The organism is Lentzea atacamensis (genome assembly GCF_003269295.1).
Classification (GTDB): domain Bacteria; phylum Actinomycetota; class Actinomycetes; order Mycobacteriales; family Pseudonocardiaceae; genus Lentzea; species Lentzea atacamensis.
Genome location: NZ_QLTT01000004.1, coordinates 113848 through 169614, shown reverse-complemented (window position 1 = coordinate 169614; position 55767 = coordinate 113848). Strand labels below are relative to the sequence as shown.

62 protein-coding genes, 1 tRNA gene, 3 pseudogenes and 1 riboswitch (1 of these 67 only partly in view) are annotated in these 55767 nt (G+C 68.0%); of the genes and pseudogenes, 25 read left to right on the top strand and 41 right to left on the bottom strand.

What is annotated here, in order from left to right:
* Positions 1-545: 545 nt before the first annotated feature.
* A complete protein-coding gene (locus C8D87_RS19745; RefSeq protein WP_112227862.1) occupies positions 546-1304 on the bottom strand; it encodes a DUF2637 domain-containing protein in 759 nt (252 codons plus the stop codon).
* A 13-nt stretch (positions 1305-1317) separates the two neighbouring features.
* Positions 1318-2874 (bottom strand): recombinase family protein, encoded by a 1557-nt coding sequence (locus tag C8D87_RS19740; RefSeq protein WP_215732398.1) that lies wholly within the window; start codon positions 2872-2874, stop codon positions 1318-1320.
* A gap of 246 nt (positions 2875-3120) precedes the next feature.
* On the opposite strand from C8D87_RS19740, the pseudogene C8D87_RS19735 reads away from it, so the two are divergent.
* Positions 3121-3402, top strand: a pseudogene (locus C8D87_RS19735) (3-methyladenine DNA glycosylase); the annotation flags it as partial.
* Between the two features lie 63 nt (positions 3403-3465).
* Positions 3466-5172, top strand: a complete 1707-nt coding sequence (locus C8D87_RS19730; protein ID WP_112227860.1) for a substrate-binding domain-containing protein — start codon at positions 3466-3468, stop codon at positions 5170-5172.
* 74 nt (positions 5173-5246) lie between these two features.
* Here C8D87_RS19730 and C8D87_RS49205 read toward each other — a convergent pair.
* Positions 5247-5384, bottom strand: a pseudogene (locus C8D87_RS49205) (hypothetical protein); the annotation flags it as partial.
* On the opposite strand from C8D87_RS49205, the gene C8D87_RS46010 reads away from it, so the two are divergent.
* Both C8D87_RS46010 and C8D87_RS19720 read left to right on the top strand, forming a co-directional pair.
* Positions 5349-5555 (top strand): hypothetical protein, encoded by a 207-nt coding sequence (locus C8D87_RS46010; protein WP_170166490.1) that lies wholly within the window; start codon positions 5349-5351, stop codon positions 5553-5555. The pseudogene C8D87_RS49205 and the gene C8D87_RS46010 overlap by 36 nt on opposite strands.
* Positions 5555-5836: a nucleotide disphospho-sugar-binding domain-containing protein gene (locus tag C8D87_RS19720; protein WP_112227858.1), complete on the top strand. Its 282-nt coding sequence runs from the start codon at positions 5555-5557 to the stop codon at positions 5834-5836. Before C8D87_RS46010 ends, C8D87_RS19720 begins: the two co-directional genes overlap by 1 nt.
* Here C8D87_RS19720 and C8D87_RS19715 read toward each other — a convergent pair.
* Together C8D87_RS19715 and C8D87_RS19710 are read right to left on the bottom strand one after the other, a co-directional pair.
* Positions 5823-6635, bottom strand: coding sequence for an aldo/keto reductase (locus tag C8D87_RS19715; RefSeq protein ID WP_109637270.1), 813 nt, complete (start codon positions 6633-6635; stop codon positions 5823-5825). The genes C8D87_RS19720 and C8D87_RS19715 overlap by 14 nt on opposite strands.
* A complete protein-coding gene (locus C8D87_RS19710; RefSeq protein ID WP_112227857.1) occupies positions 6623-7594 on the bottom strand; it encodes a helix-turn-helix transcriptional regulator in 972 nt (323 codons plus the stop codon). The genes C8D87_RS19715 and C8D87_RS19710 overlap by 13 nt, the downstream gene beginning before the upstream one ends.
* Before the next feature lie 49 nt (positions 7595-7643).
* Between C8D87_RS19710 and C8D87_RS19705 the strand changes: the two genes are divergently transcribed.
* The 3 genes from C8D87_RS19705 to C8D87_RS19695 are packed head-to-tail and all read left to right on the top strand — an operon-like array spanning position 7644 to position 8875.
* The gene (locus C8D87_RS19705) at positions 7644-8021 is read left to right on the top strand and encodes a DUF3224 domain-containing protein (RefSeq protein ID WP_146771782.1); all 378 of its coding nucleotides are present in this window, start codon (positions 7644-7646) and stop codon (positions 8019-8021) included.
* A 2-nt stretch (positions 8022-8023) separates the two neighbouring features.
* Positions 8024-8683: a maleylpyruvate isomerase family mycothiol-dependent enzyme gene (locus tag C8D87_RS19700; protein WP_112227855.1), complete on the top strand. Its 660-nt coding sequence runs from the start codon at positions 8024-8026 to the stop codon at positions 8681-8683.
* A 12-nt stretch (positions 8684-8695) separates the two neighbouring features.
* Complete coding sequence (locus tag C8D87_RS19695; protein WP_112227854.1) at positions 8696-8875, top strand: hypothetical protein; 180 nt, start codon at positions 8696-8698, stop codon at positions 8873-8875.
* Positions 8876-8920: 45 nt separating this feature from the next.
* Here the strand turns inward: C8D87_RS19695 and gcvP are convergent, their stop codons facing one another.
* From gcvP to C8D87_RS19650, 9 genes are all read right to left on the bottom strand, one after another.
* The gene (gene gcvP / locus C8D87_RS19690; RefSeq protein ID WP_112227853.1) at positions 8921-11812 is read right to left on the bottom strand and encodes an aminomethyl-transferring glycine dehydrogenase; all 2892 of its coding nucleotides are present in this window, start codon (positions 11810-11812) and stop codon (positions 8921-8923) included.
* 159 nt (positions 11813-11971) lie between these two features.
* A riboswitch (glycine riboswitch) is annotated at positions 11972-12067 on the bottom strand.
* A gap of 56 nt (positions 12068-12123) precedes the next feature.
* On the bottom strand, positions 12124-13086 hold the full coding sequence (locus C8D87_RS19685) for a Clp protease N-terminal domain-containing protein (protein ID WP_112227852.1): 963 nt from the start codon (positions 13084-13086) through the stop codon (positions 12124-12126).
* Positions 13087-13165: 79 nt separating this feature from the next.
* Positions 13166-13732 (bottom strand): MerR family transcriptional regulator, encoded by a 567-nt coding sequence (locus C8D87_RS19680; protein WP_109637263.1) that lies wholly within the window; start codon positions 13730-13732, stop codon positions 13166-13168.
* A 347-nt stretch (positions 13733-14079) separates the two neighbouring features.
* Positions 14080-14553, bottom strand: coding sequence for a bifunctional nuclease family protein (locus C8D87_RS19675; RefSeq protein ID WP_030468959.1), 474 nt, complete (start codon positions 14551-14553; stop codon positions 14080-14082).
* 125 nt (positions 14554-14678) lie between these two features.
* Entirely contained in the window at positions 14679-15239 is a 561-nt protein-coding gene (gene ftsR / locus C8D87_RS19670) for a transcriptional regulator FtsR (protein WP_170155000.1), read from the bottom strand.
* A gap of 33 nt (positions 15240-15272) precedes the next feature.
* Positions 15273-15728 carry a glycogen accumulation regulator GarA gene (gene garA, locus C8D87_RS19665; protein WP_109637261.1) on the bottom strand — a complete coding sequence of 152 codons (456 nt, stop codon included), beginning with the start codon at positions 15726-15728 and terminating at the stop codon, positions 15273-15275.
* A 113-nt stretch (positions 15729-15841) separates the two neighbouring features.
* Complete coding sequence (gcvH, locus tag C8D87_RS19660; protein ID WP_112227851.1) at positions 15842-16225, bottom strand: glycine cleavage system protein GcvH; 384 nt, start codon at positions 16223-16225, stop codon at positions 15842-15844.
* Positions 16226-16267: 42 nt separating this feature from the next.
* The gene (locus C8D87_RS19655) at positions 16268-16849 is read right to left on the bottom strand and encodes a CDP-alcohol phosphatidyltransferase family protein (RefSeq protein ID WP_109637259.1); all 582 of its coding nucleotides are present in this window, start codon (positions 16847-16849) and stop codon (positions 16268-16270) included.
* Between the two features lie 110 nt (positions 16850-16959).
* The gene (locus C8D87_RS19650) at positions 16960-17175 is read right to left on the bottom strand and encodes a hypothetical protein (protein ID WP_109637258.1); all 216 of its coding nucleotides are present in this window, start codon (positions 17173-17175) and stop codon (positions 16960-16962) included.
* Between the two features lie 253 nt (positions 17176-17428).
* Here C8D87_RS19650 and C8D87_RS19645 point away from each other — a divergent pair, with 253 nt between their 5' ends.
* Positions 17429-18094, top strand: a complete 666-nt coding sequence (locus tag C8D87_RS19645) for an ANTAR domain-containing protein (RefSeq protein ID WP_112227850.1) — start codon at positions 17429-17431, stop codon at positions 18092-18094.
* Positions 18095-18236: 142 nt separating this feature from the next.
* On the top strand, positions 18237-18599 hold the full coding sequence (locus C8D87_RS19640) for an STAS domain-containing protein (protein ID WP_233442206.1): 363 nt from the start codon (positions 18237-18239) through the stop codon (positions 18597-18599).
* An 8-nt stretch (positions 18600-18607) separates the two neighbouring features.
* On the opposite strand, the gene C8D87_RS19635 is transcribed toward C8D87_RS19640, so the two are convergent.
* Complete coding sequence (locus C8D87_RS19635) at positions 18608-19276, bottom strand: ATP-binding protein (RefSeq protein WP_170166499.1); 669 nt, start codon at positions 19274-19276, stop codon at positions 18608-18610.
* A gap of 131 nt (positions 19277-19407) precedes the next feature.
* Between C8D87_RS19635 and C8D87_RS19630 the strand changes: the two genes are divergently transcribed.
* Complete coding sequence (locus tag C8D87_RS19630) at positions 19408-19806, top strand: ATP-binding protein (RefSeq protein ID WP_233439585.1); 399 nt, start codon at positions 19408-19410, stop codon at positions 19804-19806.
* Complete coding sequence (locus C8D87_RS19625) at positions 19803-20612, top strand: SigB/SigF/SigG family RNA polymerase sigma factor (protein WP_109637254.1); 810 nt, start codon at positions 19803-19805, stop codon at positions 20610-20612. Before C8D87_RS19630 ends, C8D87_RS19625 begins: the two co-directional genes overlap by 4 nt.
* A 60-nt stretch (positions 20613-20672) precedes the next feature.
* On the opposite strand, the gene C8D87_RS19620 is transcribed toward C8D87_RS19625, so the two are convergent.
* The 9 genes from C8D87_RS19620 to C8D87_RS48625 all read right to left on the bottom strand — a co-directional run bounded on the left by C8D87_RS19620 (position 20673) and on the right by C8D87_RS48625 (position 27883).
* Positions 20673-20972 carry a WhiB family transcriptional regulator gene (locus C8D87_RS19620; protein ID WP_109637253.1) on the bottom strand — a complete coding sequence of 100 codons (300 nt, stop codon included), beginning with the start codon at positions 20970-20972 and terminating at the stop codon, positions 20673-20675.
* Positions 20973-21127: 155 nt separating this feature from the next.
* On the bottom strand, positions 21128-22861 hold the full coding sequence (gene argS / locus C8D87_RS19615) for an arginine--tRNA ligase (RefSeq protein ID WP_109637252.1): 1734 nt from the start codon (positions 22859-22861) through the stop codon (positions 21128-21130).
* Between the two features lie 38 nt (positions 22862-22899).
* Complete coding sequence (locus C8D87_RS19610) at positions 22900-23574, bottom strand: M50 family metallopeptidase (protein WP_215732397.1); 675 nt, start codon at positions 23572-23574, stop codon at positions 22900-22902.
* Between the two features lie 70 nt (positions 23575-23644).
* Positions 23645-24277 carry a DUF4383 domain-containing protein gene (locus C8D87_RS19605; RefSeq protein WP_109637250.1) on the bottom strand — a complete coding sequence of 211 codons (633 nt, stop codon included), beginning with the start codon at positions 24275-24277 and terminating at the stop codon, positions 23645-23647.
* A 36-nt stretch (positions 24278-24313) separates the two neighbouring features.
* Positions 24314-24616, bottom strand: a complete 303-nt coding sequence (locus tag C8D87_RS19600; protein WP_112227847.1) for a hypothetical protein — start codon at positions 24614-24616, stop codon at positions 24314-24316.
* 76 nt (positions 24617-24692) lie between these two features.
* The gene (locus C8D87_RS19595; protein WP_112227846.1) at positions 24693-25391 is read right to left on the bottom strand and encodes a hypothetical protein; all 699 of its coding nucleotides are present in this window, start codon (positions 25389-25391) and stop codon (positions 24693-24695) included.
* A gap of 149 nt (positions 25392-25540) precedes the next feature.
* Positions 25541-26206, bottom strand: coding sequence for an SAM-dependent methyltransferase (locus tag C8D87_RS19590; protein ID WP_109637246.1), 666 nt, complete (start codon positions 26204-26206; stop codon positions 25541-25543).
* 108 nt (positions 26207-26314) lie between these two features.
* Positions 26315-26386, bottom strand: a tRNA-Glu gene (locus C8D87_RS19585).
* 144 nt (positions 26387-26530) lie between these two features.
* On the bottom strand, positions 26531-27883 hold the full coding sequence (locus tag C8D87_RS48625; RefSeq protein ID WP_112227845.1) for a PucR family transcriptional regulator: 1353 nt from the start codon (positions 27881-27883) through the stop codon (positions 26531-26533).
* Positions 27884-27965: 82 nt separating this feature from the next.
* Here C8D87_RS48625 and C8D87_RS19575 point away from each other — a divergent pair, with 82 nt between their 5' ends.
* The 4 genes from C8D87_RS19575 to C8D87_RS19560 are packed head-to-tail and all read left to right on the top strand — an operon-like array spanning position 27966 to position 33314.
* Entirely contained in the window at positions 27966-29387 is a 1422-nt protein-coding gene (locus C8D87_RS19575) for a sodium:solute symporter family protein (protein WP_112227844.1), read from the top strand.
* The gene (gene speB, locus C8D87_RS19570; protein ID WP_112227843.1) at positions 29384-30322 is read left to right on the top strand and encodes an agmatinase; all 939 of its coding nucleotides are present in this window, start codon (positions 29384-29386) and stop codon (positions 30320-30322) included. The genes C8D87_RS19575 and speB overlap by 4 nt, the downstream gene beginning before the upstream one ends.
* Entirely contained in the window at positions 30319-31929 is a 1611-nt protein-coding gene (locus C8D87_RS19565) for a thiamine pyrophosphate-binding protein (protein WP_112227842.1), read from the top strand. Before speB ends, C8D87_RS19565 begins: the two co-directional genes overlap by 4 nt.
* Positions 31926-33314 (top strand): aminobutyraldehyde dehydrogenase, encoded by a 1389-nt coding sequence (locus C8D87_RS19560; RefSeq protein ID WP_112227841.1) that lies wholly within the window; start codon positions 31926-31928, stop codon positions 33312-33314. Before C8D87_RS19565 ends, C8D87_RS19560 begins: the two co-directional genes overlap by 4 nt.
* A 225-nt stretch (positions 33315-33539) precedes the next feature.
* Here C8D87_RS19560 and C8D87_RS19555 read toward each other — a convergent pair whose 3' ends face one another.
* The 7 genes from C8D87_RS19555 to C8D87_RS19535 all read right to left on the bottom strand — a co-directional run bounded on the left by C8D87_RS19555 (position 33540) and on the right by C8D87_RS19535 (position 37995).
* Positions 33540-34649 carry a trypsin-like serine protease gene (locus tag C8D87_RS19555; protein ID WP_112227840.1) on the bottom strand — a complete coding sequence of 370 codons (1110 nt, stop codon included), beginning with the start codon at positions 34647-34649 and terminating at the stop codon, positions 33540-33542.
* A 392-nt stretch (positions 34650-35041) separates the two neighbouring features.
* Positions 35042-35398, bottom strand: coding sequence for a hypothetical protein (locus C8D87_RS19550; RefSeq protein WP_112227839.1), 357 nt, complete (start codon positions 35396-35398; stop codon positions 35042-35044).
* A 25-nt stretch (positions 35399-35423) separates the two neighbouring features.
* Positions 35424-35576 (bottom strand): hypothetical protein, encoded by a 153-nt coding sequence (locus C8D87_RS46005; RefSeq protein WP_170166498.1) that lies wholly within the window; start codon positions 35574-35576, stop codon positions 35424-35426.
* A gap of 81 nt (positions 35577-35657) precedes the next feature.
* Entirely contained in the window at positions 35658-35948 is a 291-nt protein-coding gene (locus C8D87_RS45190) for a hypothetical protein (protein ID WP_146771781.1), read from the bottom strand.
* On the bottom strand, positions 35945-36442 hold the full coding sequence (locus C8D87_RS19545; RefSeq protein WP_146771780.1) for a hypothetical protein: 498 nt from the start codon (positions 36440-36442) through the stop codon (positions 35945-35947). The genes C8D87_RS45190 and C8D87_RS19545 overlap by 4 nt, the downstream gene beginning before the upstream one ends.
* Before the next feature lie 79 nt (positions 36443-36521).
* A complete protein-coding gene (locus C8D87_RS19540) occupies positions 36522-36863 on the bottom strand; it encodes a hypothetical protein (RefSeq protein WP_112227837.1) in 342 nt (113 codons plus the stop codon).
* Between the two features lie 4 nt (positions 36864-36867).
* Complete coding sequence (locus tag C8D87_RS19535) at positions 36868-37995, bottom strand: hypothetical protein (RefSeq protein WP_112227836.1); 1128 nt, start codon at positions 37993-37995, stop codon at positions 36868-36870.
* A gap of 396 nt (positions 37996-38391) precedes the next feature.
* Between C8D87_RS19535 and C8D87_RS19530 the strand changes: the two are divergent.
* Positions 38392-38541 (top strand): annotated as a pseudogene (locus tag C8D87_RS19530) (aldehyde dehydrogenase family protein); the annotation flags it as partial.
* Positions 38542-38584: 43 nt separating this feature from the next.
* Here C8D87_RS19530 and C8D87_RS19525 read toward each other — a convergent pair.
* Entirely contained in the window at positions 38585-39055 is a 471-nt protein-coding gene (locus C8D87_RS19525) for a penicillin acylase family protein (RefSeq protein WP_112227835.1), read from the bottom strand.
* Entirely contained in the window at positions 38979-39266 is a 288-nt protein-coding gene (locus tag C8D87_RS45185) for a hypothetical protein (protein ID WP_146771779.1), read from the bottom strand. The genes C8D87_RS19525 and C8D87_RS45185 overlap by 77 nt, the downstream gene beginning before the upstream one ends.
* Before the next feature lie 85 nt (positions 39267-39351).
* Between C8D87_RS45185 and C8D87_RS19515 the strand changes: the two genes are divergently transcribed.
* Positions 39352-40296, top strand: a complete 945-nt coding sequence (locus C8D87_RS19515; RefSeq protein WP_112227833.1) for a zinc-binding dehydrogenase — start codon at positions 39352-39354, stop codon at positions 40294-40296.
* An 87-nt stretch (positions 40297-40383) separates the two neighbouring features.
* On the opposite strand, the gene C8D87_RS19510 is transcribed toward C8D87_RS19515, so the two are convergent.
* The 5 genes from C8D87_RS19510 to C8D87_RS19490 form a co-directional block, all read right to left on the bottom strand.
* Positions 40384-40563, bottom strand: a complete 180-nt coding sequence (locus tag C8D87_RS19510) for a hypothetical protein (RefSeq protein WP_112227832.1) — start codon at positions 40561-40563, stop codon at positions 40384-40386.
* A gap of 56 nt (positions 40564-40619) precedes the next feature.
* Entirely contained in the window at positions 40620-41327 is a 708-nt protein-coding gene (locus tag C8D87_RS19505; protein ID WP_109637238.1) for an anti-sigma factor family protein, read from the bottom strand.
* On the bottom strand, positions 41324-41875 hold the full coding sequence (locus C8D87_RS19500; RefSeq protein WP_109637237.1) for a sigma-70 family RNA polymerase sigma factor: 552 nt from the start codon (positions 41873-41875) through the stop codon (positions 41324-41326). Before C8D87_RS19500 ends, C8D87_RS19505 begins: the two co-directional genes overlap by 4 nt.
* Positions 41876-41995: 120 nt before the next feature.
* Positions 41996-42931, bottom strand: a complete 936-nt coding sequence (locus C8D87_RS19495; RefSeq protein WP_233442205.1) for a DUF1996 domain-containing protein — start codon at positions 42929-42931, stop codon at positions 41996-41998.
* Between the two features lie 129 nt (positions 42932-43060).
* Entirely contained in the window at positions 43061-43564 is a 504-nt protein-coding gene (locus C8D87_RS19490; protein WP_112227831.1) for a hypothetical protein, read from the bottom strand.
* Positions 43565-43810: 246 nt separating this feature from the next.
* Here C8D87_RS19490 and C8D87_RS19485 point away from each other — a divergent pair, with 246 nt between their 5' ends.
* From C8D87_RS19485 to araD, 3 genes are read left to right on the top strand one after another with little or no spacing between them, the layout of a single operon-like run.
* A complete protein-coding gene (locus C8D87_RS19485; protein WP_233442204.1) occupies positions 43811-44458 on the top strand; it encodes a GntR family transcriptional regulator in 648 nt (215 codons plus the stop codon).
* Positions 44445-45350 carry a dihydrodipicolinate synthase family protein gene (locus tag C8D87_RS19480; RefSeq protein ID WP_112227830.1) on the top strand — a complete coding sequence of 302 codons (906 nt, stop codon included), beginning with the start codon at positions 44445-44447 and terminating at the stop codon, positions 45348-45350. The genes C8D87_RS19485 and C8D87_RS19480 overlap by 14 nt, the downstream gene beginning before the upstream one ends.
* A complete protein-coding gene (gene araD, locus C8D87_RS19475) occupies positions 45347-47053 on the top strand; it encodes an L-arabinonate dehydratase (RefSeq protein WP_215732396.1) in 1707 nt (568 codons plus the stop codon). The genes C8D87_RS19480 and araD overlap by 4 nt, the downstream gene beginning before the upstream one ends.
* Here araD and C8D87_RS19470 read toward each other — a convergent pair.
* Positions 47015-47896: an alpha/beta hydrolase family protein gene (locus C8D87_RS19470; protein WP_112227828.1), complete on the bottom strand. Its 882-nt coding sequence runs from the start codon at positions 47894-47896 to the stop codon at positions 47015-47017. The genes araD and C8D87_RS19470 overlap by 39 nt on opposite strands.
* A 229-nt stretch (positions 47897-48125) precedes the next feature.
* On the opposite strand from C8D87_RS19470, the gene C8D87_RS19465 reads away from it, so the two are divergent.
* From C8D87_RS19465 to C8D87_RS19455, 3 genes are all read left to right on the top strand, one after another.
* Entirely contained in the window at positions 48126-49331 is a 1206-nt protein-coding gene (locus C8D87_RS19465) for an IS110 family RNA-guided transposase (RefSeq protein WP_233442203.1), read from the top strand.
* 141 nt (positions 49332-49472) lie between these two features.
* Positions 49473-50030: a TetR/AcrR family transcriptional regulator gene (locus C8D87_RS19460; RefSeq protein WP_233439582.1), complete on the top strand. Its 558-nt coding sequence runs from the start codon at positions 49473-49475 to the stop codon at positions 50028-50030.
* 179 nt (positions 50031-50209) lie between these two features.
* Complete coding sequence (locus C8D87_RS19455; RefSeq protein WP_112227827.1) at positions 50210-50560, top strand: hypothetical protein; 351 nt, start codon at positions 50210-50212, stop codon at positions 50558-50560.
* A gap of 30 nt (positions 50561-50590) precedes the next feature.
* On the opposite strand, the gene C8D87_RS19450 is transcribed toward C8D87_RS19455, so the two are convergent.
* Together C8D87_RS19450 and C8D87_RS19445 are read right to left on the bottom strand one after the other, a co-directional pair.
* Positions 50591-51385, bottom strand: coding sequence for a hypothetical protein (locus C8D87_RS19450; RefSeq protein ID WP_112227826.1), 795 nt, complete (start codon positions 51383-51385; stop codon positions 50591-50593).
* Positions 51386-51489: 104 nt separating this feature from the next.
* Entirely contained in the window at positions 51490-53565 is a 2076-nt protein-coding gene (locus tag C8D87_RS19445; protein ID WP_233442202.1) for a PQQ-dependent sugar dehydrogenase, read from the bottom strand.
* A 136-nt stretch (positions 53566-53701) separates the two neighbouring features.
* Between C8D87_RS19445 and C8D87_RS19440 the strand changes: the two genes are divergently transcribed.
* Positions 53702-54895 (top strand): extracellular solute-binding protein, encoded by a 1194-nt coding sequence (locus C8D87_RS19440; RefSeq protein WP_112227825.1) that lies wholly within the window; start codon positions 53702-53704, stop codon positions 54893-54895.
* Positions 54892-55767, top strand: partial view of an ABC transporter ATP-binding protein gene (locus C8D87_RS19435; protein WP_233442201.1) — the 5' portion only. 183 nt of this gene lie beyond the right edge of the window; the window shows 876 of its 1059 coding nt (coding positions 1-876); it begins with the start codon at positions 54892-54894; the stop codon falls past the right edge of the window. The genes C8D87_RS19440 and C8D87_RS19435 overlap by 4 nt, the downstream gene beginning before the upstream one ends.

Genomic DNA, 55767 nt, shown 5'->3' with positions numbered 1-55767 from the left:
CAACGGCTCTGAGTCGGCGGGGGATGTTCGTCTTCAAGACAAATTCTCAGCGTCAATAGAGGCTATAGATCGACGACTCACGCCGTGTAATGCGTCGGAACCCTGCAAGACCGACTATGACCCAATGGCAGAGGTGGCCGTTGACCTCAGGTCCGAGATAGACAAACACCCCGACAGCCGTAGATATAGTGAGGTTCGTGCTGCTGCAAGCTCCATCATCAGATCTGCGTCCGAGTACAACCTGAACAAATGCAAGAGTGGGTTTAAGACCACCGTCAAGTACTACCCGGATGTCACATGCTCTGCATTATGGTCCGGTTTTCGCTCAGACTGGGACGCGTTAAAAGCCCGTCTGCGCATTGCCGATCTAGGCACATCATCAGGTGGATGACATACGCACCCTCATAGCCAATTATGGGCTTCCACGGTGCAATCATTGCAATCTCCCCTGCATGAGAAAGAGGGCCGCCATTGGGCGACCCTCTAGACGATTTGGTACTATTGACTTGCCATTGGGGTAGTTAGCGGCTATCCCAATGGTCCTTTTATGCGGATACCAGTTGCAGAGCCTTTCCGCTCTCCAGGAATTCCTTACGAATCATCCGTGCCCATCGGTCGGACCGGTCGAACCTCGCTGCCAATTCAACGGCAGTAGTGTTGGGGTTGGCGGTCAGATATGCGAGCGCTTCCGCCTTGACCGAAGTTCCGCCTTGAGTTGCCGGGGACTTCCGGGGACTCGACTTCCGCACTGGTGAGGCTGCCACCGGCAATGGGAGCACTTCCGGGGTTTCCGCTTGTGGCACTTCCGCTACTTCCGGAACTTCCACGGGTTCGGCAATGACCACTGCTTCCGTCTCTGCCGTTTCCGGCACTGCGGCTACTTCCTCGGCTGTTTCCGGAACGGAAGTGTGGGCAACACTCAGCCTGAGGACTTCCTCAAACGAGAGTGCTAGGGCAATGGCAGGCCACGCACCGACGATTGCGGCAAGGATGTCTTGACCAGTTCCGGTAAGTCCACCCACAAAGGGTGATGCGATGTTCGCGGCAACCGACGCGGTAAGGCCAACGGCCAGGCTCAGCTTGGTCATGCCATGAACCTTCCGGCCCTGCCACTTTGCCACGAATGCGGAAAGACTGGCGGAAACCAACAGGCCGTCTGCGGAAAGTGGCACAAGCTTGGCAATCCAGGATTGTTCGCCTGCGGCAACGGCAACCGTGTGCAGGTGGTCATAGGAAACGATTCCGGCAACCAGGGCAACTACGATGACTGCGACTACGGCAATCCAAAACAATGTCTTGTTCATGCTATTCCCCCTTCTAGTTGTTGTTGATGAGTTCGTTCAGCTCTTGGACTGTCAACTCCCAGGGAGACTCTTCAGACCGGAAGTCAGACGCGTCCTGGTCTTCCATTCGTTCAAGGATGTTGGCAGGGATGTAGAAACTTACTGGCGTCTTGCCCTTACCCAGATTGATAGTCAGAGCCCGAATACCCGAGTTGATGAGAAGCTGCCTGCGACCTTCCTGGTCGGCATAATCCCATTCCTGTGCGTAGGTCTTACCGGTCGGGACCATGCGCCACTCGGCTTCACGCTGAGGCAAGCTTTCAAGGTGAGCAATCCTGAGGTCTACAGAAGCGATTTGCTGAGTCAGTGCCTCTCGAACGGTGTTGGACTGTGCAGACATCATGGATGCCATGAGGCTATTGAGCGTGGCCTTAGCATCCATCAGCTCCACAGTGTGATTCTCGGCGGCTACATACTCGCGTCGCATTACCGTCTTGTCGCCAAGCAGAGTTAGAAAGGTCTGCTCAAACGCGTTTTCAAACTCGACTGCCTTCACGGACTTCCCGTGCTTCTTTGGGCAGTAGTAATACCTGTACTGCTTACCACTCATCATTTGTGCCCTGTGATGCATGTTGGCTTGGCATTCCTTACATCCAATGACACCCAGCAAAGGGCTTGCATCAGACGTCCGGTTGTTCACCTTGCCAATACGACGTTCCTGCAATGCGGATTGGATGCGGTGCCACGTCTCAAGCGAGATCAGGGGTTCGGCTTTGGTGATCTCGTTACCCTCAGGATCGAGCACAGGATTTCCCTCGTGGGAGACCACACCCAGCCACGCACGTGATTCCAGCGTCTTGAATATTGTCTGTGGGTTCCACTTGGCGCCCTTGACCTTGAGGCCCCGTACGTTGCGGAAGTGATCCCTAGGACTCAACACACCTTGCTCAGTCAACCCATCGGCAATGGACTGCACCGACTTACCGGCCAGAACATCAGACACAATCCGGTCTACGTGCTCTTGAGCAGTCGGGTCGATGACCAGTCGCCAACCACCCGTAGGAATGGGTTCAGGCATGTAGCCATAAGGAACTGCCTCACCATGCCAACGGCCAGACTTCCGGAGCTGTTCACGGCTTGCTAGGGCTCGTTCTTTGATGGTATTGCGTTCGACCTCCGCAAAGATGGCTGCAAGCTGAATCCACACCCTACCCATTTGGGTTTCGGAGTCGATCCCATCATCTACACAGACGATTCGTTTACCGTGCTTCTCACACCACTTCAAGAGCCTGAGCGTGTCTTCTGCTGACCTGGAAATACGGTCGAGCTTCCATGAGACCAGCACATCCCATTCATTGGCCTTGCCATCAGTCAGCCACTCCCCCAGCCCCGGACGATCAAACGGTGAGACTGCGCCGGACACATCAAGATCTTCGGTGACCTGGACAACCCGCGCGTCGTTGCCACCAGCCCAGTAGTGAATGCGTTGCTTCTGCCGCTCTGGGGACGTGCTCTCATCGGTTGTCCGACTAAGCCTCACGGCTCCCAGCACGCGAAGGACACCAGTTCGGGTTTTCGCCTTAGATGCCACCTGATTCGCTCCCTGTTGGTCAGTGCGTAGAGATCGAGTAGTGGGCACACTTGCCGCCGTGATCCCCTGAGCACCACGGGCACGGGGAGACCTGGGGGACGTTGCTGACTCCGCACCAACCGATCTCTCCATGCAGCTCGGTACGGAACACGGTCACGGCCTGCCTGCCGCAGGTGCACAGCTCGCCCTTGACTGCCCTACGTTCGTTGCTGGTCATCATCAGCCCCCTTGCTTGTAGGTTTCAACCACTTTGACCTCTTCAAGTGGGCCTACAAGATGGAGCCCGCCACGCCGTCCGACCTGGTCGCGGACTGCTTCGAGCTGGCAGCCGACGTGCGCGAGCTCGACATGCGGGCCTCGCCGTACGACCTGGCTGGACTCGGGTACGACCCCGTGCCGATCGAGACCCCCGACGGGCGGGCGGAGTACGCGCGGCAGCAGGCGGCGTTCGCCGAGCGGGCACGACCGTTGCGAGAACGGCTCGTGTTCGTGTGCCAGTCGATACTTACAGTGACTTCACTTCGCTGAGCGAGTTCACCTGTTAGCGTGATTGGCGGTCGTCGGGGGCCGCTGAGTAGTTGTGAGGGATCGATGTCTCGACACCGCGCGCTGCGGGCGAGGGTGCGGCGCGGGATCGCCAAGTGGCCCGTGCTCATCGTCGTGTTCGTCGTGCTGATCGGCCTCGGGTACCTGGCGTGGTCGTGGGCCGGTGGCGTGCTCGACAGCCGGGCCAGGGCCCTGGCCCAGAACTGCAGCGAGGGCGACTCGGTGCTGCGCGTCGCCGCGACGCCGAGTGTTGCCGGGGCTGTTGCCGACGTCGCGCGCGCATGGAGCGCCACGCGGCCCGTTGTGTACGACCACTGCATCGCCATCGAGGTGACGTCACTGGACTCGTCCGCGGTGCTGGACGGGCTGACGACGACGTGGGACGAGACCAAGCTCGGCAAGCGGCCGCACGCGTGGCTGCCCGACTCGACGTTGTGGGCGAACCGGCTGAGCGCGCTCAACGCGAAGCTCGTCGGCGCGGCGCCCAAGTCCGTCGGCACCTCGCCCGTGCTGCTCGCGGCACCGGAGGCGGCGGCGCCCGTGCTGAAGGACTTCCGCTGGTCGGACATGCCCGAGGTGACGGACTGGAACAAGTTCGGCCAGTCGTGGGGACGGTTCAGCGTCGCCATGCCCGACCCGTCCGCGAACACGGCGTCCGCGCTCGCGATCCAGTCGGCGCTGGCCGAGGGCAGGGGTCCCGTCACGGCCGAGTCGCTCAACTCGGAGAGCGCCAAGGCGAAGCTCACGAAGCTCGCGGCCACGGTGCCGCCGGAGGTGCCGCCGACGACGCGCGACGCGTTGCGGCGCCTGGGTGACAGCGCGACGGTCAACGCGGCGGGCTTCAGCGTCACGCCGGTGTCCGAAGTGGACCTCTACAAGCACAACACCGGCAAGGAAGCCCCGTCGAAGCCGCTCGTGGGCGTGCTTCCGGTCGGACCGGCGCCGGTGGCGGACTTCCCGTACATCGCGCTGGGCGGCTCCGAGGTCGGCGAGGCGGAAGAGCGGGCGGCGCAGGCGTTCCGCGAGTTCATGACCGAGCCCGAGCAGCAGAAGATCCTGGCGAAGGGCGGGTTGCGGGTCGAGTCCACTCAGGACCGTCCGACGCCCTCCCCCGGCGTGTCCTGGGCCGCTGTCACGGAGAACCTCGTCGCCGCGGACGCGACCACCACGCAGCAGATCTCGTCGGCGTGGGCGTCGGCGGACCGCGGCGGGCAGGTCGTGACGGTGCTGGCCGACGTGTCGACGTCGATGAAACCCCGGCTGGACAAGGTGAAGGCCGCGCTGCGCGGCCAGATCGACAGATCGGTGTCCGGGTCGTTCGGGCTCTGGGAGTTCGCGCGGGACCTCGACGGCGCCAAGCCCTACAAGCAGCTCGTCGGGACCGGGCCGGTGGCGGAGAAGCGCGACGCGCTGCGCAGGGCCGTCGACGGGCTCAGGACGTCCGACGGGTCACAGCTCTACAGCTCGCTGGCGGCCTGCTACGAGGCCGCGCACGACGGCTTCGTGGCCGGGCGGGTCAACCGGGTCGTGGTGATCACCGACGGCACCTCGGACGGCGGGATCGACCTGGCGGCGTTGAAGAGCCGCCTGCACGGCAAGGACCTGGCCGTCAGCTTCATCGCCATCGGCGGTGAGGTCGACAAGGGCGCGCTGACCGACATCGCGCAGACCACCGGCGGTTCGGTGTCGGTGGTGGAGAACCCCGACGGGATCGAGGCGGCACTCGGCCAGGTGCTGTCGACGAACGCCTGACCGCGGTCAGAACGACGGAATCTGCTCCGGCAGGAGTCCTGCCTGAGCGTGCAAGCCACGGTCACCCGGTCGGCCGCGGCGAAGAAGTCGTCCACCTGCACGCGGCAGTTGGACAGTCCCGGAGTCAGCACCGCCTGTTCGGGGTGGTGCCGTCCGCGGACGTGAGAGGTCGCGCCGTGCACGAGGACGTCCTCGGCGACGAGCTCGGCCAGCTCGGCGACGTTCCTCGTCTCGAAGACCCGGAGATAGCGGCGGACGACCTCGGCATTGCGTGTGCTGACGGCTTCGGCTGGGCCCGACATGAACCGACCGCAGCCTGCTCGCATGGGGGAACCACGGATATTGGTCGCTTCGATGCCTGCTGCTGCCGCGGACCGATGTGATGATCACCAACGGCGGGTGGGGTGGCGTGCTCGCCGCGGTCGAGGCGGGTGTGCCGATGGTCGTGGTGCCGGGCTCGCTGGACAAGCCTCAGGCCGCGCGACGGGTCGCGCGGGTGGGAGCCGGGGTCGTGCGGAAAAAGCCCGAGCGGCTCAGGAACGCGGTGGACCAGGTGCTCGCTCAGCCGCGCCACCGGGTGCGCGAGCTGGGGCGCGCGATCACGGCGGCCGGTGGCGCGGCCAGGGCGGCGGATCTGGTCGAGGAGCTGGTCAGGCGACGTTGAAGCGGTCGGGGTCCGGCCCGGTCCTGGTGCCGTTGTCCAGTTCGGCGATGACGGTCATGTCGTCCTGGGCCAGCTCGAAGTCGAAGATGTCGATGTTCTCCTTGATCCGGTAGGGCGTGACGGACTTCGGGATCACCACGTTGCCGAGCTGGATGTGCCAGCGCAGCACGATCTGGGCCGGGGTCTTACCGTACTTCTCGGCGAGGCTCGTGATGTCGGGCTTGTGCAGCAACGCGCCCTGGGCCAGCGGGGACCACGCCTCGGTGACGATGCGGTGGGTGACGTGGACCTTGCGCATCTCTTCCTGCTGCAGCAACGGGTGCAGCTCGATCTGGTTCACCGCCGGAGTGGTCGGGAACTCGTCGAAGAGGCGCTGCAGGTGTCGCGTGTGGAAGTTCGAGACGCCGATGGCACGCACGCGGCCGTCGGCGTAGAGCTGCTCGAACGCGCGCCACGTCTCGGCGTAGAGGTCGCGTTCGGGGGTCGGCCAGTGGATGAGGTAGAGGTCGAGCACGTCGCGGCGCAGGCGTCGCATGCTCTCGTCGAACGCGCGCAGCGTCGAGTCGTAGCCCTGGTCGGAGTTCCACAGCTTGGTCGTGACGAACAGGTCGGGGACGCCTGCGATCGCGTCGCCGACACCGGACTCGTTGCGGTAGGCGGCCGCCGTGTCGATGCTGCGGTAGCCGGCTTCGATCGCGGTCGTGACCGCACCGGCGACCTGGTCCTCCGGCACCTGGAAGACGCCGAAGCCGAGTTGAGGGATCCGTACTCCGTTGTTCAACGCGATCAGCGGAACCATGCGCGTAGCTTCGCACCGTTGTAGACGTCCTGCATCGCCTTGATTGTCTCGACGAGTTCGTGTCTCAGTTCGACCGGAGCGACCACCTCCACGTCCGCACCGAATTTGAGCAGGTCAGCGACGGCGTGCCGGGTCGACTCGGTGGGGAAACCGAACTCCTGGCCCGGCTGCGGCGCGGTCTCCCGGACGACCCGGGCCTGGTAGCCGCTCAGCAGGTACTGGGTCTTGCCGAGGCCCGCCTGCGTCATGCGGACCGTGACTCGCTCGCCGTACATGCGGGCCTCGAACTGCTCCGACCACCTGGCCCAGTACCGGGCCAGGTCGAAGTCCGCCTGCCGGTCGAAGGTCTCCGGCAACGTGTCGAGCGACAGGACACGCGACACGCGGTAGGTGCGGCCGCTGCCGACGAAGTACCAGGTGCCGGCCTTCACCACGAGCCCGTACGGGTCGACCTCGCGCTCGACGGTCTGGTTGCCCCACCGCTGGTAGGTCATGCGGATCCGGCGCTGCTCCCAGACGGCGTCGGCGATCGCGGCGAGGTGCTCGGCGGGTTCGTCGCCGCGGAACCACGTCGGGGTGTCGAGGTGGAAGCGCTGGCGGATCTGCTCGGCGCGGGTGCGCAGCTCGGTCGGCAGCGCGGCGAGGAGCTTGAGCTGAGCGGCGGCGGCGAACTCCTTCAACCCCAGCTCCTCCGCCGGGCCTGGCAGGCCGGCGAGGAACAACGACTGGGCCTCGCCGGTGGTGAGGCCGGTCAGGCGGGTGCGGTAGCCGTCGATCAGCTGGTAGCCGCCGGTGGGGCCGCGGTCGGCGTAGACGGGGATGCCGGCGGCGCCGAGCGACTCGATGTCGCGGTAGATCGTGCGGGGCGAGACCTCCAGCTCGGCGGCGAGCTCGTCCGCCGTCATCCGGCCCCTCGACTGGAGGAGCAGGAGCACCTGGATGAGCCGGCTGGACTTCATCTCTCAAACCTGACACGAACTGTCAGGAATCGCCAGCAGAGTGGTCCGCATGAAGGCAACCGGAACCATCGAAGTGAAGAGCTGGGACGAGAAGACCTGGGACGGCCGCCCGTACCAGGAGGTCGAGGGACGCAAGCTGACCGAGGCGCACGTCCAGTTCGCCTACGCGGGTGATGTCAGCGGCGTCGGAACCTGCCGGTACCTCATGTCGTACGGCGACAACGTGGCGTGGACGACGGCGATCGAGGAGATCACGACCGACGACGGCACGCTGGTGTTGCGGCACGTGGGCGCCTATCGCACCAGTGTGGAGGCCGTGATCGAGATTCTGGACGGCACCGGGGCCTACGCCGGCGCGCGAGGTGCGGCGACGATCGACTGGGCGGAGGATGGCAGCGCCACCTACACCCTGGAGTACGAGGTCTGACCATGACCAACGCCCCCGTCTACGACGCGACCAGGCAGCGGATCACCGAACTGGTGCGAGGCCGGGATCCCCAGACGCCCGTGGCGGCGACGCCCGGCTGGTCGGTCAAGGACGTGGTGGCGCACCTCGCCGGCGGTCTGCGCGACTTCGTGGACCGCCGGTTCGACGGCGTCGAGTCCGGTGAGTGGGGTGAGCGGCAGGTCCGCGACCGCCGGGCCAACACGCTGGACGACGCCTTCGCGGAGTGGGACGCGAACCGGGAGCTGGCCGAGCCGTTGTTCGACACCCCCATGGGGTCCGTGCTGATCTCCGAGGTCGTGCAGCACGAGCACGATCTGCGGGCGGCGCTGGGTGTGCCTGGTGACCGGGACGGCGTCGCCGTGCGGTCGGCGTTGACGAAACCGTTGCAGCAGCTGGATCAGCGGATGCGGGAGAACGACGTGCCCGCGTTGCGGATCTCGCTGGAGCACGGGGACCGGGTGCTGGGGCACGGCGAGCCGGAGGGGACGTTGCGGACGACGTCGTTCGAGCTGATGCGGGCCATCGGCGGGCGGCGGTCGGCGGATCAGATCAAGGCGATGGACTGGGACGGGGATCCGGACACCTGGATCTCGTCGCTCGCGTTGTTCGGACGGCACCGGCCGGAGCCCTTCGAGGAGTGAGACCATCTGCCGGTGAACGACCAGACCTGTCAGCGGTGCGGTGAGCCGGTCGAGCTCGACCGGGAGGACTACGAGCTGTTCGAGCGCATGCACCCGGAGTGCTTCCACTACGCGTTCGAGCACGACCTGACCCAGCCCGGCCTCAGCGTGGACGAGGACTGCGGCGACCCCGCCTGCCCTTCGGCCGCATAGGAAAAAGGGGCGCACCCCCGAGTGCGCCCCTTTCACCGGACCGGATCAGCTGCCGTACGCCGAGAGCGGCGGGCAGGAGCAGACCAGGTTGCGGTCGCCCTTCGCGCCGTCGATGCGGCGGACCGGCGGCCAGATCTTCGGAGCGCCCGTACCGGCCGGGTGGACGGCCTCCTCGCGGGTGTACGGGTGGTTCCACTCGCCGACGGTCACGCAGGCCGCGGTGTGCGGGGCGTTGCGCAGCGGGTTGTCCTCGACGGGCCACTCGCCGGCGCCGACGCGGTCGATCTCGCGCTTGATGGCGATCATGGCGTCGATGAACCTGTCGATCTCGGCCAGGTCCTCGGACTCGGTGGGCTCGACCATCAGCGTGCCGGCGACGGGGAACGACATCGTCGGGGCGTGCAGGCCGTAGTCGGCGAGGCGCTTGGCGACGTCGTCGACCGTCACGCCGGTGGCCTTGGTGATCGGGCGCAGGTCCAGGATGCACTCGTGGGCCACGAAGCCGCCCTCACCGGTGTAGAGGACCGGGTAGTGCTCGTCGAGGCGGCGTGCGACGTAGTTGGCGGCGGCCACAGCGGTCAGGGTGGCGCGGCGCAGGCCGTCGCCGCCCATCATGCGCACGTAGGCCCACGAGATCGGCAGGATCGACGCGGAACCCCACGGGGCGGCGCTGATCGGGCCGACACCCGTCGCCGGGCCCGCGGTGGGCTGCAGCGGGTGGTTCGGCAGGAACGGGGCGAGGTGGGAGCGGACGCCGATCGGGCCGACGCCGGGGCCACCGCCGCCGTGCGGGATGCAGAACGTCTTGTGCAGGTTCAGGTGCGAGACGTCCGAGCCGAACTTGCCGTAGCGCGCGAGGCCGATGAGGGCGTTGAGGTTCGCGCCGTCGACGTACACCTGGCCGCCCGCGTCGTGGACCAGGCCGCACACCTCTCGGACCGTGTCCTCGTACACGCCGTGGGTCGACGGGTAGGTGATCATGATCGCGGCGAGGTCGTCCGCGTGCTCCGCGACGGTTTCCCGCAGGTGGCCCATGTCGATGTTGCCCTTGTCGTCGCACTTCACGACGACGACGCGCATGCCGGCCATGACGGCGGACGCGGCGTTGGTGCCGTGGGCCGACGACGGGATCAGGCAGACGTCGCGGTCGGCGTTGCCGTTCGCGCGGTGGTAGGCGCGGATCGCCAGCAGACCGGCGAACTCGCCCTGCGAACCGGCGTTGGGCTGCAGGGACACCGCGTCGTAGCCGGTGAGCTCGGCCAGCCAGTCCTCGAGGTCAGAGACGATCTTCAGCAGGCCTGCGGCGTCCTCGACGGGCGCGAAGGGGTGCAGCGTCGAGAACTCCGGCCACGTGATGGACTCCATCTCCGCGGTGGCGTTCAGCTTCATCGTGCAGGAGCCGAGCGGGATCATGCTGCGGTCGAGCGCGACGTCCTTGTCCGACAACGCACGCAGGTAACGCAGCAGCGCGGTCTCGGAGCGGTGCGCGTGGAAGACCGGATGCGTCAGGTAGTCGGACGTGCGGCGCAGGTCTGCCGGGATGCCGTCCGCGGTGTCGGCGTCGATGGCGTCCACATCGGACCCGGTGACCCCGAAGGCTTCCCACACAGCGACGACGTGCGCCCGCGTGGTCTTCTCGTCGCAGGCGATCGCCACGACGTCGGCGTCGACCTGGCGCAGGTTGATGCCTGCCTCGCGCGCCTTCTCGACGATCCGGGCGGCCTTGCCCTCGACGCGCACCTGGACGGTGTCGAAGAACTCGCCGTGCACGACGTCCAGACCGGCCTCGCACAGGCCCGTGGCGAGCACGGTGGCCATGCGGTGCACGCGGGTCGCGATGGCGCGCAGGCCCTCGGGACCGTGGTAGACGGCGTACATGGAGGCGATCACGGCCAGCAGCACCTGCGCGGTGCAGATGTTCGACGTGGCCTTCTCGCGGCGGATGTGCTGCTCGCGCGTCTGCAGCGCGAGGCGGTAGGCCAGCGAGCCGTCGGCGTCGACGGAGACACCGACGAGACGGCCGGGCAGCTGACGCTCCAGCCCGGACCGGACGGCCATGTAACCGGCGTGCGGGCCACCGAACCCGATCGGCACACCGAAGCGCTGGGTGGTGCCGATGACGACGTCCGCACCGATCTCGCCCGGCGCGCGCAGCAGCGTCAGCGCGAGGAGGTCGGCGGCGACCACGGCCTGCGCACCGGCGGCGTGGATCTCCTCGACCAGGCCGGCCTGGTCGCGCACCACACCGGACGCGCCGGGGTACGAGAGCAGCACGCCGAAGAAGTCACCGCCCAGGCCGAGGCCCTCGATGCCCTGCGACAGGTCGGCGACGACGATCTCGATGCCCAGCGGCTCGGCGCGCGTCTCGATGACGGCGAGCGTCTGCGGCAGCGTGTCGGCGTCCACGACGAACTTGTTCGACTTGGACCGACCGGCGCGGCGCACCAGCGTCATCGCCTCGGCGGCGGCGGTCGACTCGTCCAGCATGGACGCGTTCGCCACCGGCAGGCCGGTCAGGTCGCCGACCATGGTCTGGAAGTTCAGCAGCGCCTCGAGGCGGCCCTGCGAGATCTCCGGCTGGTACGGCGTGTACGCGGTGTACCAGGCGGGCGACTCCAGCACGTTGCGCAGGATCACGCCCGGCGTGACGGTGTCGTAGTAGCCGAGACCGATCATCTGCGTCATCGGCCGGTTCTGGGACGCGAGCTCACGCAGCTCGGCGAGCGCCTCGGTCTCGGTGGCCGGGGCGGGCAGGTCCAGCACGAGGTCGCGCTCGTGAATGGACGAAGGCACCGCGCGCTGCGCCAGCTCCTCCAGCGACCCGACGCCGATGACGTCGAGGATGCGCGCGAGTTCGGCGGGGCGCGGACCGACGTGGCGGTCGGCGAACGGGGTGCCGTGCTCGAGAGCGGCGAGCGGAATGCGGTCCTGCGACATCAAACGCCTCCGGGGGCTGCGGGCACACGTGTCCTGGTGCCCTCCCCGCTCTGTCCGTACCCCGAGGGGCGCCTGAGAGGTTCACCCCGGCGCGAACCAGGGCTTTCACCGTCGGCGGGACCGCAAAAAGATCTTCAGCGGTCCACTTTCCAGAGGCGTCTCGCTCACGCGGTCCTGGATGCCTGAGAGGTTCCCGGGGAGGGACTTGCTCCTTCGGCGCCGGGTTCGAGGCCCGGTCTCTCCCGCCTGAGTTCAGCGACTACCCGCGAAGAATACCCGCAGGTGGCCCACCTAGTCCCCAGGGACGCGACCTACGTCTCAACAGCGAGATCGCGCAGCACCCTGCCGACCGGGTCGAGCAGGTCCTCGCGCACCGCCACCAGCAGGTGCGAGGTGCCCACCACGTCGTCCCCGCGCTGCGCCGCGACGAGCTTCGCGCCCTCGACGAACCGCTCGACCCCGGCACCGGACGCGGCCGGCAACGCGGCCGGGTCCACTCCTGCCGCCCGCAGCGCCGCCGCCCCACCGGACTCGAACTCCGGCCGCAACCGTCGTCCGGCGACGGTCAGCTGGTGGTCGACCGTCAGCACCGCGGCCACCAGGTCGGCGGCCGTGGCCTCCGGACGTCCGGCAGCCACCGCGAGCCTCTCGGCCTCGTTGCGCACGGCCGGCAGCACGGGTCCGCCCAGCCCGCCGCCGCGCACGACCAGCTTCGTCAACCAGCGCACGTACCCGCCACCGGACTCGCCTTCCAGCGCCCCTGCCTTGCGCAGCAGCCACACCGCAGGTGCTTCCTCGGGCTCGGCGGCTCGGCGCACGGCCTCGGTCATCGCCTCGACGTCCACACGACGAACGGTGAACAGATCAGCCACGCGCCCGGAGCCCTGCGACAACAACGCCAGCGACAGGTGGGTCGTGGTCAGCACACCGTCGCCGGCGTCGGTGATCGCCGCACGGAGGCACTCGTCCAGCGCACGGCTGACCGGCAGCACCGGTGTGACGCGAGCGTGGTGGTGGGCGGCACGCATCAGGGCGGTGACACCCGGATCGGGCTCGGCGAGGACGCCGCCGTCGTCACCGGCCCAGTGCTCGGTTCCGCGCGCCATCGCCTGGGGCCTCAGCGACTTCACACCCAGCTTGCGGCCGGGGCCGGTCGTGTCGGCCAGCGCGATCAACAGGTTCTCGGTGCCGACGAAGCCGAACTCCAGCCGGGACGCTCGCCGCACCGCGGCCGCGAGCACCTTCACGACCTGCGAGGAGGGTGTGTAGATCATGCGCTCAACGCTAGAGAGCGCCACGATCGCAACGCTGCTGCCGACTGGCCACGAGCGACAGCCGATCGGCCACGGTCTCTCAGCCGGTCGCGCGCTCCCGGCGGCGACGCGCCAGCTCGTCCTCCGTCATGGGAGCGATCTCGACGCCGTCCGCACGTTCGGCCGGGAACTCGTGGATCGTGCCGCTGATCTCCCGCATGGCGCCGGAGACCGCGATGCCGAACACGCCCTGGCCGCCCTGCAGCAGGTCGACGACCTCCTCAGGCGAGGTGCACTCGTAGACGGTCGTGCCGTCGGAGAACAACGTGATCTTCGCCAGGTCCTGCACGCCGCGGCGGCGCAGGTGGTCGACCGCGACCCTGATGTTCTGCAGCGAGACCCCGGTGTCCAGCAGTCGCTTGACGACCTTCAGGACCAGGATGTCCTTGAACGAGTACAGCCGCTGGCTACCGGAGCCGTGCGCCATCCGCACCGTCGGAGCGACGAGGCCGGTCCTGGCCCAGTAGTCGAGCTGCCGGTACGTGATGCCCGCGATCTGACACGCCGCGGGACCCCGGTAACCGACGAGCTCGTCCGGCAGCGAGGAGTCCGGGAACAGCTCACCCTGCTGCCCGGATTCGGCCCGAACGGGCGCTTCCTCGACCACGCCTGCCTCCCCTCGGAACGGCCACGAAACTCATGGCCGTCAAGCCGCTACGTCAGCTCACGCAAACCAGCGACGTCCACTCGAGTTCGACGGTAAGACCGGTCAGAGGGCAGGTCAACGCGACGCGCGGGGAGTGTCGACGCTCAACCTCAGGTAGATAGTCACGCCGTCACCCGAAGTGGGACGTTCAGGTGACGTTTAGTGATCGTTTAGCGGGCAAATTGTGCGGAAAGTAGCCCAAAAGAGCGACAAGCGGACGAGTTACGCCGGTGCCAAACAAGACGGACAGCGACACGCCTATGTATCCGCTCCGCGACTGTGCTTATGTGTCCGCTCCGCGACTGCGCTTATGTGTCCGCTCCGCGGAAGTCCTCGGGCGAGACCGAGTCGAGGAACTCGCGGAACTTCTCCACCTCGTCCTCCTGCTCGTCCGGGATGATGAGGCCCGCCTCGGCCAGCACGGACTCCTCCGCGTGGATCGGCACACCGACGCGCAACGCCAGCGCCACCGAGTCCGAGGGCCGCGCGGACACCCGCACGTCGCCGTCGAACACGAGTTCGGCGAAGAAGGTGCCCTCCTGCAGGTCGGTGATCCGCACCTGTTCGAGGTTGCGACCCAACGCTCCGATGACGTCCTTGAGCAGGTCGTGGGTGAGGGGCCGGGCCGGGCGCACGCCCTGTTGCTCGAGTGCGATGGCCGTGGCCTCGACGGAGCCGATCCAGATCGGCAGGTACCGCTCGCCCTCGGTTTCGCGCAGCAGGAGGATCGGCTGGTTCTGGGGCAGCTCCACCCGGACGCCCACGACGCGCATCTCGCTCATCGGGTCTCGCCTCCCTCTGGACTCGTTGGGGAGTACCCGGTTTGTCTCCGAGCATCCCCCGGCGTATGCGTTCGACGCTACCCGCCAAGCGGGCCGTGTGCTCAATCGTTGCGGGCAGAACGTGATCAAGACGATTGACGCAGACCTGCTCTTACCAACAACGTGTGCAACGAGGTGAACAGGTCAGCCAATTCCCGGACCGTCTCGGGATCTGAGAAAGACTTCAGCAGAACCACCTCGTGGTCCGCCGCAGCGCGAACCGCGCGCAGCTGCTCGCGCTCGACGCCGAGTCCGGTCATCGTCCGGATCGTGCGGAGCGCGGTGATGTCATCGGTGGTGAAACGGCCACCGGGGCCCGCGCGCAGCAGACCGTCGCGTTCCAGCTGGGACAGCTGCTCCGCGCTGATTCCGGTCTGGGCCAGCAGGTCTGCCCGCGTCACCGAGCCGGAGTCGGCGGCAACCGCGCTGTCGAGCTGTTCGCGGATCACCTTGAGCGGCAGGTATCTGTCGCGTTGTGCGGACAGCACGAAACGCAGCCTCTCGACGTCCGCCACGGAGAACTGGCGGTAGCCGGAGGCCGTGCGTGCCGGGCGGACCAGCCCCTCCGCTTCCAGGAAGCGGATCTTGGAGATGGTGACCTCGGGGAACTCGGGGCGGAGCTGCGAGAGCACCGCCCCGATGCTCAGTACCCCGCGTTGTGGCCGCCCGGCCGTCACGCGTCAGGCTCCGGAGGAGCCAGGACCCGTCAGGAAGACGAGGCGGAACTTGCCGATCTGGACCTCGTCGCCGTTCGCGAGGACGGCCTGGTCGACCGGCTCGCGGTTGACGTAGGTGCCGTTGAGGCTGCCGACGTCGATGACGACGAACTCGCCGCTTTCCCGGCGGAACTCGGCATGGCGGCGGGACACCGTCACGTCGTCCAGGAAGATGTCGCTGTCGGGGTGGCGTCCCGCGCTCGTCGTGTCGCGGTCCAGCAGGAACCGGGAACCGGCGTTCGGGCCGCGCTTCACCACGAGCAGCGCGGAACCGGCGGGAAGTGCGTCTACGCCGGCAACGGCCGGCTCCTGCGCGGGCGCCTCTGCGCCTTCGACCTCTGCGAGGAAGTCCGCCCGGAAGACGGAGGTCCGCTCCGGGGACTGCTCCGGCGGAACGCCTGGGCCGTCGTTCGTGCTCACCTGAGCTCTCCTCCTGCTGCTGGATCCGTCACTTCCGGTAAAACCTATCGTGTTCGAGTCGCCACCTTGAGCGCGGCTCCCCTTCCGGCCGAAGATCCGGCGAAAGATCGACGTCACTCCTTCTCCACCAAAGCCTTGTACCCGTCGGCGTCCAGCAGCCCTTCGATCGCGTCCGGGTCGCTCAACCGGAGCTCGACCATCCAGCCCTCGCCGTACGGGTCGCTGTTGACCGAGTCGGGCGTCTGCACCAACGCGTCGTTGATGGCGACGACCTCACCGTCGAGCGGCGAGTAGAGGTCGGACACGCTCTTGGTCGACTCGACCTCGCCGAACGTGTCGCCCGCGGAGACGGTGTGGCCGACCTCGGGCAGCTGGACGAAGACGACGTCACCGAGCTGTTCCTGGGCGTAGTCGGTGATGCCGACGCGCACGGTGTTCTCGCCCGTGCTGGCGACCCACTCGTGCTCCTCGGTGTAGCGAAGCTCCTCGGGAATCAACTGACTGCGCTCCTCGTGCTGAACCTGTATGGGGTGATCTTTTCACGCGGCCTTGCCGGGAGTGACCCGCAGGGCCAGGAAGAACTGGTAGACGTACAGCAGCGCCGACCACAGGTAGAGCGCTCCGCCCCAGACCGTGAACGCGTAGGCGAACGGCTGGGCGACCTGCGCCCAGCCCGAGTCGCCCTGTGCGAGCAGCAGCAGGGGGAACGCGTACAGCAGGTTGAAAGTCGCGGCCTTGCCCAGGTAGGTGACCTCGAACGGGGCCCAGCCGCGCCCGCGCAGGATCAGCAGGCAGATGCCGACGACGACCTCTCGGCCCACGAGCACGAGAGCGATCCACAGCGGGACGATGTCCCTGACCACGAACGCCAGCAGCGTGCAGAACACGTACAGGCGGTCGGCGGCGGGATCGAGCAGCGCGCCCAGCTTGCTGGCCTGGTCGAGCCAGCGGGCGAGCTTGCCGTCCAGCCAGTCGGAAAGCCCCGCGAAGACGAGAACGAGCAGCGCCCAGCCGTCCGCGCGGGGTCCGAGCAACAGGTACAGGAAGAGCGGAACACCGGCCAGCCGCAACACGCTGAGCAGGTTCGGAATCGTCAGCAGGCGATCAGCCGGATCACGCACACCCGCACTCTAAACGAGTGGCTGCGCACGGGCTGCCGGATGGCGTCACGGCACGCGGTGCGACTGGTTGCGGGTCTGGTGCGCGGTGTTCGGTTCTTGCGGGGTCGAGCTCAGGCTGTCCGGGTGAGCGTCCAGCCGCGGCGCTGCATCTCGGCGCCGGTGATGGCGTGCGGGCGGCCCCGGTCGTCGCGGCCCACCCAGCGAGCGCGGAAACCCTCGAGCACGTAGGCGTGCCCCCGGCTCCACACCACGCTGCACGGCGTGGTGGGCAGCGCGGTCTGCATCTCTGCGGACTGCTGCGGCTGGGTCTCCATGGCGGTTCTCATTTCAATCCCTCCGTGACACCAGGGATGTCGCGCACCGGGGCTCCGGTGTTATCCCTGAGAACGAATTCTGTCGGACTGTGGTTCAGAACACGTGTCCTGTTTGGGTCCTTAGCGTTAACTGGGCCGAACGGCGCGCCGAGCTGTTCGGACCCGAAGCGGAACGGAAGAACGGGTCATTGCTCACGCAACCGTTCGTCGTACGACGACGACCGCACAACGTTTGCGACGTATCGGTCTGGCCTAACCTCCGCGGATGGAGCAGGTGAAGTTCGGTGGCGAGCTGATCTCCCGGTTGATGACCCACCTGTGCGAGCGGCTGGACGGCTGCCTCGGCGTCGGGCTGAGCGTGTGGCCGGACGGCGCACTGCTCAGGGCCGTCGGTGTCGCGGCGGAGCTGGACCAGGCGCAGGTGGAGGGGCGGGAGGGACCGCTCGTCGACGCCTCACGCGACGAACGGCAGGCCGCCGGGAAGGTCGGCGGTCTGGACGTCGTCGCCGTGCCGGGCAGCTGGGGCGATGGGGGCCCGGTGGTGCTCACCGTGTACCTGGACCACGAGCCGGAGGCCGAGGACCTCAAGGCCATCGAGGAGATCGAACCGCTCGTCGCCACCGCCGCCGCGGTGATCGAGTTCTGCGCCGGCGAGGTGCTCAGGGCCGACCAGATGGTGCGGATGGTGCAGCACCGGCGCTACATCGAACAGGCCAAGGGGCTGCTGATGGGAGCGCGGCCCTGCCCGCCGGGAGACGCGTTCGAGCTGCTCGTGCGCGCCAGCCAGCACGCCAACGTGAAGCTGCGGGACGTGGCGATGGCGCTGGTGCTGGTGGCCTGCGGGCAGCTGGAGGACGCCGACGACATGTCGATGCCGCCGAAGATCGCCTACGACACCGCGCAACGGTTGTGGGAGGCGCTCCACGTTTGAGTCACCCTCGTGTTGGGTATGGACCCCTCGACCTGTCATGTGATGCGACCTCTCCCGTACGGTGAGGGCGCAGCGGTTGAGCCACCAGCCGCGTCGGGGCCGCTGCAGTGGCGGCTCCCTGGGTGCGAGAGGGAGAACATCGGTGACTGTGCAGGACCCGCGAGCTGAGCAGACCATCGCACTGTCGGCGAGCCAGCCGGCGGCCGGTGCCACGGTGCTCGCCGTGTCCGGCGAGGTCGACATGGTGTCCGCGCCCGCGTTGCGCGACGCCCTGGTCAACGGCCTCGCGGACGGCGGCACCTTCGTCGTGGACATGACCGGCGTGACCTTCCTCGGATCCGCCGGCCTGGCGGTGCTCGTGGAAGCTGCCCGGTTGGCGCCGCAACATTCCGCGACTCTGAAGGTCGTGGCCACCGCACGGGCCGTGACGCGGCCTCTGGAGGCCACGGGCCTTGGTGAGGTGTTCAGCGTGCACGAATCCGTGGACGCCGCTCTCAGCGTTTAGTTCAGCGTTCAGTTCATCCGAATGGTGAGGCGGTTTCCCGCCGCCTCCAACGCCTCGGAGACCGTGTGGAGCGCGTGCTGGACTCCGCCTGTCTCCTCGCCGAGCTCGGTGAGGTCGACGGTCAGCGGCACGGTGCCACCGCGCGCCGCCGTGGTCAGGGTGCGTCGCAACGACGGACCGGCCTCGGCGGGCACGTTCCCCCGGATGACCGCGACGACGCCGGAGGAGGTCTCGTACACGTGCACTTCGCAGTCGGTCGCGGCCGGAGACCCGAACGGCACCGGCGAACGGCCGCGGCGCAGCCGCACGGTCGTGCCTCTCGACGAGCGGTCGATCACGACGTCGTCCACGCTCTCCCGCATGAGCAGAAGTCCTCGGCCCCTCGTGGTGAGCGTCGGCGGCGGTACACGCCACTGGCCGTGGTCGGTGACGTCGATCGCGACGGCGCCGTCCTTGCCGATCCGCGCGCGGACCTCGATGGTGCCCGTGGCGGGCGCCGGGTACGCGTGTTCGACCGAGTTGTTGACCGCTTCGCTGACGGCGAGAACGAGGTCGCTCGCCTCGTCGTCACCAAAACCGCTTTCCTGCAGCCACTCGCGCAGTTGGTGCCGCAAAGGCGCCACTTCGCGTGCGTCCGCGGGGAAGCGGAGGGACAGGAAGTCCTCGTGCACCAGCACAACGCTCCTCCCCTGGATTGCCTCTGCCAGGTGATTTCCCTGCGGCTCGGACCAATACACGTGTGAAACGAGAACAATTCGGGTACGGCAATGACATGCCGGCCTTCAGCAGAACGGACTACAAGGTGGGTGTGACGCAATTGTCAGGGGTCGAACTGCGGATGGCCGCGGATCCCACGCAGCTGTCCATCGTCCGCGCCGTCGCGGCGGACATCGCGATGAGGCAGGACTTCGACCTCGACTCGATCGAGGACCTGAAGCTCGCCGTCGACGAGACGTGCTCGACGCTGATCACACTGGCGGACTCGGACGCGGTGCTCAGCTGTCACTTCGCGGTCGACGCCGCTGGTGCGGTCCGGGTGTCGGCCCGCGTCGCAACGAACTCCGCCGGCGGGCCCGACGAGGGCAGCTTCGGCTGGCGCGTGCTGACCGCGCTCGTCGACTCGGTCAAGACCAGAGTCGAGGAGACCGAAGGGGTCGTGGTCCACATCGACCTCGTGAAGTCCTCGGCAGGGGCGGTGGATGCGTGACGGGCTCGGAGGAGGCGACCAAAACCTCCCCTGCCGAGGAGAAGAAGACCTCGCAGGGCGGTGATTACGATCACCTGGCCCCGCTGTTCGCCGAGCTCGCACAGACCCCTGAGGGGCCGTCGAGAGACGCGCTGCGGGACCGGCTCGTGACCGAGCACCTCCCGGTCGCCCAGCACATCGCGCGCCGGTTCGGCCATCGCGGTGAACCGCACGAGGACCTGGTGCAGGTCGCGACGGTCGGCCTGATCAACGCGGTCGACCGGTTCGACCCCGACCGCGGCTCGGACTTCCTGTCGTTCGCCGTGCCGACGATCATGGGCGAGGTCAGGAAGTACTTCCGCGACTCCAGCTGGTCGGTGCGCATGCCGCGCCGGCTGAAGGAGCTGCACCTGGCGATCAACGCGGGGACCTCGCGGTTGTCGCAGCAGCTGGGGCGGGCACCGACGCCGTCGGAGCTGGCCGAGCACCTGGGGCTCTCGCGCGACGAGATCCACGAAGGACTCGCGGCCGGAAACGCCTACCAGAGTGCGTCTTTGGACGACATGCTGATGTCGGAGGACTCGTCGATCTCGCTCGGTTCCACGATCGGCGAGGAGGATCCCGAGATCGCGATGATCGAGCAGCGGGAGGCTCTGCACCCGTTGCTGCAGAAGCTGCCGGAGCGGGAACGCAAGATCGTGATCATGCGGTTCTTCGGGAACATGACGCAGACGCAGATCGCGCAGAAGGTCGGGATCTCGCAGATGCACGTCTCGCGGTTGCTCGCGAAGACGTTGCGGCAACTCCGAGACGTGCTCGAGGAGTGAGCCGGAGTTCCGGCACGGTCACGTCTCGCCGCTGCATCGGCACCGGTGCCCACGAGCTTTTCAGGACGCCACGCGGACGCGGCGCCGGGTCGCAGCGATGATCTGGCGCCGCTCGTCCTCCCCCATGCCGCCCCACACGCCGTAGGGTTCCTGGGCCTCAAGGGCGTGCTCGCGGCACTGCTCGAGCACCGGGCAGTGCGCGCAGATCGCCTTGGCCTTCTCCTCCCGGGCGGCGCGGGCGTAGCCGCGCTCGTTGTCCGGGTGGAAGAAGATGGCGCTGTTCTGGCCGCGGCACAGACCATGCATCTGCCAGTCCCACACGTCGGTGACCGGCTTGGGCAGACGGGTCGTGCAGGTCATCGCGACTCCCTTGGCTGGGCGGAAGAGTTGCGATCACTGCGTACCCGTGGTCTGACCAGCGGTAAACCTGTTAGGCCGTGTCCTGCAGGTCTCGTTAGCGATAGTCGCGGCCGAGGGGCCCGTGACTCTCATCGAACGGACCTGCAGGACACGGCCTAAAGCCGTTCAGGTGCCCCGATGCCCAGCAACGACAGGCCCAGCGTGAGCACGCGTGACGTGAGGGTGAGCAGGTGCAGGCGTGAATCCTGCAGCTCCTGGGACTCCGCGGTCGCCACGGGGCAGTTGTTGTAGAAGGTGGAGAACGCCGTCGCCGTCTCGAACAGGTACGTCGTGAGCTTGTGCGGGGCGAGCTCGTCGATGGCCGCCTGGATCGCCGTGGGCAGCTGCAGCAGCTTCAGGGCGAGGTCGCGTTCGGCCTGCTCCTGCAGCACGAGCGGGGCGTCCGCGGGGGCCTCGCGGCCCACCTTGCGTCCGATGGAGAGGATGCGGGCGTTCGCGTACTGGATGTAGACGGACGTGTCGCCGGTGGTGGCGAGCATCTTCTCCCAGGTGAAGACGTAGTCCTTCTCGCGGTCGTTGGAGAGGTCCGCGTACTTCACCGCGCCGAGGCCGATGGTGCGGGCGAGCTGTTCCTTCTCCGCACCCTCCACTTCGGACGTTTCGGGCATGACCTTGTACGAGTTCTCGATCGCCTCGGTGAGCAGGTCGATGAGCTTGATGGTGCCGCCCGCGCGGGTGCGGATGGTCTTGCCGTCCGAGCCGAGGATCGTGCCGAAGCCCGTGTGCACGGCGGTGTGGGCGTCGTCGAGCCAGCCGGCCTGCCTGGCGGTGGCGAAGATCATCTGGAAGTGCTGGGCCTGCGGGGTGCCGACGACGTAGATCAGGTCGTCGACCTTGCGGTCGCGCACCCAGTAGCGGACCGTCGCGAAGTCCGTGGTGGCGTAGCCGTAGCCGCCGTCGCTCTTGCGGACGATCAGCGGCAGCCGGTCGCCGTCGCGGTTGGTGAAGCCGGGCGGGAACACGCACAGGGCGCCGTCGCTGGTCTCGACGAGACCCTTCTGCTGCAGCTCGGTGATCGTGTCGGCGAGATAGGGGTTGTAGAAGCTCTCGCCGTAGTTGTCGGCGGCGGACAGGCCGATGCCGAGCATGTCGTAGATCTGGTTGAAGTGCCGCTGCGACTCCGCGACCAGCTCGTTCCACAGGGCGAGCGTGTGCTCGTCGCCGCCCTGCAGCAGCACGACCCGGCGGCGCGCGCGGTCGGCGAAGCCCGGCTCGTTGTCGAACTTCTGCCGCGCCTGCTGGTAGAAGGCGTTGAGGTCGCTGATCTCGTGATCGGCGCCGTGGCCCTCGTCGGTGAGGTGCTCGATGAGCATGCCGAACGGCGTGCCCCAGTCACCGAGGTGGTTGTGCGGGATGACCTCGTGGCCGGCGAACGTCAGCAGCCGACAGAACGCGTCACCGATGATCGTCGAGCGCAGGTGCCCGACGTGCATCTCCTTGGCGACGTTCGGGCTGCTGTAGTCGATCGCGATCCGCCGCGGCTCGTCCGTCGTGGGCACGCCCAGCCGGTCGTCGGCCAGCAGGCGCGCGGTCTGCGTCTCCAGCCACTCGCGGCGCAGCTTCAGGTTGATGAAGCCGGGGCCCGCGATCTCCGGGGTCTCGAGCGCGTCGGCCGCGTCGAGGTGCTCGACGATCAGCGCGGCGACCTCGCGAGGGTTGCGGCCGACCTTCTTGGCGAGGCTCATCGCCACGTTGCACTGGTAGTCGGCACCGTCTCGGTTGGACGGTCGGATCAGCGCTTCCTCGGCGGTGATGTCCACGTCCAGAGCGGCGCGCAACGCCCGCGCGACCCGCTGGCCCAGTTCGAGCCCGACATCCCCACGCAGCACTGAACCCACCTTTCACCCGCGGCTTTGAACCCAGTATTTCACCAGCGTCCAAGCAGTAACGCACCGCCGCCCACGAGCGCCGCCAGACTCACCGCGCCGAAGAGCGTCACCCAGCCGAGCGCGGGCACGCCGGTCAGCCAGGCGAGCTGGTCGGCGTCCGACCGCGGTGCCTGCCGGCGCCACCGCTTGACCTGCAGTTCCCACACCGGCCGCACGCCGCCGAGCAGCAGGAACCACGCGAAGACGTACGCGGCGGTGTCCCTGACCTCGGGTGATGCGTAGAAGGAGACGAAGAAGAACGCGCCGCCGGTGACGATGACGGACAGGACGCCGAAGACGTTGCGGATCATGATCAGCATGGCGGCGAGGAAGCCGATGCTGATCCAGAGCATGAGCTGGATCTGCTCGTTGGTGATGAGCGCGGCGGCGCCGAAGCCGAGCAGCGACGGGGCGATGTAGCCGGCCAGGGCGGTGAGGACCATGCCGGGTCCGCGGGGCTTGCCGCGCGAGACCGTGAGGCCGCTGGTGTCGGAGTGCAGCTTGATGCCGCTGAGGCGTCTTCCCGTGAGGACGGCCACCAGTGCGTGGCCGCCTTCGTGAGCGATGGTGATGACGTTGCGGGTCACCCGCCAGAACCCGTGCAGCGCCACGGCCAGGAACGCGGCGAGCGCGGTGCCCCAGGTGATCACGACCTCATGAGTCAGCTCCGGCATCGGGACATCGAAACAGACGCGCCGTGAGAGCCGCATGTGGGCTCTCACGGCGCGAGTGCTCGGCAGGGGGTCAGTGCTTGATCTTGTCCTTGCTCACGCGGTCGGTCTTGGGATCGACCACGGCCTGCTCCTTGGTGATGGGCTCGCGTTCCCTCGGGCTGACCGTCGGGTCCATCTCCTCGATGCGGTGTTCGCGGGCCGGCTCGTCGCCGGCGTCCCGGAACGCCGCCGAACGCTGCTGGGGCAGCTCCGGCTCCTCGTCCTCCTCGATCAGCTTGCGGCGCGCGGGCACCACCGCGAGCAACAGGCCGAAGAGCGCGAGGCCGAGGTGCAGCCAGTTGTCGTTCGTGTTGAGCGCCAACGGGTTGCCGAACTCTGACGCGGGGTTCTGCGCGAGGATCCCGGTGATCATCAGGCCCCAGACGAAGAGCGCGCCGTAGCCGGCGAACAGCAGCCACCCGTACAGCCGGGCGAGGCCCGACCCGAGAGCCATCAGCAGACCGAGCACGCCGATGGCCACGTGCACCAGGTTGTGCAGCGGGTTCACCGAGAACCCGAGCACGAACGAGTGGGTGGACCAGTCACCGACCCCGGTGCGGGTGAAGCCCACGACGCCGAACACGATGAACGCGATACCGGCCAGCGCGGCCAGAATCTGCACCGGTTGCAGACCGGCGACCTTGACAGTGACGCGGTGGGTCATGACGCCCTCCAGGCTCCGTACTTGTCGCTCGGCTGACTACCCCGCGTCAGCTTTCGTCAAACCGTTCACCGAAACGTCCGGCATGCCATTACGCGGCACGACGACATTGCGTTTGCCGATGTGCACCACACGGGCTCTCGCAGGGTTCACGAGAACCGTGATTTCGGCGTTCTGCTCGTTGTACGCGCGGACCTCGACCTGTGTGCCGCGGGCGGCGGCGTTGCGCAGAGCCGCGGCGAGCGTGTCCAGGTTCCACGGTTTGACGAGCCGGAACTGGAACTCGTCCACGTTCAGCACGGCCCAGAGCTCGTGGTCGGTGGGTGGATCGGTCGGATTCATCGCGAAATCCCCTCGGTGGTGGGCTCCGGGCGCCGCGCCCACCGCTCGGCGCCCGGAATTCTGTTGCGGCGTGTTGTCACGGGAGCTGGGTCACGACGTACGAGACCTCGTAGAACGCACCCGCCCCGGACACCGGCTGCTCCTTCGAGGCGGTGCGGCACGGCACGCGGAACGAGCCGATGACGGTGTCGACGGCGGGGTCGTCCTCGACGACGGACTTGCACAGCAGGATCCGCGCGGCCTTGTTGCCGGGGACGGCGTCCGGCACCTCCAGCGCGTCCAGCTCGTGCCACCGCCCGAGCGCGAGCAGGCTGGTCGCGAGGTTGTAGCGGATCACCGCGCTGAACGTCGGCGCGAGCCCTTGAACCCCGAGGCGGGTCAACGCCTCCTTGCCGATGCGGGCGCTGCGTTCGTGCTGACCGGAACTGCCGAGCACGAAGGTCAGGTTCCCGACGGCCCTGGTGAGCTCACGGATGCTGCCGCTGCGGTGCGCTGCTGTCCGCGCGTCCTCCAGAGTGGCCGTGCCGCGCTCGACGTTCCCCAGGAACGCCTCGCAGACACCCCGGACGCTCAACGCGTAGGCACGTGTCTCGTCGTCATCGGTGTCGACCCCGTGGATCTTCTCGACCGCCCGGAAGTACTCGCCCTGCGACATCAGCCAGCTGGCTTCCGCGACGGCGATGCGCTGGACCATCTCGCCCGAGGCCAGTCCCTTGGCCTCCAGCAGGGTCTCGTGCGCCGCGGCCGGTCGCCCAGCACGAACTGGCAGTCCCACAACAGGTACAGCACCTCGCAGCCGTCACCGGCGCCGGCGAGTGCCTTGCGCAGCTCCGCAGCGGCATCCTCCGGCCTTCCCGCCCATCGCAACGCCTTCGCCCGCTCAAGTGCTTCCCGCACGTTCCCTTGGGAGGCGCGGCGGAACTCCTAGATACGGCCCGGCTTGCGCCCGATGCCCGAGTACGCCCCCGGCACCACGCACGGCGCCTCGATCGACAGCCCTTCCATGAGCTGCTCGACCGGTGCCGGATGCGACACCACCAGGAACCCGCCCGCCGGTAACGCGTGCCGGTACCGGCGCACCACCCGACCCTGTCCCGTGGCGTCGTCGACGTATCTCAGGACGTCGATCATCAGCACGGCGTAAGGCTCACGGAGGTCGAGATGGGACATCACGCCCGGATGCCTCAGCACCTGCTCGGGGCGGCGCAGATCGGCCTCCACGGCGCACGTCCGCGGTTCGCCGCGCAACAGGCCACGCGCGAACGTCACGGTCACCGGGTCCGAGTCCACGTAGACGACGCGGGCGTCCGGCAGCGTCTGGTGGGTCGCACCGCACGTCGGGATGCCGGAACCGAGGTCGAGGAACTGACGCACGCCCGCCGCCCAGCAGTGGCGGACGGCGTGCCGGAGGAACAGCCGGTGCGCCCTGGTCACGAGCGGCAGCTCCGGGTCGATCCGGACGGCCTGTTTGGCGAACGCCCGGTCGGCGGCGTAGTTGTGCGCGCCGCCCAGATAGAAGTCATGGATCCGTGCGGCGTTCGGCCGACGTACGTCGACCTCGTAGCGTGCGAAGGCGGGGACCGCAGCCATTCGCAGAGCGTAACTGGCGCCTAGACCATTCGGGCGAAGTTTTGGGAAGATTCTTTGGGCCCGTCTGAGGCGAGCGGGCCCGGTCCACCCCACACAGACCGGGCCACGTAGCGCGTACGGGGATCGAACCCGTGTTTCCGGATTGAGAGTCCAGCGTCCTGACCACTAGACGAACACGCCAGGAACGAGCATTGATACACAAATGCTCGCAGAGATTAGAAGAAAAAGTACTAGCTGGTCACGGCTTTGAGGGCGCTCCGGCCCATTCCTCTGCGGTAATCATGGAACAATGATGACCGAAGGGCCGCACACCTCGCAAAGGAATTAATCGAGCCACGTCAGCGAGAGCCACAGCGAGGCCCGCGCGTCGGCCGAACCAAGATCACGGCCGAGCAGCCGTTCGACGTGGGCGATGCGGTGCCGGACGCTGTTGCGGTGCACGCCGAGCACCGTCGCGGCCCGGTCCCAGCTGCCGTGCTGACCCAGCCAGGCTCGCAGCGTCTCGATCAGTTCGGGGCGTCCGAGCAGTGCCGCGAGCTCGCGGCGGGCGAAGGCGCGCGCTGCCACCGGGTCCACCAAAGAGGACAGATCGGACGCCGGGAACGCGGGTGAGCCGGTGGCGAGAGCACGCGGCAGCAACGCACGAGCCTCCGCCACCGCGCTGTCGATCGCGGACGTGGAGGCGGCAGCGGGCTCGGCGACCGGGGACGACACCCCGACCGGTCCCGACACCGCGAACCCCGCCGGCACCAGCGCCAGAAGCTCGTCCCCCGCCTTCGACACCAGCGGCCCGTACCGCTGCGCGAGCACGTCGTAGTCCGCTCGCGACTCCCCCGCCACCGCCCGGTACGGCCCCGGTCCCAGCACGCCCGCCAGCCCGGACACCTCCGAGCGCAGCACCGCCGACGCCGCGAGCCGGGCGATGTGGCCGCGTTCGCTCTCCACGTCCCGGCGCAGCAGCCCGAGCAACGCCAGCGCGACCGCGACGACCGCCCGTTCGGCGGCGGACAGCGGGGCCGGACGTCTGACCACGAGGACCGCGGACTCGACCGGGTCGAGCGTCACGTGGTCTTCCCCCACCTGGGCGGAGGCCGAACGAGGTCCCGTACCGGACGCGACACGTGCCACGAGAGAGGAGACGTCTTCGGGCGCGTTCCGAGCGTCGACGAGGTCGGCCCGGCAGTTCAGGACGACCGCGAGCGTGGTCAGCACCGACTCGACGGGACGGACGCGGGTCGCCGCGCGGGTCAGGGCGCGCTGGCTGTCCGCGAGCATCCGCTGCTCCCGCACGGCGATCTCCGCGAGCAACGCCCCCAGCGCCTGCGACACCGCGAGGAACGGCGTCGACGGCGGCACCTCCAGCAGCGGCATCCCCTGCGCCGCACAGGCTTCCACCAGCGACGGCGGCACGGTCGGGAACTCCGGCTCGACACCGAACCCGATAGCCGAGACACCGGACGACACCAGCCCGGCGACGTACGCGGGCACGTCGAACGGGAACCGCACGCCGGCCGTGAGCAGCAGCTCCTCGCCGACCAGGTAGGGCGTCGGGTCCTCCAGCTCGGACACGTGCGCCCAGCGGATCGGCCGGTCCAGCCCGTCGGCTCCACACAGGACCGTCAGCCCGAGATCGACTCGCGCGACCAGATCCTTCAGCGGGACGGTTTGCACAACCATGGTCGGACGATTGTGCAGAACAACCACTTACCAGCGCCAGTGCGCGTTCCTACTGTGACCTGCAACCCAAGGAGGTCCGACAGTGGCTCTCGACTACGCGGTGATCGCCGCCTACGTGCTCGGCATGATCGGGATGGGCTGGTGGGGCATGCGCCGCGCCACCACCAAGAGCGAGTACCTGGTCGCAGGACGCAGGCTCGGTTTCGGCATGTACTCCGGCACCATGTCGGCCGTCGTGCTCGGCGGCGCGTCGACCATCGGCGGTGTCGGGCTCGGCTACAAGTTCGGCATCTCCGGCGCCTGGATGGTGTTCGCGATCGGCCTCGGAATCCTGCTGCTCTCCGCGTTGTTCGCGCGCAGGATCGTCCGGCTCAAGGTCTACACCGTCTCGCAGATGCTCGATCTTCGTTACGGCGGCAACTCGTCGATGGTGTCCGGCGCGGTGATGTGGGCGTACACGCTGATGCTCACCGTCACGTCCACGATCGCCTACTCGACCATCTTCAACGTCCTCTTCGGACTGCCGAAGACCGTCGGCGTGATCATCGGCGGCAGCATCGTGGTGCTGTACAGCGTTCTCGGCGGCATGTGGTCGATCACGCTGACCGACATCGTGCAGTTCATCGTGAAGACCATCGGCATCCTGTTCCTGCTGCTGCCGATCTCGCTGTTCGCGGCGGGCGGCATCGACGGCATCCAGGCGCGGCTCGACGACCCCGCGATGTTCGACGTCGGCAACATCGGCATCAGCACGATCGTCACGTTCCTGCTGATCTACGTGTTCGGCCTGCTGATCGGCCAGGACATCTGGCAGCGCGTGTTCACCGCGAAGTCGCCGAAGGTCGCGACGTGGGGCGGGATCACGTCCGGGCTCTACTGCCTCGTCTACGCGGTCGCCGGCGCGTTGATCGGCACCGCGGGCAAGGCGCTGTACCCCGACATCGCCAACAAGGACGAGGCGTTCGCGACGATGGTGGAAGGCCTGCTGCCGACGGGTGTGCGCGGGCTCGTGCTCGCGGCCGCGCTGGCGGCGATGATGTCGACGTCCTCCGGCGCGCTCATCGCGTGTGCGACCGTCGCGGCCAACGACATCTGGAAGCGCAAGACCGACGTGCACTCCAACCGGATGTTCACGCTGGTGCTCGGCGTGATCGCGATCGGCGTGGCGGTCGCCCTGAACGACGTGGTGGCCGCGCTGACCGTCGCCTACAACATCCTCGTGGGCGGTCTGCTCGTCGCGATCATCGGCGGGCTGGTGTGGAAGCGCGGCACGCGGATCGGCGCGATGGCGTCCATGGCGGTCGGCGCGCTGACGGCGATCGCGTTCATGGTGATCGACGGCGTGCTGGCCGACTCCCCGATCTACTACAGCCTCGGCGCGTCGTTCGTGACCTACGTGGCGGTGAGCCTGGCGACGCCACCGACCCCGGCCGAGGTGCTGGCGGCGTGGGACCGCCGGGTGGCGGGAAAGGCTGACGAAGAAGAGGAACTGGTGAACGCATGATCGGCCCCGTCGACTCCTCCCAGGTCCCGCGCTACGCGGGACCGGCGACCTTCGCCCGGCTGCCGCGCCTCGACCAGGTGGCGCACGCGGACGTCGCGGTGGTGGGAGTCCCGTTCGACACCGGCGTCTCGTACCGGCCGGGAGCGAGGTTCGCGCCCACGGCCGTGCGGGAGGCCTCCCGGCTGCTGCGGCCCTACAACCCCGGTCTGGACGTGTCGCCGTTCGAACGCGTCCAGGTCGCGGACGGCGGGGACATCCCGGTGAACCCGTTCCACATCGGCGAGGCCATCGAAACGATCGAGGGTGCCGCTTCCGAACTGCAGCGCGAGGGCACGCGGCTGGTGACGATCGGCGGTGACCACACGATCGCGCTGCCGTTGCTGCGGGCGGTGTCGCGGATCCACGGCCCGGTGGCGCTGCTGCACTTCGACGCGCACCTCGACACGTGGGACACCTACTTCGGCGAGCCGTTCACGCACGGGACACCGTTCCGGCGCGCGGTGGAGGAAGGCATCCTCGACACCGAGGCGATCTCGCACGTCGGCACGCGGGGCCCGTTGTACGGCAAGAAGGATCTGGAGGACGACCGGCGGCTCGGGTTCGGGATCGTCACCTCGTCCGACGTGATGCGGCGTGGCGTCGACGAGACCGTGGACGCGTTGCGGCAGCGGATCGGGTCGCGGCCGTTGTACGTGTCGATCGACATCGACGTGCTGGATCCGGCGCACGCCCCCGGTACCGGGACGCCCGAGGCCGGTGGGATGACGTCGCGGGAGCTGCTGGAGATCGTGCGCGGGCTGCGGGGGCTGAACCTCGTGGGCGCGGACGTGGTCGAAGTGGCGCCCGCCTACGACCACGCGGACATCACGTCGGTGGCGGCTTCGCACCTCGCCTACGACTTGGTGAGTTTGCTGGCGCTGAAGGAGGGTTTGTGAGGACCGGCGGTGACGTCGTCGTCGAGACGCTCGAAGCACTCGGCGCCCACACCGTGTTCGGCATCCCCGGCCAGCACGCCCTCGGGCTCTTCGACGCGCTTCGCCGCTCCGACCTGCGGTACGTCGGCTCACGGACCGAGGTCAACGCCGCCTTCGCCGCCGACGGACACGCGCGGATCACCGGTTCGGTGACGCCGTTGCTGGTGTCGACCGGGCCCGGCGCGTTGCAGACCCTGGCCGGGCTGCAGGAGTCCGCGGCCGCGTCGGCGCCGGTGCTGGGGATCTCGTCGCAGATCCCTTCCGCCGGGCTGGGCGGGGTGCGGGGCGGGTACCTGCACGAACTCACCGATCAGCTGGCGTCGTTCCGGGACGTGGTGAAGCACGCGCGGGTCGTGCGGCACGTGTCGCAGATCCCGTCAGCGCTGGCCGAGGCGTGGGAGATCGCGCTGACCGCGCCGTTCGGGCCGGTGTGGGTGGAGATTCCGCAGGACGTGCTGCTCGGGCCGGCCACGGTGCCGCCGGTGACGTCGGTTTCCTGGTCCGCGCGGGAGTTGTACCCGCGGCCGGAGCTCGTCGCGGAGGCCGTCCGGTTGCTGGACGGGGCTTCCCGGCCGGTGATTCTCGCCGGTGGCGGTGCGGTCAGGGCGTCGGACGAGTTGCTGGAGCTGGCCGAGAAGCTGCGGGCACCGGTCGTGACGACGTTCGGCGGCAAGGGCAGCTTCCCTTGGGAGCACCCGCTTTCCGCGCGGTCGTGGCTGGAGGACTGGCACACCACCGAGTTCCTCGCCTCCGCCGACGTGCTGCTCGTCGTGGGCTCCGGGCTGGGCGAGCTGTCCACCAACTACCGCACGTTCCGCCCGGCGGGGAAGGTCGTCCAGATCGAGGCCGACCTGGGCAAGCTGGAGTCGAACTACCCGGCGCTCGGCATCCACGCCGATGCCCGGCACGCGTTGCGCGCCTTGACTTCCGGCGTGACCGCGCGCGCTGCGGACGGCGCCTCGGAGTCGCTGGTCAGCCGGTTGCTGGAGCTGGTGCGGGCGCGGCTGGCGGCGCAGGACCTGGAGCTGGAGCAGCAGGTGCTGTCGGCGCTGCGGTCGGCGGTCCCGGACGGCACACCCACCTGCTGGGACATGACGATCCTCGCCTACTGGGCCTGGTCGGCGTGGGATCCGCGCGGTGGCGCGCAGTTCTCCGCCCAGGGTGCCGGTGGTCTGGGTTACGGCTTCCCGGCCGCGCTGGGCGTCGCGGCGGCCGTCGACGGGCCCGTGCTGGCGGTGTCCGGTGACGGCGGCGCGATGTACGGGATCTCGGAGCTGGCCGTTGCCGCCCAGCACGGTTCGCGGGTGGTGTGGCTGATCGTCGACGACGGCGGCTACGGCATCCTGCGCGAGTACATGACCGACGTGTTCGGCCAGGCCACCGCCACCGAGCTGGCCAGGCCCGACTTCGTGGCGCTCGCCGGCGCGTTCGGGGTGCCCGCCACCCGCAGCACGCCCGAGTCGCTGCGCGAAGATCTCGCCAAGGCCTTCGCCGGGGACGGTCCGCACGTGGTGGTGCTGCCCGCGGTGTTGCGCATGTTCGCCCCCACGCACCTGGAGCACACGTGATCGTCGCGAACTTCATCAACGGCACGGCTGTTTCCGCCGACGAGACCTCGCCGCTGGTCGATCCCGCCGCCGGCGAGGAGTTCGGCCGCGCCGTCGTCTCCCGTGCCGCCGAGGTCGACGCCGCCGTCCAGGCCGCGGCCGATGCCTTTCCCACCTGGTCGCGCACCACGCCCGGCGAACGCCAGCTGGCGTTGCTGAAGCTCGCCGACCTCCTCGAAGCCAACGCCGAAGCGGTGGCCGACGCGGAGATCCGGGAGACCGGCAAGATCCGCGCGGTCGTGCTGGGCGAGGAGATCCCGCAGTGCGTGGACCAGATCCGGTTCTTCGCCGGTGCCGCCCGTGCGCTGGGCACCGCCGCCGCGGGTGAGTACGTCTCCGGCGCCACCTCGTACCAGCGTCGCGAGCCGGTGGGTGTGATCGCGCAGATCACGCCGTGGAACTACCCGCTGATGATGGCCGTGTGGAAGATCGCCCCGGCACTGGCGGCGGGCAACACCGTCGTGGTCAAACCCGCCGACACCACGCCGTCGTCCACCGTGCTGCTCGCGTCTCTCGCCGCTCGGGTGCTGCCCGCCGGTGTGTTCAACGTGGTGCTGGGCGACCGCGACACCGGCCGGTTGCTGGTCGAGCATCCCGCCCCGGCGATGGTCTCGCTGACGGGCTCCACCCGCGCCGGCGTCGAGGTGGCCCGCAGCGCCGCCGCGACCGTGAAGCGCACGCACCTCGAACTCGGTGGCAACGCGCCGGTTCTGGTGTTCGACGACGTGGACGTCGCTTCCGCCGCCGAGGGCATCGTGGGCGCCGCCTTCTACAACGCGGGCCAGGACTGCACGGCCGCCACGCGCGTGCTGGTGCATTCGGCGGTGCACGACGAGTTTGTCGCGGCGCTGGTGAAGGCCGCGTCGGCGCAGGTTCCCGGCACCGACTTCGGCCCGCTGAACAGCGCGGCGCAGCTGGACCGCGTGCTCGCGATGCTCGGCAGGTCGTCCGCCACGGTCCACTGTGGAGGGAAGCGGCACGGTACGACCGGATTCTTCCTGGAGCCCACCGTGATCTCCGGGCTCGCTCAGGAGGACGAGCTGGTGCAGGAGGAACCGTTCGCACCGGTGATCACGGTGCAGTCGTTCGGCTCCGACGACGAGGCGGTCGAGCTGGCCAACGGTGTGCCGCAAGGCCTCGCTTCGTCGATCTGGACCCGCGACACGAGCCGGGTCGCGGCGCTGACGACGCGGCTCGACTTCGGCATCGTGTGGGTCAACACGCACGGCCTCGTGGCGTCCGAGATGCCGCACGGCGGGTTCGGCGCCTCGGGCTACGGCAAGGACCTCTCGATGCACGGGCTGGAGGACTACACGCGCGTCAAGCACGTGATGATCGCCCACTGACCGCACAACCAGCGCTTTCTCGACGGCGTCGGCTGGAACGTGCTCGGTGACGTCCGACTGGTCACGATCTCGGCCCGCCGGCGGCTACCTGAGCACCGACACCGGGTTGTTCGCGGGTGCTCTCACGGGCGTAAGAGCGGCTCGCCACCGAGTAGCCACGGCAACGAAAACACCTGAGGCCGACCGCGTTCGCAGTCGGCCTCAGGTGTTTTCGAACTCGGTTGACTACACAGGCAGCTCGGTCCACACCTGGTCGATGTAGGCCGGCTCGCAGACCTGCTCGGTCACCGGCGCGCCGTTGTTCGGTGTGCCGTGCCACACGGCGAGGCAGAGTCCGGTTTGGACGTTGCGCAGCTGCGTTCCGCCCGTGACCTTGTTGACCTGCCACTTCTGCAGCGTGTCGGTGTCCGCGCAGTCCTTGGCCCAGACCTCAGTGCCAAAGGTGTCGTTCGACGTGCGAGCGGACACGCACCGGTCCGAGACACCGTTGCGCAGCTGGAAGCCACCGCTGACCGGCTTCATCGTCCACGCCTGGTCGTAGTACCGCGGCTCGCAGTCGAACTGCGTCACCGGCGAGCCGTCGGCGATGTTGCCGGACCAGTGCAGCATGCAGCGCTTGTTGAAGTTGTTCTGCAACATCACCGTCCGCGAGACGTGCGTCTTCACCCAGTCGCCGATGTTGTCGTAACGGCTACCGGTCGCACCCGTGCGCGTCTCGGAGACGCCAAAGCATCCGCCCTGCCACGAAGTGCTCCCGACGCCGACGATCTCGTTGCGCGCGTTGAGCAGCGGTGCACCCGCGTCCCCGCGGCACAAGCCCTTCGACGCGCCGGTGATGGCGAAGCTGGTGGTGGCTGAGGAGTCGACGGCGAACGCGGCCTGGTACAGCTGCTCGGTCGTCCAGCCGGTGCTGGTGTGCCCGAAGCCGGGGACCTGCACCGTCTCGCCCGCAGCGGCCGTGCCGACCTTGACCGGAGCGATCTCCATGATCGGGTACTGGAGCTTGAGCAGCGCGAGGTCCCGGTCCTCACGCGGCACGACCGCCTTCACGTCACGGGTGACGCCGGAGGTCTGCGCCACGTTCGTGCGGCCAACGGTCGCGACGATCTTGCTCGAAGTGCCCGCGACACAGCTCTTGGCCGTGACGACCCAGAACGGATCGACGAGCGCGCCCGTGCAAGTGCGCTCACGGTTACCCACGTCGATCTTCGCGATGAACGTGTGCGTGCCCTCGGACACCGGGGCTCCGCCGACGACCGCGGAAGCCGGGATCACGAACGTCGCCGCGGCGACGAAGGTCAGCGCGATCGCGCTGATGCGCTTACCGGGTCGCATCGAAGTCCTCCATCAACCTCGGCTGCAGATCCTCAGCCAGTGCGGAAGCCCCGCCGCCGAAGGTGACGAACGAACTGAAACGTAGTGCTCCGGCAGCACCGAGCGCCCCCAGAACGAGCATGCGAGAACGAGCTCTCACTCGTGACCTCCCCATCAGGCGCCCGCGCGGCGAATCACACCGCTTCACGCGAAACGCAACCCCAGACACGCCGAGCCCCCAGGCCAGACGTCAACGCAGATCATGCGGTACCAGCCCCCCAAAACCAAGTCATCATGACGTGCACCACAAGGTGTAACGAAGTCCTGCCCAGTCGAGGGCGGCCCCGAGTGGGCCGCTGAGACCATGCCGTCCCACCGGCCCACCTGGGGGCGATGCTTGTCGCGCAACGGAACTACGGCCCCGGACTCGGGTGGTAGATCCTCCTGTACCCCGGCCTCTTGGGCGCCAGCACGTCGAACGTGCTCCAGTCCTCCACGTCGTCCTCGGCGTAGTGGAACCGCTTGCAGAGCACGTACCCGTCTGGGAAGTCCGGTGTGGACAGCGAGTAACCGCCCTCGATCAGGCTGACCGTGACGTCGTTCAGAACCGGACGGACGAACATCTCGACGACTTCCTCGAAGAGCATGTCCGCCTGGGTGAACTCCGTGCCGCTCTTCTCCGAGCGGAAGGCAATCGTGGTCGACTCAGCCGAGTACGCTCGCAGGAAGAAGTGCCGCGGCAGCCTCAGCGGAAAAGGGTTCGTCCGCACTTCGTCATCCTCCCTGACACACGGGTCAAGCCGGTTTGGCGTACGGGTTCGGTTGCTTCACGCCCCCGTAGTAGAAGTCGACGTGGCCGAGGATCTCGGCCTCGTGCATGGCGTCCAGCTCCCGCCAGGTCCAGAAGGGGTTGGGCGGGGGTGGTTTGACCAGGGTCTCCCGGTACACCGCGCGCCTTCGCCGGTGATCGGGCGGCCCACCGCGGCCGTGTCGACGTTGCCGTTGAACGGGTTCATCGACTTGACGACGTCACCCCGGCGGACATCCGCGATGCGTTTGGCACTGCCGTCGCCCATCAGCACTCTGGTGTCGCCGGTGAAGCTGTTCGGGAGACAGCCCGTCGGCAGCTCGTCCGGCGACTTGCCGATCACCTTGCGCAGCAAGCCGGCGATCCGCGAGACGACGCTTCGCGAGGAACTTGTAGGCGCCGTCGGGCACCACCGTGCCGCCGGACAGCGCCATCGACGGCGACGCGGTGAGCCCGCCTGCCAGTGCGACCGCGGCGAGCGCGCCGACCGTGACCTTTCTGCTCACGCTCACGGCTTGACCTCGAGCTTGAGCAGGGTCTCCGGAACACCGTTCGGACGACCGATACCCACCTGCTGCGAACCATTGGGATTCAACACAACCGTGCGCGACTCACCCGACTGCGCCTTCACCTCCGCCGTACCCTTGTGACCCGGCGTGCTACCGAAACCATCACCACGAATCTCGAACACATCCGGAATCAACAGCACCAGCGAACCCGTGTCGCCGAGAACCTTGAAACACACCAGACCATCGTTCTTACCCACCGAGAAATCGGTCGACCGAACCTCGATCACACCAATACCGTTCACAGGCTGCTGAGCACACGGCGCATACACGATGTGCCCGTCACCGGACACCAGCTTCACATTGTCCTCAGCCAAAATCCGCGCCGCACCCGGATACGCGAAATCCTCCACCAACGACTGCTGCTCATCAGCAGCAGACGACTCGCCGGCACTCGCCACCCACACACCACTCACCGCGACCACACCGACCGCCAACACGGCCGTGACCGCACGCGACCACGATCTCATCCCAATACCCCCAGATCCCTTTTGCCGTAACGGTTCCGTCAGCGTCCACTCAGGACGACCTGTCCCAGCGACCAGCTTTGTCGATCAGATCCGCCGTCATCCACTGCCACCCCTCGTTCTTGTCCTCAGTGGACGGGAACTCGGCGTCGACAGCCTCCTTCAGCTCCTCGCGAATGACCCGCACGATCTCGGCGGCCTGCTCCGTCGTGAAGAACGACAGCGCGAAGTACGCGTAGCCACCCTTCACCAGGTCCTTCATCGTGACTGCGACCTCTTCGTCACGAACGTGGTCCGCAATGAAGTCGAGGACCCAGAGGAAAATCCCTCGGGGGACGTCCCAGTCCTCCTCGAAGCCGGAGTCCTCGTGGTCAATCAGGAAAATCGCCGACATGACCTCACCTCGTCTGGATGATGAACACGCGAAGTGTGTCGTACTTGTTCAGCTCGGCCTCCACCAGCTTCACCTGATCGGGGGTCAAGCCGCGGATGTCGAACGGGACCATGTCCGCCTTGTCCAGGTGCGTCTTGATCTGCGCCTGGATTTTCCCCAGCTGCCACTGCTTGTCGAAGAACTGCGTGGGAATCGGGCCGACGGCGTCGTAGGTGAGCCCGTTCGCGTCGATCCAGTCCGGGTTCTTCTGCCCCTTCACCTCGGGGAACCGCATGAGCTGCAGGCGGAACTTCTGCTCGAGCAGCACGGCGACCTTGTACTCGTCCTCGATGAACTTGCTCTTCGCGAAGTCGTACCCGAGGTTCGCCAGGCGCTGCGTCTCCGCGATCTTGGCCGATTCCTCCGCCGCGTGGGACACCGCGTTGCGCCAGGCCCAGCTCTCGACGATGGAGGCGGTCTCCTGGTCCCGGGCCTGAGCGGTCGGCCACTCGTAGTCGAAGAACTGCTGGTAGGCCTCGGAGGTGCCCCGGTCGAGCGCTTCCTGGGCCTTCTGCTTGACCTTCTGGCCGCCGGCGGCCATGAGCTGGTTGACCCGGATGCGCTGGTCCGCTGTGTCCGGCGTCTGCCAGCCGTTGTCGAGGAACGCGCGGTAGGCCTCCACGGTGCCCACGTCCAGCGCCGCCTGCCCCGCGGCGCGGAGGTTGGCTCCGCCGACGGCCATCATCTGGTTGATGCGGATGCGGAGGTCCTGCGTGTTCGGCGCGACGTAGCCGGTCTGCAGGAACTCCTTGACGCTGCTCGGGTTCCCGGCGTCGAGCGCCCGCTGAGCAGCCTGCTTGACGGAGACGCCCGAGCTCTCGAGCATCTCGACGACGCGGCTGCGTTCGTCGGACTCGGCGGCGCGGTTCCACCCGTTGTCCAGGAACGCCTTGACGTCGGCGTCCGTGCCGACGAGCGCGGCGGCAACGGCCTCCCGAGTGGCCGGGCCACCCATGCGCCACACGGTCAGAACGCGCATGCGTTCGTCACCGCGATCAACTGTGTCGGCACCGGCCGGTGGAACTACGACGAGCGTGCTCGCGACCGTGGACAACGCCACCGCGAGCACGGCGAAGCGCGTGCGTATGCGCAAAACGACCCCCCCAGAGGTACGTACGTGCCAAAACACCACTGCTGCCTGCGGGCACACGCCTCCCCCGGTGCCGCGAGCAGGCTACCTCCGCGTTCCGGATTCCGCCCGCCCGCGAAAGGATTGAAGACGCAGTTGCACGCGTGGTGCTCGTCTCGTAACGAGAACAACCAGTCGGACGATGTGCGGCAGTCTCACCCGCCGAACGGGCTGTCGACGTCCAGCCAGGTCGAGCTCCTGGCGCCCTGGAGCAGGTTCGCGAGTCGGCAGTACGAGTTCGGTCCGGTTTCGACCCTGCTCTTCGAGGAGGTGCCCGACCCTAACGCCTGCGTCCGGCCAGGTGAACGTCACGGTCGCCGCGGCCGGGGTGCACCTCGTCGACACCACGATCCGCAAGGCGACTTCGGCATCATGTGGGTCAACACCCACGGCCTCGTCACGTCCGAGATGTCGCATGGCGGGTTCGGCGCCTCGGGCTACGGCAAGGACCTCTCAATGCACGGGCTGGAGGACTACACGCGCGTCAAGCACGTGATGATCGCCCACTAGTGCCGCGGCAGGCCGGTTCGGGTGGCGCACGAGCGACCTGGCCTCAGCGGCAGAGGGCGCCCTTCCGCCACTTCTTCTGGGAGTAGAGGTCGGGGCGGGTGGGCGCCATCAGCGTGTACGCGGTCGGGCACGCCTTGTCCGCGTACTCGACGGCGAAGATGAAGCTCGACCCGTCCCGCACCTCCTGGCGCTGCCAGTCCATGTTGATCAGGTTGTAGACCCCGGACGACGGCGGCCCGCCGTGCAGCGGGATCTTCCTGCCGTCGCGCACCACGTACTGGATCTCCCCCAGCCGCTGGTGGATCTTCGGCCCGAGCTCGCGCACGACCTCGTCGAACGCCTGCTCGGTGCCGCCCGCCGCGAACCACCGGTCGAATAGCACCGCCCCCACGCTGCCGATGTCGTTGCGGCGGTCCCACTTCCGCAGGATCTCGCACTCACCGCGCGTGCACGGCATGGTGTCGAGGTACTTCTCGGCGGCGGTGTTCCTGTTCTCCAGCACCAGCTTCCGCATGATGGCCGCGGTCGCGGAACTGCGGGTCGGCGGCGAGCTCGCCGCCCATCCCGGCGAGCTCGCAAAGATGAGCCTTGGCCTGTTCGAACCCGATGCCGTCCCCCAGGCCGAGGTAGTGGGACGCGACGACGTGGGGCACCTGCTCGGGGGCCGCCGACGCCACGGGCGCCGACGTGACCACGAGCAGGCCCGCGATGACGGTTTTCCACACGACTGCGTTTTTAGCGCAGTCGTATCATAACACGCCACCCGCGGGTGTTGACCTCCAGTTAAGTCGAGCTCATAGCGTCACCGCCATGTTCGCGATCAGGCAGTACGAGTTCGGCCCGGCGGAGAACCTGCTCTTCGAGGAGGTGCCCGACCCGGAGCCCGCCGCGGGCCAGGTCCGCGTCACGGTGGCCGCGGCCGGCGTCCACCTCGTCGACACGACCATCCGCAAGGGCGGGTTCGGCCCGGTCGAGTTCCCCATGACACCGGGCCGTGAAGTGGCCGGCGTCGTCACGGCCCTCGGCGACGGCGTCTCCCCCGAGTGGCTGGGCCGCCGCGTCACCGCACACCTCGGCCAGGCCAACGGCGGCTACGCGGAACTCGCCGTCGCGAAGGTCGAGTCGCTGCACGCCCTTCCGGACGAGGTGTCGTTCGAGGCCGCGGTGGCGATGATCGGCACCGGCCGCACGGTGGTCGCGGTGCTCGACGCGGCGAAGCTCACCAAGGACGACGTGGTGCTGGTGACCTCGGCGGCAGGCGGCATGGGAGCGCTGTTCGTGCAGGAGGCGCGCAACATCGGAGCGCAGGTCGTGGGTCTGGCCAGCGGCGAGAAGCTCGACCACGTGATGGACAACGGCGCGGACGCCGCCATCGACTACACCCGGCCGGACTGGGCGGACGGGATCAAGGACATGACCGTGGTGCTCGACGGCGTCGGCGGCGAGGTGGGCGCGACGGCACTGAAGACGCTGGGGCCCGGCGGCCGGCAGATCATCTACGGCTGGGCGTCCGGGAGCATGACGCCGATCAGCACGGAAGCGTTGTTCGCCAACAGCCTCACGGCCACGGTCGCGCTCGGGCCCGGCCTGATGCGGCGCGGGTTGCGCGCGCTGGAGGACGAGTCGATGGCCGGGCTCGCGAGCGGGCGGTTCGTGCCGCTGGTCAACCCGGCGTTCGCGTTGAAGGACGCCGCGAAGGCGCACGAGGCGCTGGAGTCACGCGCCACGGTCGGGAAGGTCGTGCTCAAGCCCTGACGCCGCCCGGTCCTTCTCGTCCCGCGCTTCGAAGCGGGCCAGCGCTCCGCCATCTCGATGAGCTCGTCAGCGCGTGCCACCAGGTAGTCACGGGCTTGCGGGTCCGGCTCGGCCGATGTCGTCCACGAAGATCAGCCCGCTCGAGCACGCCCTGAGCTCTGCCGCGGCCGCCTCGTTCGTGACGTGGCCGGCGATGACCTCGAGCGTCCAGCACACGGTGCCGCTGGAGTGGTTCCAGCAGTCGTCGCCGATCAGAGGAGATGACACCCGGACAAAGGTAGAGGGGCCGCCACGAAGACGGCCCCTCCCTTTTCACCCCTCGGTCATGCCTGTACGGGTACCTCGACGAACTTCTTGCCCGCGAAGTTCTCCACCACCACGGACTTGACGTCGTTCGGTGCCACGAGGGCGGAGCCGTCCAGGTTCGTGCCCTCGGCGGCGCCCTTCTTGGACACCACCCAGGAACCGGCTTCCTGGCGGCTGCCGTCCTTCGCCACGACGAAGATCCGGCACTTCTCGCCCTCGGGAATACCGTTGATCGACATGTTCGTGCGCACCCAGCCCGCGGCGGGGACGACCTTGACGGTCATCGACGCCTTGGTCACCGGGTCGGTGAAGGTGGCGAGCCTGGTACCGGTCGGATCCGGAGCCACCGACGGCGTGGGAAGGGCCGTGGTCGCATCGGGCGACGTGGCCTTGCCGACGAAGACACCGGCGCCGAGCACCAGAGCGGCGACGACTGCCGCCGCGGCACCGAGAGCGAACTGACGACGCCGTGCGACGCCGCCTCGTTCCGCGCGCACCTGACGAAGGGTGCGCTGCAACAACAGATCGCCGCCTTCCGGCGGTCCGTCGAGCATGGCCTCCGGCGGCACCTCGCCGAGGTAGGCCTCCATCGAACGGAGTTCATCGAGCTCACGCGTGCAGTCCGGGCAGGATGCCAGGTGCTCGTCCATGGCGCGCACCTCCTGCTCGTCCAGTGCTCCGAGAACATAGGCACCGAGCAGCTGCGGGTCGTGCTGCGTGGTCATCCGGCCACCCCCTTCAGTGCGACCTGTTGACCGACGAACGTCTCCCTCAGGGCTCGCAACGCGTAATACGATCTTGATTTCACAGTGCCCGGTGGTACTCCGAGCGCTTCCGCCGCCTCCGTCACGCTGCGGCCGCGGAAGTAGATCTCCATCAGCACATCGCGGTGGTCGGAGGACAACCGGTCGAGCGCCTCCAGCACCACCACCGAGTCGACCACCTGATCGGCGTGGTCACGTTCGATCGGTGGCGTTGCCGGAGACTCCGCCACCTCCTGCGGGCGCGCCGCCTTGGCCCGCACCCTGTCGGTGACGATGTTGCGCGCCACGGTCAGCAACCAGCCGCGCACCGATCCCTTGCCGTTCACGAGGGCGTCGGGATGGCGCCAGGCTCGGACGAGGGTCTCCTGGACCACGTCCTCGGCCGCCGCCCGATCGCCGGTCAACCGCGTCGCGTACGCCAGCAGCGCCCGACCGTGCTCCTCGTAGAGCGACCGGATCAGTGCCTCGTCGGCCGCGGTCTCCCGTTTGCGGGAGAACAAAGCCGCCATCCACCCACTCCTCCCCGCCCGCGAACACCTCTTGCGGGCGTTCTGTTCAAGACCTCAGCCGACACACGAGCGAAAGCGGGCTTCGGTTCAAACAGGTTTCGACGAAAGATGGAGCGGATGCTAGCGGCTGCGGTTGAGGTGCCCGACGAGTTCACTCATCTGCGCCTCCGGCATCACGTTGATGGCCATGGCGTGGTCGGTCGCCGGGTCGCGCAGCTCCTCGGGGAAGCTGTCGATCGCGAACGGGCGGCCCGCGGGAACGTCGTACCCGACGGTGACGCGCAGGTGCGGGATCGGGAACGTCTTGGGCGGGCAGACTCCGCTTTCCAGCGGGAACACCACGTGCGAGCGGTGGGAGGCGCTGTCGGTGTTGTTGCCGTCCCAGCAGCTGCCGAAGTCGAAGGTGCGCAGCGTCGTCGCGCTCCCGCACAACGGGTACCGCGTCGTGTACCGGCCGGGCTGGTCCGAGCACCCCCACCTGGCGCGGGTGTTCGGGCCGTAGTCGCTGGTGAACGCCGACGGATCACCGGTGATCATGCGCAGGAACCGGGGCATCGGCAGCACGTCGCTCACCGGGCTGCCCTCGTACCGGATCTCCACGCTCCTGGGCTTCAGCACCTCGCCGGTGTTGCCGTGCACCCCGCCGCCCTCGGCGTGCACGTCGTGGCCCGTGCCGTCGGTCAGGCGCAACACCGGCCAGTAGTAGGTGGAGAGGTCTCCCTTCTCGCACGTGCTGGTCGCGGCCGCGAGAGAGTCGTTCGTCGACATCGCGTTGGCCGACCTGTTGCCCACGTACTCGTGCGTGTGGTGTGCACCGAACGGGATTCCAGGTGACACAACGGGGTTGTCCGCGTTGAGGTGCCGTTCCTCGTTCGTGCCGCAGCGGATGACCACGCTGGGGGCCTTCGGCTCGTCCATCACCTGGTCGAGCTCGCTCACGTACTGGTCAGCGGCGCGTTCGCCGCTGGACGTGCCGCACAGCAGGACCGCCGAGAGCCCGATGACGAGAACCGAGACCACCGCGACTGCGACGGTCATCGATTTGTTCGGGGCCACACCCACAGCTTGCCAAGCGGATCACTGAGATGACAGGGCACTGTCTCACTTCGGCGGTCAGCGAATTTCCGGTCGGTAGCGTCGCCGGTGGCACGGTGAGCGTGTGGCCCGGACCTCGGCCGGGCCACATCACTGGTTCGCGGTCACCAGCGGCTCGTGGTGGTGGTTCACCACGCTGACCCCGGCGACGTCGCCCGCCCGCACCATCGCGGACCCGGCCAGCGTCACCTCGCCGGCGTGCGCCCGCCAGGAGCCCGCGGTGAAGGTGCGCCCGTCCTTCGTGTGCACGACCAGCCAGCAGGCTTCCCCGTCCTGCACGCCGTCGACGGTGGCGACCAGTCTCAGGCCGCCCTCGGTTTCGGTGACCTTCACGGCCAGGTGCGCGCCTGCCGGCGAGGTCCCCTGCAGGACACCGTCCGTGCCACCGACGCCGAGCCCCTGGCCCAGCCAGACGCCGCCGGCCAGCACGCCGGCGACCACGAAGGTCGAGGTCAGGGCCGTGATGCGCCCTCGGCGTCGCACGGCCAGGTGTCTCTCCTCGCGGACCGTGCCGAGCGTGCGCTGCAGCAGGTGGTCCGCGTTGCGCGGAGGGCCGTCCAGTGCGGCCTCCGGTGGCAGTTCTTCCATCAGCATGTGTCGATCTCGTCCAACTCGTTGGTGTCCAGGACGTTCGGTGCCATGCGCTGGCGGACGCGGCAATGGACACGTTTTACGCGGAACGACTCACTCATTTCTCCTTCTCCAGTCCCGCGCAGTTGCGGTGACCGACACCTTCAAAACGAGCGTTCGAGGAACTTGGTTCAACGCAGATACACGGACGTTGCCCAGCCCACAGGAGTCGCTTGACCTGGGCCTCTGGCAGCTCCTAGGGTCTCGTATATGATGTATGACCGAGCGGAAGCGCCTCCGGCGTCGCGCACGGACTTCGTTCTGGAATCGATCAAAGAAGCGATTCTCAACGGAAAGCTGAAGCCCGGTCAGGCGCTCGTGGAAACAGATCTCGCGGCCACGCTCAACGTCTCCAAGACGCCGGTGCGCGAGGCGCTCAAGACGCTCGCGGGATCAGGACTCGTCGTGATGAGTCCGTACAAAGGCGCCGCGGTCCGCACCGTCGACGCCGAGATGGCCGCTTCCGTCTACGACGTGCGGATGCTGCTGGAACCCGAGGCGCTGCGCCGCGCGATCCTGCTGGGCGCCTCGTTCGACGAGGCGGCTTCGGCGCTGGAGGACGTCCCCGACCTGGCCCGGCGCTCGCTCGCCAACCGCCGCTTCCACCGCGCCCTGTACGCCCGGTGCGGCAACCCTTTGATGATCGAGATCCTGGACGGCCTGCGCGACCAGGCGGCGCTGATCACCGTCGCCGGCTGGGGCATCTGCCCGACCTGGGACGACGAGGCCGCCGAGCACCGCGCGATCCTGGCCGCCGCCGTGCGGGGCGAGGGTGACCTCGCCTGCGAACTCCTCCGCCGCCACATCCAGACCTTCGCCGACCGAGTAGTTGAGGAGCTTCCCGATGGCGTTCGATGACCTCTCCGAGCGGCTCGCGTCCGTCGTGGCGATCACCGTCACGCCGTTCGACGCCGACGGCGCGATCGACGAGAAGAACTACGCCGCGATCGTGGACCGGATGGTGGAGGGCGGCGTCTCGGTCGTCACACCGAACGGCAACACCAGCGAGTTCTACACGTTGTCCGCTGCGGAGACCGAGCGCGCGCTTTCCATCACCGTGGACGCGGTCGGGGACCGTGCCGCGATCGTCGCCGGTGTCGGGCACGACGTGGGGACCGCCGTCGCGGCTGCCCGGTTCGCTGATCGGGCGGGCGCGAACGGGATCATGATCCACCAGCCGGTGCACCCGTACGTCTCGCTGGACGGCTGGGTCGACTACCACCGGGAGATCGCGTCTTCTGTGCCCGAGCTGAGCGTGGTCCTGTACGTGCGGAACCCGCGGATCGGGGGTGCTCAGATCGCCGCACTGGCCGACGCGTGCCCGAACGTCGTCGGCGTGAAGTACGCGGTGCCGGACCCGGTTCGCTTCGCCTCGGTGGCCCGCGACGCCGGGCTGGACCGGCTGACGTGGATCGCCGGGCTGGCCGAACTGTCGGCGCCCGGCTACTTCGCGGTGGGGGCGACCGGGTTCACGTCCGGGCTCGCGAACGTGGCGCCGCAGCTGTCGGTGCAGATGTTCCGTTGCCTGCGGGCAGGCGAGTTCGGTGCCGCGATGGAGCTCTGGGAGTTCATCAGGAAGTTCGAGGAGCTGCGGGCGCTCAACGAGTCCGCGAACAACGTGTCCGTGGTGAAGGAAGCGCTGGCACAGCTGGGGTTGTGCCGCCGGGACGTGCGACCGCCTGCTTCCGTGCTGGCGGAGGCCGACCGGTCTGCCGTCGGTGTGCTGCTCAACTCGTGGAGCCTGCGGTGAGGCTGCGCAGCGCGGAGTGGTTCGAGGGCGAGGGGTTGCGGGCGTTCTCGCACAACGCCCGCATGCGCCAGCTGGGCATGAACCCGTCCGAGCACCTCGGCAAGCCGGTCATCGCCATCCTGAACACGTGGAGCGGCATCAACCCGTGCCACATGCACTTGCGCGAGCGGGCCGAACAGGTCGAGCGCGGCGTGTGGGAGGCGGGCGGATATCCGCTGGAATTCCCGGTTTCCACGCTGTCGGAGACGTACCAGAAGCCGACGCCCATGATGTACCGCAACATGCTGTCGATGGAGACGGAGGAGATTCTCCGCTCCTACCCGGTCGACGGCGCGGTGCTGATGGGCGGCTGCGACAAGACCACACCGGCGTTGCTGATGGGTGCGGCTTCCGCCGGCCTGCCCGCGGTCTTCGTGCCGGCCGGGCCGATGCTGCGCGGCAACTGGCGTGGCGAGAAGCTCGCGTCCGGCACCGACATGTGGCGGTTCTGGGACGAGAAGCGCGCGGGGACGATCTCCTCCGGCGACTGGGCGGAGATCCAGTCCGGGCTGGCCCGCTCCCCCGGCACGTGCATGACGATGGGCACGGCCTCGACGATGACCGCCGCCGCGGAGGCGCTCGGGCTCACCCTGCCCGGCGCGTCGTCGATTCCGGCGGTCGACTCGGCGCACTACCGGATGGCGGCGGCGTCGGGCATGCGGATCGTCGAGATGGTGCGCGAGGGACTGACGATCAGCGACGTGCTGTCCGCGGAGGCGTACGAGGACGCCATCCGCACCGTGCTGGCGCTGGGCGGCTCGACGAACTCGTACATCCACCTGATCGCGATGGCCGGGCGGTCGCAGATCTCTTTGTCGCTGGACGACTTCGACAGGTTGTCACGTGAAGTGCCCGTGCTGGCATCGGTTCAGCCCGCCGGGTCTCATCTGATGGAGGACTTCTACTACGCGGGCGGACTGCGCGGGTTGTTGTCGCGGTTGCGGGATTCGTTGCACCTCAAGCGGATCACGGTGACAGGGCGGACGTTCGGCGAGGACCTCGAAGGCGCCGAGGTCCACGACTCCGCGGTGATCCGGCCGCTGGACGACCCGATCTCGGCCGAGGGCGGACTGGCGGTGCTGCGCGGCAACCTGGCGCCGGACGGTGCGGTGATCAAGTACGTGGCGGCTGATCCCTCGTTGTGGAAGCACACCGGACCCGCCGTGGTTTTCCACGGGTACAAGGACTTGCAGGCACGGATCAACGATCCTTCGCTCGACGTGACGAGGGACTCGGTGATCGTGCTCGCGGGTGGAGGACCCAAGGGCGGGCCCGGCATGCCGGAATACGGGATGCTGCCGATCCCGGACAAGCTGCTACGCGAGGGAGTCCGGGACATGGTGCGCGTGTCGGACGCGCGGATGAGCGGAACTTCTTACGGCGCTTGCGTTCTGCACGTCGCACCGGAGGCGCACGTTGGCGGTCCGTTGGCGTTGGTGCAGGACGGCGACCTCGTGACGCTGGACGTCGAGGCGCGCGTGTTGCGCGTGGAGATCTCCGACGAGGAGATGGCACGGCGGAAGGCCGCGTGGACGGCGCCGCCGCCGAAGTTCGAACGCGGGTACGGCGCTTTGTACTACGAGCACATCACTCAGGCGAACGAGGGTTGTGACTTCGAGTTCCTGTCACGGCCGGGAGTGAACCCCGAACCCAACGCCCACTAGTGCCTCCTGCTGCCAGTCGGCCGTCCCGAGCAGCTGACTGCGCAGGTAGGCCGTGGTGAGCCGCTGCACGGCCGCGACCCGCTCCGGGCTTTCGTCCGTGGTCTCGGCGACGTCGTACCCGGAGACGCCGCCGAGGCCGTGATCTCCGCCTTCGAGGATCAGCAGGTCCTTCGGGGCGGGCGCGAGGTGGAACGGGTCCGTGTGCCACTCCGGCCCGTTGACCGTGAGGTGCTCCGAGGCGTCCTTGTCACCGGCGACCACGAGGGCCGGGGTGGTCATGTCGCTGAAGTCCGAGGTCACGATGAAGGAGTAGTTCTCCCGCACGAACTCGGTGAGCCCGTCGCCGCGCCCGGTGGAGCCGAGCAGCACGCCCGCCCTGATCCTGTCGTCCTTGAGGCTGACCCCCTCGGTTTTCATGCCCAGCAACAGACTCGCGGTGTGGCCGCCCATCGAGTGGCCCGCGACCGCGACCTTCGTGCGGTCGAGCCGGCCCTGCAGCTGGGGCACGGCCTTCTCGATCTCGTCGAGCCGGTCGAGGAGGTGCGACATGTCCTCGGCGCGTTCCTTCCAGAACATCGGCGCGCCAGGCGTGCCGGCGGGGAGGTTCAAGGTCCTGCTGCTCAGGTGCGTGGGCTGGAGGACGACGAAGCCCTCTTCCGCCCAGTGGTTCGCGAGCGGCGCGTAGCCGTTCAGCGAGGAGAGGTGGTTCGAGTAGCCCTGGCCGTGGGACAGCAGGATGATCGGCAACCCGCTGCCCTCGGTCGGCGCGGAGACCTTCAACTGCAGGTCAACGGGCCTTCCGGGGATTCCGAGCACGACAGGGCTCACCGTGAAGACGGTCATGACGTTCCTTATCTTTTGGTTGGGTCTGTTCTGGTCATTCGTAAGATCAGGAGGGCCCAGGGGTTTCGGGTGTGGCTGTCATGGCGTAGCCGTTGGTGTGGCTTGAAGGGATTGGCCACCCGAAGCCCTGCGACGACTCGACCGCTGATTGGGATACGCGAATCGATCGCTGCATAAGGACATGTCGGCGAGGTCGTCTGCCGGAACTCACGCAGGAACGACGACGGAGGTGACCGTGCCCGAGCTCTGGGCCGGTGTGGACGCGGGCAAGACCCATCACCACTGCGTGGTGATCGACGCCGATGGCACGAAGCTGTTGTCGCGACGGGTGGCCAACAACGAGGCCGACCTGGTGAAGCTGATCGATGACGTGCGGGAACTCGCGCCGGACGTGCTGTGGGCGGTCGATCTGAACGCCGGAGGGGCCGCTCTGCTGATCGCCCTGCTGGTCAACCACAACCAGCGGCTGCTCTACATTCCCGGCCGGACGGTCCACCACGCCGCCGGCACCTATCGCGGGAATGGCAAGAGCGACGCCAAAGACGCGTTCGTCATTGCCGACCAGGCCCGGATGCGCCGCGACCTGCACCCGATGACCACCGGTGACGAGATCGCGATCGAGCTGCGGATCCTCACGGCCCGCCGCTACGACCTGACCGCCGACCGGACCAGGTCGATCAACCGGCTGCGCGCCCAGCTGCTGGAGTACTTTCCCGCCCTGGAACGGGCCTTCGACTACAGCACTTCCAAGGCCGCGCTGGTCCTGCTGACCGGCTACCAGACCCCCGCCGCACTGCGCGAGTGCGGCCAGGACCTGCTGACGGCCTGGCTGCGGGACCGGAAAGTCCGCAACAGCGCGGCGGTCGCCGCCGCCGCTATCACCGCCGCCGCGGCGCAGCGCACCGTTGTTCCCGGAGAGAAGACGGCCGCGGCGATGGTGGTCCGGCTGGCCAAGGGGGTGATGGCTCTTGATGAGGAGATCGCGGAAACCGACGCCCTCATCGAGGGCCGATTTCGCCGGCACCACCACGCCACCGCGGTCTTGAGCATGCCCGGTGTCGGCCCTCTCCTGGGTGCCGAGTTCGTCGCTTTGACCGGCGGGGGCATGGCCGCCTTCGGCAGCGCCGACCGGCTCGCCGGTGTCGCCGGCCTGGCGCCGGTCCCCAAGGACTCCGGAAAGGTCCAGGGCAACCTGCGCAGGCCACGCCGCTACAACCGGCGTCTGCTGCGCACGCTCTACCTGTCCGCCCAGATCGCCATCCGCTGCTGCCCGACCTCGAAGACCTTCTACGACCGCAAACGGCGCGAGGGCAAGGCGCACAAGCAAGCAGTACTCGCACTGGCTCGTCGACGCCTGAACGTGTTGTGGGCTCTCATCCGAGACAACCGCACCTTCCAGCCCTGCACACCCCAACCCGCAGCCACAGCGGCCTGACGAGCTCACGGCCCGACACCTTCACCGCTTGACAACTTCATTGGGAATCCCTTCGAGTAAGCTCACCACTTAAGTGGAGCGACGTTCCGGAACGATACGGAGCACTGTTCCGCTTTGTCAACGTCCGGGAAGGGAGGCGCTGTGCCACCACGCAAGCGAGCCGACGCCGTGCGCAACGAGCAGACGCTGCTCGCGGCCGCGGCCGAGGTGTTCGTGAGGTCCGGCGTCGACGCGCCGATCCGGGAGATCGCGGCCGAGGCGGGCGTCGGGATGGGGACGATCTACCGCCACTTCCCCACCCGCGCAGACCTCGTCGTCGCGGTGTACCGGCATCAGGTCGAGGCGTGCGCCGAGGCCGGACCGTCGCTGCTGTCCACTTCGGACTCGCCGTTCGCGGCGCTGCGGGCGTGGGTCGACCTGTTCGTGGACTTCCTGGTGACCAAGCACGGGCTGGCTCACGCGCTGCAGTCGGACAGCAGCGGGTTCGAGTCGTTGCACGCGTACTTCATCGACCGGCTGGGGCCGGTGTGCGGTGAACTGCTCTCGGCGGCGGCTTCGGCGAGCGAGATCCGGGCCGATGTGCAGCCGTACGAGCTGATGCGCGGGATCGGCAACCTGTGCATCGGACGGGACGACGATCCGCGCTACGACCCGCGCCGGTTGATCGGACTGCTCCTCGACGGACTCAGAAGATCTTGACGAGGCGGTCGATGCCGTCGGGATCCCGCACCACGAGTTCCTTGCCCTCACGCATCTCCGCTTCGAGGAACTCACGATGTCGACCTTCTTCATGCCGGTCCGCGCCTGGAGCTTGCCCGGCGCGGCAGCCGAGTCGGCGATCAACGCGACGTTGACGCGCTCCTGGCCGGTGCAGGTTGGTGCCGGGTAGTGAGGAGAACATCTGCGATGACAGGTGTTACAACTCCGGACCCGGCGAGCCGGAGCCGAACGAGGAGCCTGGCGACACGGCGCAGCTGCGCATCGAGTTCGACGACAAGGCCGCGGACGTGAGAGGACCGTCGAGCCGGTTGCACGAGTTGACCGACTCGATGTCGCTGACCGTTGCCACCGTCGGTGGCGCGGCCGGTCCCACGCTGGCGTTGGGAGCACTTCCCGAGGGAGAACCGGCGTGGGTCACGGGAGCCGTGGTCGGCGCGCAGCTGGTGTTTCTGGCGTACGTGGTCACCACGATCTTCGTACGCCGCAGCCGGCGGACGCGGTCCGCCTGATCCTGAGGGGCGCTCCGCACGGGGTGCCCCTCAAGGCTTTTCGGCGTCTTCTTCCTCGGGCTTCCGATCGGTCTTCTTCCGCTTCTTCTTGCGCAGCCAGACGAAGACCGTCCCCACCGCACCAACGATCACCGGCACGCTGAGACCCGTGATCGCACCGTAGTCCTTGACGAACTTGCCGAAGCTGTAAGGGAAGTTGACGTCGACCTCGACCTCATGGGCGTAGGTCCGGTAGTGGATGGGGACGCCGCCGGCGTCCTTGGCGACGTACAGCACGAAGTCGAGGCGCAGCTTCCCGCTCTTCTGCGGGCGGACGTCCCAGGCCCACTCGGCGTAGTCGCGGTCGGGCAGCTCACGCTGACCGTCGTCGCCTCCGACGCGGGTGATCTGGAAGTCCGGGCCGCTGAGGTCCGCGGTGAGCGCGCTGCCGACCTTCGCCGGGGCGACGGACACGCTGCCCGTGCCGGGCAGTCCAGAGGTCAGGTCGGGCGGGGCCTCCTCGCCGACGACGCGGACGGTGACGCGCTGGACCTCGTTGACCCGCATGGGAGACGGGGCGCGGTAGACGACCTGGCCGTCACGGAGGCGGAACGTGGTCGTGGTGGTCGTGGCGGCGTCGGTGGTGGTCGTGGTGGTGGTGCGGGTCGGGATTCCGGACGGCTTCACCGTCGGCGTCGGGAACGGCGTCACCGGCACGGTCGTCGGCTTCACCGTCGGATGCGGATCCGCTGTCGGCTCGAAGTTGAGGTAGACCAGGGTGCCGGCAGCCGTCAGCGCCGCCGCCACGAGACCGGTGACGACGACCAGCGTGTTTCGCCGGGCCATCGGAGTCACCTCCTCCGTATCCCAGGTCGATCCTCCGCACGTCGCCGTTACGCGGGGAAGCCCCCGGACGAGGTGTCCGGGGGCTTCCGTTTCCAGCGCGGTCCCTAGTTCAGCGCCACCTTGAGAATCCTGGTGTTGCTGTTGCCCGCCGTGGAGTCCTTGTCACCGTTGGAGGTGGTGACCCACAGCGAGCCGTCCGGCGCCGGCTCCGGAGTGCGCAGCCGGCCGTAGGTGCCCTGGAAGTGGGACGTGGCCGCGCCGAGCGACGAGCCGTTGATCGGGATCCGGTACAGCCGTTCGCCGCGCAGGGCGGCGAGGAACAGCACGTCGTTCACGATCGCGAGACCCGACGGGGAGGCGCTGCTCACCGAGAAGGTCTTCTTCGGCGCGATGGAGCCGCCACAGCTGCCCGAGGTGCCCTCGCAGGCGGGCCAGCCGTAGTTGCCGCCCTTCTGCAGCAGGTTGATCTCGTCCTGGCTGCCGTCGCCGAGCTCGGCCTGCCACATGCGGCCCTGCGAGTCCACGGCGAGGCCCTGGACGTTGCGGTGGCCGTAGGTCCAGACGTAGCGGGCGTTGCCGCCCTCGCCGAAGAACGGGTTGTCCGACGGCGCGGTGCCGTCCGGGTTGAGGCGCAGGACCTTGCCGCCGAACGACTGCTTGTTCTGCGCCAGCGGCTTGTTCTGGCCGTCGCCGGTGGCCGCGTACAGCTTGCCGTCGGCACCGAAGCGAAGGCGGCCGCCGTTGTGGAACTTGTTGCGCGGGATGCCGGTCAGCAGGGTCTGCCAGCCGGTGAGCGAGTTGCCCTCGATCTTCGCACGCACGATCCGGTTGTCGCTCGAAGACGTGTGGTAGACGTAGATCAGACCGTCCGCGGCGAACGTCGGCGACAGCTCGATGCCGAGCAGGCCGCCCTCGCCGCTGGTGCCGGAGACCCCGGGAACCTTGCCCAGGTTGGTCTTCTGGCCCGACGGGGTGATCTTCACGATGTCCTGCGCGTCGCGGCGCGAGTAGATGCCGGAGCCGTCGGGCAGGAACGCGAGGCCCCACGGCACGTCGTTGTCGGTCGCGATCTGCGTGACGGCACCGACCTGGTCACCGCCTGAGCGGGTCTTCACCGTCACCGCGTTCGAGGCGGCCGAAGCGTTGCCGACCGCGTCGAAAGCCTTGACCGTGAACGTGTACTCGGTGTTCGCGCTGCGGCCGCCGATCGTCGCGGACGTGCCGGTGGCGTCACCGACCTTCGTCGCTCCCGTGTAGACCTCGTAGCGGGTCACGCCGACGTTGTCCGTCGCCGGCTCCCACGCCAGCGACACCGAGTTCGCCGTCACGCCCGTCGACCGCAGGTTCTTCGGCGCGGTCGGCGGAATCGGGTCGTCCTGTGCGGGCGGGGTCTTGAACTCCGCCGTGTTGGACGCCTGCGACACGTTGCCCGCGGCGTCACGCGCGTTGACGTAGAAGCCGTAGTTCACGTTCGGCTTCAACCCGGTCATGACGGTCGTCAAAGCGTTGCCCGGCACCGTTTTCTGGAACTGGCCGAGGTTGTAGATGTCGTACGCGGTGACGGCGACGTTGTCCGTCGCGGCCTTCCACGTCAGCTTCGCCGAGCCGGACTTGATCTCCGACGCGACCAGGTCCGACGGCGGTGAGGGCGGCTCCGGGTCGACCGGGCCGGAGTTGCCGAAGACCTGTAACTCCTGCAGGGAGTAACCGTACGACGTGCCGGTGCGGCAACGCGTTGTGCCGTAGACACGGACATAACGGCCCCGCCCGGTGACCGTCAGGTCCTCGACACCGCCTAAGCCATCGGTGGTGCTGTGGACCGACGTCCAGGTCGAGTCGTTCTCGGAGGTCTCGACCCGGTACGCCTTGGCGCACGAGAGGTCCCACTGCAGCCGGACCCGGCTGATGTTCGCGGACGCGCCGAGATCGACGCGGATCCAGGCCGGATCGGTGTTCGACTTGCTCGCCCAGCGCGTGGCCGCGTTGCCGTCGAAGGCGTTCTTCGGCGCGTAGTTCGCACCGCCGGACGCCGACTCGGTCGCGGGTTTGCCTTGGGACAGCAGGACATCCGCCGCGGCTGCCCGGGGAGCCGCGGAGACGAGCGAGGTCACCGCCACTGCGAGCGCAGTGGCCAGGATGCCGGCTCTGGTGACCGGCAACCGCCGTGAACGGGGTGCCACAGGAACCTCCCACTTTCGTAAGGGACAGGTAGGTGCGGCGGCATTGCGTTCGACCCGGCGGCGGGTGTACGAGTGTTACAGAAAAACCGTAAACGTTTTCGAGCGCCAGGTCCAGAGTCAGTTAGGGAGCCACGAGATGCGCTGGACAAGGAAGTTACAGCTCGTCATCCCCACCCTGTTGATCGTCACGGCGTGTGGTGCGCCGGAGGTCCCGCAGGCGCAGAACGCACCCACGGCAGTCCCGGACAGGCCCGCGAAACCGGTCGAGCTCAACGTGCTCGACGTCGCCGGCAACCTGCAGCTCACCCAGGGCATGATCGACGAGTTCGTGAAGACCAACCCCGACTTCGTCAGCAAGGTCAACTACACCAAGGCGACGGCGCCCGACATGCCGGGCAAGCTCAAGGCCGAGCAGAACTCCGGCACCTCCCAGACCCATCTCGTGCTCACCGGTACGGACGGATTGTCGTCGGTGATCGAGCAGAAACTGGTCTACGAACTGCTCCCCGGATTTTCGGCGAAGCTGCCGGACCTGGAGAAGACCTACCTCCCGCCCGCGTGGGAGATGCAGAAGCTCGCCCAGGGCCAGGGTGTCGCGGTCACCTACTACCCCGCCGGCCCGCTGCTGGAGTACGACCCGGCGAAGGTGCCGAGTCCGCCGACGTCGCCTGCCGAGCTGCTGGAATGGGCCAAGGCGCACCCCGGCAAGTTCCAGTACGCGCGGCCCGCGAACTCCGGTCCCGGCAGGACGTTCCTCATGGGACTGCCGTACCTGCTCGGCGACTCCGACCCGAAGGACCCGGAGAAGGGCTGGGAGAAGACCTGGGCCTACCTCAAGGAGCTGGGCCAGTACGTCGAGAACTACCCCGGCGGCACGACCGACGTCATGAAGAACCTGGCGAACGGCACGTCGTGGATGGTCGCCTCCACCACCGGCTGGGACATCAACCCGCGCGTGCTCGGCTCGGTGCCGGAGGGAATGAAGATCTCGACGTTCAAGGGCTTCCACTGGGTCACCGACGCGCACTACGCGGTCGTCCCGAAGGGAGTGTCCGCCGACGTGCTGTCCGCGAACCTGGCACTCATCAAGTTCATGCTCGACCCCAAGCAGCAGGCCAAGGCCTACGACAAGGGCTACTTCTACCCCGGCCCCGCGGTCAAGGACGTCACGCTGAAGATGGCGCCGCAGGAGTCGCAGGACGCCATCGCGAAGTTCGGCCGCCCCGAGTACGACAAGCTGATCGAGGAGAACCCCAAGGAGACGTCGCTGCCCGCCGCGCAACAGGTGAAGGCCTTCCAGCGGTGGGACCGAGAGATCGGCAAGAAGTGAGCGGGCAGCAGCGGTTTGCCGAGCTGCACCTCGACCGCGTGCAGCGCGCGTTCGGGGACACCGTTGCCCTCAAGGGCATGGATCTGACGATCAAGGGCGGCGAGTTCGTCGCCCTGCTCGGGCCGTCGGGGTGCGGGAAGTCGACGGCGCTCAACTGCCTGGCCGGTCTGCTGCCGCTCACCGGTGGGCGGATCACCCTGGACGGCAAGCGCATCGACGACCTGCCGCCGGAGAAGCGCGGGTTCGGGATGGTGTTCCAGAACTACGCGCTGTTCCCGCACATGTCGGTGCGGCGCAACATCGGGTTCGGCCTGTCCATGCGCAGGACGCCCAAGGCCGAGCTGAACCGGCGCGTGGACGAGGCGGTCCGGCTCGTCCAGCTCGAAGAGCACCAGCACAAGTTCCCGGCGCAGCTTTCCGGCGGCCAGCAGCAACGCGTGGCGATCGCCCGCGCGATCGTGCTGGAGCCACCGCTGGTGCTGATGGACGAGCCGCTGTCCAATCTGGACGCGGCGCTGCGGCTGGAGATGCGCACCGAGATCCGCAGGCTGCACCAGTCGCTGGGACTCACGACCGTCTACGTCACGCACGACCAGGAGGAGGCGTTGGCCCTCGCCGACCGTCTCGTCGTGCTGCGGCTTGGCGAGGTGCAGCAGGTCGGTTCGCCGGAGGAGGTCTACGCGCATCCGGTGAACCGGTACGTCGCCGGGTTCATGGGCTATCGCAACATGATCCCGGTGACGGTGACCTCTCAGGACGGTGAGCGGACGACCGTACGGGCTGACGGCGTCGAACTCGTCGGCGTCAAACGGGAGGAGCTCACGGAGAAGGCCGTCGCGGCAGTCCGGCCCGAGGACTTCGCCGTCGTCACC

Coding starts and splice junctions, on each gene's coding strand:
- C8D87_RS19540 (WP_112227837.1), bottom strand. CDS start 36,863: ATGTCGGCGATTTTCCTGATTGACCACGAGGACTCCGGCTTCGAGGAG.
- C8D87_RS19490 (WP_112227831.1), bottom strand. CDS start 43,564: ATGCTGATGGAAGAACTGCCACCGGAGGCCGCACTGGACGGCCCTCCG.
- C8D87_RS19470 (WP_112227828.1), bottom strand. CDS start 47,896: ATGACCGTCTTCACGGTGAGCCCTGTCGTGCTCGGAATCCCCGGAAGG.
- C8D87_RS19675 (WP_030468959.1), bottom strand. CDS start 14,553: ATGAGCGAGATGCGCGTCGTGGGCGTCCGGGTGGAGCTGCCCCAGAAC.
- C8D87_RS19440 (WP_112227825.1), top strand. CDS start 53,702: ATGCGCTGGACAAGGAAGTTACAGCTCGTCATCCCCACCCTGTTGATC.
- C8D87_RS19500 (WP_109637237.1), bottom strand. CDS start 41,875: ATGGCGGCTTTGTTCTCCCGCAAACGGGAGACCGCGGCCGACGAGGCA.
- C8D87_RS19485 (WP_233442204.1), top strand. CDS start 43,811: ATGATGTATGACCGAGCGGAAGCGCCTCCGGCGTCGCGCACGGACTTC.
- C8D87_RS19645 (WP_112227850.1), top strand. CDS start 17,429: ATGGAGCAGGTGAAGTTCGGTGGCGAGCTGATCTCCCGGTTGATGACC.
- C8D87_RS19715 (WP_109637270.1), bottom strand. CDS start 6,635: ATGGTTCCGCTGATCGCGTTGAACAACGGAGTACGGATCCCTCAACTC.
- C8D87_RS48625 (WP_112227845.1), bottom strand. CDS start 27,883: ATGGTTGTGCAAACCGTCCCGCTGAAGGATCTGGTCGCGCGAGTCGAT.
- C8D87_RS19700 (WP_112227855.1), top strand. CDS start 8,024: ATGACCAACGCCCCCGTCTACGACGCGACCAGGCAGCGGATCACCGAA.
- C8D87_RS19730 (WP_112227860.1), top strand. CDS start 3,466: ATGTCTCGACACCGCGCGCTGCGGGCGAGGGTGCGGCGCGGGATCGCC.
- C8D87_RS19590 (WP_109637246.1), bottom strand. CDS start 26,206: ATGGCTGCGGTCCCCGCCTTCGCACGCTACGAGGTCGACGTACGTCGG.
- C8D87_RS19515 (WP_112227833.1), top strand. CDS start 39,352: ATGTTCGCGATCAGGCAGTACGAGTTCGGCCCGGCGGAGAACCTGCTC.
- C8D87_RS19450 (WP_112227826.1), bottom strand. CDS start 51,385: ATGGCCCGGCGAAACACGCTGGTCGTCGTCACCGGTCTCGTGGCGGCG.
- C8D87_RS19620 (WP_109637253.1), bottom strand. CDS start 20,972: ATGACCTGCACGACCCGTCTGCCCAAGCCGGTCACCGACGTGTGGGAC.
- C8D87_RS19480 (WP_112227830.1), top strand. CDS start 44,445: ATGGCGTTCGATGACCTCTCCGAGCGGCTCGCGTCCGTCGTGGCGATC.
- C8D87_RS19685 (WP_112227852.1), bottom strand. CDS start 13,086: ATGATCTACACACCCTCCTCGCAGGTCGTGAAGGTGCTCGCGGCCGCG.
- C8D87_RS19555 (WP_112227840.1), bottom strand. CDS start 34,649: ATGCGACCCGGTAAGCGCATCAGCGCGATCGCGCTGACCTTCGTCGCC.
- C8D87_RS19745 (WP_112227862.1), bottom strand. CDS start 1,304: ATGAACAAGACATTGTTTTGGATTGCCGTAGTCGCAGTCATCGTAGTT.
- gcvP (WP_112227853.1), bottom strand. CDS start 11,812: ATGTCGCAGGACCGCATTCCGCTCGCCGCTCTCGAGCACGGCACCCCG.
- C8D87_RS19705 (WP_146771782.1), top strand. CDS start 7,644: ATGAAGGCAACCGGAACCATCGAAGTGAAGAGCTGGGACGAGAAGACC.
- C8D87_RS19600 (WP_112227847.1), bottom strand. CDS start 24,616: ATGAATCCGACCGATCCACCCACCGACCACGAGCTCTGGGCCGTGCTG.
- C8D87_RS19720 (WP_112227858.1), top strand. CDS start 5,555: ATGATCACCAACGGCGGGTGGGGTGGCGTGCTCGCCGCGGTCGAGGCG.
- C8D87_RS19610 (WP_215732397.1), bottom strand. CDS start 23,574: ATGCCGGAGCTGACTCATGAGGTCGTGATCACCTGGGGCACCGCGCTC.
- C8D87_RS19525 (WP_112227835.1), bottom strand. CDS start 39,055: ATGCGGAAGCTGGTGCTGGAGAACAGGAACACCGCCGCCGAGAAGTAC.
- C8D87_RS19605 (WP_109637250.1), bottom strand. CDS start 24,277: ATGACCCACCGCGTCACTGTCAAGGTCGCCGGTCTGCAACCGGTGCAG.
- C8D87_RS19650 (WP_109637258.1), bottom strand. CDS start 17,175: ATGAGAACCGCCATGGAGACCCAGCCGCAGCAGTCCGCAGAGATGCAG.
- speB (WP_112227843.1), top strand. CDS start 29,384: ATGATCGGCCCCGTCGACTCCTCCCAGGTCCCGCGCTACGCGGGACCG.
- C8D87_RS19710 (WP_112227857.1), bottom strand. CDS start 7,594: ATGAAGTCCAGCCGGCTCATCCAGGTGCTCCTGCTCCTCCAGTCGAGG.
- C8D87_RS19505 (WP_109637238.1), bottom strand. CDS start 41,327: ATGACCACGCAGCACGACCCGCAGCTGCTCGGTGCCTATGTTCTCGGA.